34 protein-coding genes (1 of these 34 only partly in view) are annotated in these 46,186 nt (G+C 45.4%); 9 read left to right on the top strand and 25 right to left on the bottom strand.

The window, feature by feature from the left end; genetic code table 11:
- Positions 1-496 precede the first annotated feature (496 nt).
- The 12 genes from EWM62_RS07180 to EWM62_RS07125 form a co-directional block, all read right to left on the bottom strand.
- Entirely contained in the window at positions 497-1,465 is a 969-nt protein-coding gene (locus EWM62_RS07180) for a hypothetical protein (RefSeq protein WP_129875970.1), read from the bottom strand.
- A gap of 139 nt (positions 1,466-1,604) precedes the next feature.
- Positions 1,605-2,438, bottom strand: coding sequence for a hypothetical protein (locus EWM62_RS07175; protein ID WP_129875969.1), 834 nt, complete (start codon positions 2,436-2,438; stop codon positions 1,605-1,607).
- 249 nt (positions 2,439-2,687) lie between these two features.
- On the bottom strand, positions 2,688-3,155 hold the full coding sequence (locus tag EWM62_RS07170) for a pyrophosphohydrolase domain-containing protein (protein ID WP_129875968.1): 468 nt from the start codon (positions 3,153-3,155) through the stop codon (positions 2,688-2,690).
- A 59-nt stretch (positions 3,156-3,214) separates the two neighbouring features.
- Entirely contained in the window at positions 3,215-4,060 is an 846-nt protein-coding gene (locus EWM62_RS07165; protein WP_162499800.1) for an MBOAT family protein, read from the bottom strand.
- Positions 4,061-4,197: 137 nt separating this feature from the next.
- Complete coding sequence (locus EWM62_RS07160; RefSeq protein WP_129875966.1) at positions 4,198-4,623, bottom strand: hypothetical protein; 426 nt, start codon at positions 4,621-4,623, stop codon at positions 4,198-4,200.
- Between the two features lie 69 nt (positions 4,624-4,692).
- Entirely contained in the window at positions 4,693-5,982 is a 1,290-nt protein-coding gene (locus EWM62_RS07155; protein ID WP_129875965.1) for a DUF885 domain-containing protein, read from the bottom strand.
- A 316-nt stretch (positions 5,983-6,298) separates the two neighbouring features.
- Complete coding sequence (locus tag EWM62_RS07150; RefSeq protein WP_129875964.1) at positions 6,299-7,030, bottom strand: glycoside hydrolase family 16 protein; 732 nt, start codon at positions 7,028-7,030, stop codon at positions 6,299-6,301.
- 7 nt (positions 7,031-7,037) lie between these two features.
- The gene (locus EWM62_RS07145; protein ID WP_129875963.1) at positions 7,038-8,378 is read right to left on the bottom strand and encodes a glycoside hydrolase family 18 protein; all 1,341 of its coding nucleotides are present in this window, start codon (positions 8,376-8,378) and stop codon (positions 7,038-7,040) included.
- Positions 8,379-8,411: 33 nt separating this feature from the next.
- The gene (locus EWM62_RS07140) at positions 8,412-9,419 is read right to left on the bottom strand and encodes a glycosyl hydrolase family 18 protein (RefSeq protein WP_162499799.1); all 1,008 of its coding nucleotides are present in this window, start codon (positions 9,417-9,419) and stop codon (positions 8,412-8,414) included.
- Positions 9,420-9,442: 23 nt separating this feature from the next.
- Positions 9,443-11,047 (bottom strand): SusD/RagB family nutrient-binding outer membrane lipoprotein, encoded by a 1,605-nt coding sequence (locus EWM62_RS07135; protein ID WP_129875961.1) that lies wholly within the window; start codon positions 11,045-11,047, stop codon positions 9,443-9,445.
- Between the two features lie 33 nt (positions 11,048-11,080).
- Positions 11,081-14,581, bottom strand: coding sequence for a SusC/RagA family TonB-linked outer membrane protein (locus EWM62_RS07130; protein WP_129875960.1), 3,501 nt, complete (start codon positions 14,579-14,581; stop codon positions 11,081-11,083).
- Between the two features lie 46 nt (positions 14,582-14,627).
- A complete protein-coding gene (locus EWM62_RS07125; protein ID WP_129875959.1) occupies positions 14,628-15,677 on the bottom strand; it encodes a FecR family protein in 1,050 nt (349 codons plus the stop codon).
- Between the two features lie 95 nt (positions 15,678-15,772).
- Between EWM62_RS07125 and EWM62_RS07120 the strand changes: the two genes are divergently transcribed.
- The 5 genes from EWM62_RS07120 to EWM62_RS07100 all read left to right on the top strand — a co-directional run bounded on the left by EWM62_RS07120 (position 15,773) and on the right by EWM62_RS07100 (position 22,194).
- A complete protein-coding gene (locus tag EWM62_RS07120; protein ID WP_129875958.1) occupies positions 15,773-16,396 on the top strand; it encodes an RNA polymerase sigma factor in 624 nt (207 codons plus the stop codon).
- 549 nt (positions 16,397-16,945) lie between these two features.
- Positions 16,946-18,529 (top strand): flavin monoamine oxidase family protein, encoded by a 1,584-nt coding sequence (locus EWM62_RS07115; RefSeq protein WP_203234995.1) that lies wholly within the window; start codon positions 16,946-16,948, stop codon positions 18,527-18,529.
- 40 nt (positions 18,530-18,569) lie between these two features.
- Positions 18,570-19,736, top strand: coding sequence for a pyridoxal phosphate-dependent aminotransferase (locus tag EWM62_RS07110; RefSeq protein ID WP_129875957.1), 1,167 nt, complete (start codon positions 18,570-18,572; stop codon positions 19,734-19,736).
- 92 nt (positions 19,737-19,828) lie between these two features.
- Positions 19,829-20,809: a Hint domain-containing protein gene (locus EWM62_RS07105; RefSeq protein WP_129875956.1), complete on the top strand. Its 981-nt coding sequence runs from the start codon at positions 19,829-19,831 to the stop codon at positions 20,807-20,809.
- Between the two features lie 182 nt (positions 20,810-20,991).
- Complete coding sequence (locus EWM62_RS07100; RefSeq protein ID WP_129875955.1) at positions 20,992-22,194, top strand: MFS transporter; 1,203 nt, start codon at positions 20,992-20,994, stop codon at positions 22,192-22,194.
- On the opposite strand, the gene EWM62_RS07095 is transcribed toward EWM62_RS07100, so the two are convergent.
- The 9 genes from EWM62_RS07095 to EWM62_RS07055 form a co-directional block, all read right to left on the bottom strand.
- Positions 22,191-23,039: an HvfC/BufC N-terminal domain-containing protein gene (locus EWM62_RS07095; protein WP_162499798.1), complete on the bottom strand. Its 849-nt coding sequence runs from the start codon at positions 23,037-23,039 to the stop codon at positions 22,191-22,193. The two genes, EWM62_RS07100 and EWM62_RS07095, sit on opposite strands and share 4 nt — an antisense overlap.
- On the bottom strand, positions 23,032-23,952 hold the full coding sequence (gene bufB, locus EWM62_RS07090; protein WP_129875953.1) for an MNIO family bufferin maturase: 921 nt from the start codon (positions 23,950-23,952) through the stop codon (positions 23,032-23,034). The genes EWM62_RS07095 and bufB overlap by 8 nt, the downstream gene beginning before the upstream one ends.
- 15 nt (positions 23,953-23,967) lie before the next feature.
- Complete coding sequence (locus EWM62_RS07085) at positions 23,968-26,067, bottom strand: ferritin-like domain-containing protein (RefSeq protein ID WP_129875952.1); 2,100 nt, start codon at positions 26,065-26,067, stop codon at positions 23,968-23,970.
- An 11-nt stretch (positions 26,068-26,078) separates the two neighbouring features.
- Positions 26,079-27,662 carry a Dyp-type peroxidase gene (locus tag EWM62_RS07080; protein ID WP_129875951.1) on the bottom strand — a complete coding sequence of 528 codons (1,584 nt, stop codon included), beginning with the start codon at positions 27,660-27,662 and terminating at the stop codon, positions 26,079-26,081.
- A 50-nt stretch (positions 27,663-27,712) separates the two neighbouring features.
- Positions 27,713-28,363, bottom strand: a complete 651-nt coding sequence (locus tag EWM62_RS07075) for a hypothetical protein (RefSeq protein WP_129875950.1) — start codon at positions 28,361-28,363, stop codon at positions 27,713-27,715.
- Between the two features lie 161 nt (positions 28,364-28,524).
- The gene (locus EWM62_RS07070) at positions 28,525-29,451 is read right to left on the bottom strand and encodes a PorP/SprF family type IX secretion system membrane protein (protein ID WP_129875949.1); all 927 of its coding nucleotides are present in this window, start codon (positions 29,449-29,451) and stop codon (positions 28,525-28,527) included.
- Between the two features lie 324 nt (positions 29,452-29,775).
- On the bottom strand, positions 29,776-37,626 hold the full coding sequence (locus EWM62_RS07065; protein WP_129875948.1) for a cadherin-like beta sandwich domain-containing protein: 7,851 nt from the start codon (positions 37,624-37,626) through the stop codon (positions 29,776-29,778).
- Positions 37,627-37,671: 45 nt separating this feature from the next.
- The gene (locus EWM62_RS07060; protein ID WP_129875947.1) at positions 37,672-38,514 is read right to left on the bottom strand and encodes a formyltransferase family protein; all 843 of its coding nucleotides are present in this window, start codon (positions 38,512-38,514) and stop codon (positions 37,672-37,674) included.
- Between the two features lie 119 nt (positions 38,515-38,633).
- A complete protein-coding gene (locus tag EWM62_RS07055) occupies positions 38,634-39,173 on the bottom strand; it encodes a phage tail protein (protein WP_129875946.1) in 540 nt (179 codons plus the stop codon).
- Between the two features lie 303 nt (positions 39,174-39,476).
- On the opposite strand from EWM62_RS07055, the gene EWM62_RS07050 reads away from it, so the two are divergent.
- The 4 genes from EWM62_RS07050 to EWM62_RS07035 are packed head-to-tail and all read left to right on the top strand — an operon-like array spanning position 39,477 to position 42,136.
- Complete coding sequence (locus tag EWM62_RS07050; RefSeq protein WP_129875945.1) at positions 39,477-40,067, top strand: hypothetical protein; 591 nt, start codon at positions 39,477-39,479, stop codon at positions 40,065-40,067.
- A gap of 9 nt (positions 40,068-40,076) precedes the next feature.
- Positions 40,077-40,733 (top strand): hypothetical protein, encoded by a 657-nt coding sequence (locus EWM62_RS07045; RefSeq protein ID WP_129875944.1) that lies wholly within the window; start codon positions 40,077-40,079, stop codon positions 40,731-40,733.
- On the top strand, positions 40,691-41,479 hold the full coding sequence (locus EWM62_RS07040) for a sensor histidine kinase (protein WP_129875943.1): 789 nt from the start codon (positions 40,691-40,693) through the stop codon (positions 41,477-41,479). Before EWM62_RS07045 ends, EWM62_RS07040 begins: the two co-directional genes overlap by 43 nt.
- A gap of 3 nt (positions 41,480-41,482) precedes the next feature.
- Entirely contained in the window at positions 41,483-42,136 is a 654-nt protein-coding gene (locus EWM62_RS07035; RefSeq protein ID WP_129875942.1) for a response regulator transcription factor, read from the top strand.
- 9 nt (positions 42,137-42,145) lie between these two features.
- On the opposite strand, the gene EWM62_RS07030 is transcribed toward EWM62_RS07035, so the two are convergent.
- The 4 genes from EWM62_RS07030 to EWM62_RS07015 all read right to left on the bottom strand — a co-directional run.
- A complete protein-coding gene (locus EWM62_RS07030) occupies positions 42,146-42,469 on the bottom strand; it encodes a hypothetical protein (RefSeq protein WP_129875941.1) in 324 nt (107 codons plus the stop codon).
- 95 nt (positions 42,470-42,564) lie between these two features.
- Entirely contained in the window at positions 42,565-43,443 is an 879-nt protein-coding gene (locus EWM62_RS07025; protein ID WP_238989295.1) for a coiled-coil domain-containing protein, read from the bottom strand.
- Between the two features lie 217 nt (positions 43,444-43,660).
- Entirely contained in the window at positions 43,661-44,623 is a 963-nt protein-coding gene (locus EWM62_RS07020; protein WP_129875940.1) for a TolB family protein, read from the bottom strand.
- A 26-nt stretch (positions 44,624-44,649) separates the two neighbouring features.
- On the bottom strand, positions 44,650-46,186 hold the 3' portion of the coding sequence (locus tag EWM62_RS07015; protein ID WP_129875939.1) for an alpha-amylase family protein. The gene runs 503 nt beyond the window's last position; 1,537 of the gene's 2,040 nt are visible here — the last part of the coding sequence; the start codon falls outside the window, past its right edge — the gene reads right to left on this strand; its stop codon occupies positions 44,650-44,652.

Raw genomic sequence — 46,186 nt, 5'->3', positions numbered from 1 at the left:
AGTTGAGAGCCTTAAGTCGAAAGTCTTGAGGCTTTTTAAGTTTTAACGCTTTTGGTAGAGCATCCCGATCCAAATCGGGAGGGTCGGGAGTTCGAGCCTCTCCCAGGTCACATTCAAGTTGAGAGCCTTAAGTCGAAAGTCTTGAGGCTTTTTAAGTTTTAACGCTTTTGGTAGAGCATCCCGATCCAAATCGGGAGGGTCGGGAGTTCGGGCCTCTCCCAGGTCACATTCAAGTTGAGAGCCTTAAGTCGAAAGCCTTAAGGCTTTTTAAGTTTTAATGCTTTTGGTAGAGCATCCCGATCCAAATCGGGAGGGTCGGGAGTTCGAACCTTTCCCAGGTCACATTTTAGTAAGAAGCCTTAAGTCGAAAGTCTTGAGGCTTTTTAAGTTTTAACGCTTTGGTAGAGCATTGATCCAAATCGGGAGGGTCGGGAGTTCGAGCCTCTCCAAGGTCACATTTTAGTAAGAAGCCTTAAGTCGAAAGTCAAGAAACGCGTTAACCATTATGTTCCTCGCCGGCTTCAACGTCATATTGTTTAACAACATATTCAAGTAGTTTTACAGCGTCTTCTTTAACTTTCCGGTTTTTTATCACTAATTGGTTGCTAACTACTCTTATCAGCGCAATATCCGCGGCCAGCTGGGTAACATCTGCCTGGTTCAGGTCGCGCATTTGCCCATCCGGTATAGGTTTTTGGTTAAAGGCTGCACGCAAGTTAACCGGTGTAAAATGCCGGGTTAAAAATGGATCGAGGTAGCTGTGCTGGTATTGCAGATTAATATCCTGTTCTGTTTGTAACAGCTTGATATGAAATTCGTAACCCGCTATATGGTTTATGATCTCCGAATTGCTGAACTGCTTAAGCTGCAACTCTTTTTTAATGGCCTCCATAGCCCCTCCTGACGGGCGAAACGGGTACATGGTGTGCGAGCCGGCGATCAACTGCTGGATCTTTTTTGTATCTGCTTTTTCAAGCGGTATCTGTAAAAGATCAAATAACGAATCATTTTCCTTAACTATCAGCGTTTCCTGCTTATATATCTCATCCAATTGGGCTATATCGGTTTTTAGGTCTTGTACCAGCTGCGATGTCAGATGCCTTACATGCTCGCGGTTGGTGATGTTCTCTCTAATACTTTCGGCTATGAACCCCATGGTAACGGCAATAAATATCATAAAGCCCTCCAGCAGGTAGCCCTTCCACGACTTGGGTGTATGTTCTGATTGAGAATGATGATGTACTTCCATTGTAGTTTTGGGGGATGTGTTTTGAGCACCGGCAAGGCCGGTAACGGGTACCCGCTGTGTAGTTTCGGCAATGGCCTGTTGTGCAGGGTCGGGTGTTTCTGCATCAGCAGCAACACCGGCTTTTGCGCGTGTACCCCTGGCCTTATTATTGGGCTTAGGCCTGGCGGCCTGCCTGCCGCCGGTTCTTTTGGGGGTTTCGGGGTTACCTTTACTCATAAAACCCAAATCTAAATATTTTAACTATTGGCTACAAAAAAGCGTTTATAAAATTGGCAACATGCCGAATACAGGGTAAGCTTTGCCATAAAAAAAGCCTGCAACAAAAGTTGCAAGCCCTTTATGCGCCTAATTTAAGTTATCGCTTAGTTGTTTTTTGTGTGGTGAAAACCGATATGGCACCTAACTTTTTATTTGCTTCTATCGCCCATCCGTATTTTTTGCCGGGAATAAGTACCGGCCCGTTCAATGGGTATTGAAAAGCGCTGCTTGCAAGCGAATCTTTTTCAAAGATGGGCTTATTGGTATGTATGGCCTGCTCTGGCGATTGATCGCCCACGATCTCTACTATCTTAATTTTATAAGCTACCGGTTCTGTTGGCCTGGGTATTACCGGTGTCCATGTAAACCGGGGCTGCATTTCTGCAGAGATAGTGGCCCCATTTGCCGGTGAAACAACCCCGAGTGACAATACTGCCGATTCTTTCATCTGTACGTTTGTTTTGTCCCGGAATGTTTGCTGTTCATTCCCTTTTATGGAAAAAGCCTTTGTTGTTTCCTGGCTTAACGGAACGCCCACCCCGCCCCTCACACTAAAAAACTGTACCGACAGCTCATAGTCGCCGGGAGGCAAAGTACAGCCTTCCCCTAATAAGGCAACCGCGTCAGCGCCGTCCCAAACCTGGGTTGCAACTTTAAAACCTGCCGAAGGCGCCGAATTTGAAGCATAAGAGCCGCATACTTTATTGCCCCCTTTTTTTATCGTGACCAATATTTTACTTTCCTGCACCAGAGCGTCTAATCGCCCGTTAACAGATGCTTTGATATTTAAAAGTGAAGTACCCGTACCCCAGTTGGCTGTATTGGCATCGGGGTTGGCCGGTAACGAAATATTGATTGCTGTAATAGGATTGTTTTGAGCCATTGCCTGCGCCGAAAGCACGAGCAATAGCAGGGTAATGATCTTTTTCATTTTTACTGCGTTTTTTAAGTGTTGCTTTACGGGGGAATTGGAAATAATATTATTTAAATATACTATAATATTTATTTAATAATTGCAATCACATAACGCAATACTTTTTTAAAAACCCAGCATATGCTTTTCTGAAGGTATAATAAACAGTAAAGCCTTCCAGATGCATCTGAAAGGCTTTATATAAGTGTATTAATTTATCGTGTTGTTATAAATATTATGAAATTATTGAGCAATAAATATATAAAGTTATAACAACAACCCCTTTAGGTCTGCCGGCGAATAGTTGATGGATTTGAGTGTCTTGTTATCCGCCGTGCGGAAAACTAAAAACTTCGATTCCTCTTCCTTATAATGCGCTTCACTGCCGTCCTTTTGCAGGTAGTGGGCTATGGTTTGGTTTGCCTCTTCTACCGAGTTACAAGCCTTGCTCATGTTAGAGCGGTGCACCTCGTCAAATAAAGCCTTAAATTTTTCGCCCAGGCCAAACTCAAGAATGGCACCGGCAAGTACGTACTGGATATCGCAAAGTGCATCGGCAATTTCAACCAGGTTATTATCGGCAATAGCTTCCTGAAGCTCTTTTACTTCTTCGGCCAAAAGGGCAACCCGCAGGTCGCAGCGTGCTTGTGAAGGGATGGTGGGTGTATCTAAAACGGGGTGTTTAAAGGTTTTATGAAATTCGGCAACCTGGTTTAACGGAGAAGCTTCCTGCATGTTATAATAGCTTAATAAGTGTTAATGATTAACCCAAAGCTAATAATTTTTGAAGGTTTTTATAATGGAGATATTAATCCGGCCAGCGGCCACACCACCAGCTTTAAAAACTGCCTGTGGAACAGTAAGGGCATGGGCACAACCAGCCAAAAGAATACCCAGATACGCGCAATTATTTTGTTTTGGAAAAGGGTGATCCTTTTTAGTACCAGCATCTTTTCGACCAATACCAACAAGCCCTGGATAGTAAAATAAAGGGTTGGTAAGCCATAGCCGCTACTTACGGGTACACTCAAAGCAAGTTCGTGCAGTAAGCCCGAGAATATAAAGGCCGCCATAAGCGCCGCTCCGCTCCCTACCCTGCTTTTTAACGGGCGGAAGATAGCAACCGAGGTCATTTCGCTAAAGGCGATGTTCCAGCGTTTGCTCCAAAGTTCGGTAAGGCTAAGGGCCTTTGCCGGCTGCCGAAACAGGTAATAAGTATTAACGCCCGAAAAACGCCACATCCCCGCGCTGATGCCCAACAAGCCAAAATGCAGCACCAGGCTCAATCCTACAAGTAATATGGCGCTTACGGTTATGTAGGTAAGCCTGCTATCAAAATGCTGGTTGACTAATATATGCGCCAATAAAATAAGCAAGCCACCAAGCACTACCCGGCTTATGCCAAACCTTACCATTGGCCAGGCATTTGGCAGGGGCCTGCCGCCAAGCGTTTCAAATGGTTCGGCGCGCATGCCTACCCAGCCAATGGCGTAAACAACCCACTGTTTAAAAGTAAGTGTAAGCGGCTTATTACGGTAGCCCTGTGTTACCGATATCACTTTCATGCCAGTGAAGGTAGTTGCTATGATGGTCAGCATACGCATAATTGAATGCTCGTTCTGGAACAGAAGGTATATCAACAGGATACTTATCACAAGCATCAGCCAGCCTGACAAAACCTGTTTATGTTTTAGAAACAGGTACCCTGCCAAAATCATCACAAGATTTACTAAGGCAAAACAGATAAGGTGATAAATAAGCTGCGCACTCATAATTGTTAAAGGTTATGATAAAAAGCATAACTATAAACCATGCTTAGGGAAATAAATAATGATACCAGCAACACTTCTGCAAATGTGTGCCACTTACCTGTCGGGAAACCTTTCCTGTCGAAATAAAAGAATTGAATAAGCACCCGCGAGATCCAATAAACGGCTATGAATGCGGTGACCAGAGTTGCAAGTAACGAACCATTAAGCAGATCCTTATACGCCAGCAGGGATACCAGGCCAAAGCAAAGATTTATTACCAAAATATATGCCGCGTAGGTCCAAAACATTTGTTTGATCAGGGGCTGCAATTTGGCGAGTTCGGCGCTCCAGTTTAGTATTCGAGGTACGGCCAGGCTGCCAAACACCAATACTATTTGCGCCAAACCTGCTATTTGAATTAAGTACGTTATATTTAATTGAAAGTTATCCATCTGCACTGCTGTTAATACAGTACAAATATAAAACAAATTCTAAACTTTCAATAATTACTGAAAATAAAATTATTTATCATCAAACACATTTTCCCGTATCATAAAAAAAGGCAGCGAGCCATGGGATAGTACCCTATTATGAAAATCTTTGATATCAAACCGGCTGCCTTGTTTTTTCATCAATTCGGTTTTCCACTCCATTATTTTGGCGGCGCCGTGCTTGTAGGTAATTACCTGTGCCGGCCAGCGGCGCACACGCCGGATCTCGCGCAGGGCGATATCATCCTGCCCTTTGATGTATTTTTTCCAGAAGGTTAACGCCTGCTCATCCGTCCAGCCGTAGTAGTTTATACCCACGTCAATAGGGAGCCTTATGGATCGGACTATCCCCCACTCCCATTTGCCAAGCCTGTCGTACGGGGTTTTGTAAAGCCCCAATTCTCTGCCGTATTCTTCCGCGTAAGCGCCCCAGCCTTCGGCAAAGCCCATGTAGTAAAATAGGTTTTGCACATCAGAAACCTTCGCCTGCCCTAATACAGACGACTGGTAATGGTGACCCGGAACTGCCTCGTGCAGAAAAAGCCAATCTACCTGCCGTTTGTTTACATGGTTATTAAAGCTGTTATAATAAAAAACATCCGAATCGTAATAACCCGGCGTTTGCGCCAGTCGTTCGCTATTTCCTTTTCTGATTTGCACCTGCGGGATATTGGTATTGCTGAACAGTTTAGGCAGGTTTTGCATCACCACCTTCCTGGTTTGCTCAAAGGTCTGCTGAATTTGCGCGGGATCTGTAATATAAAACGATGAATCGTTTAGGTGTTTATAAAATGCTGCATCGCTAAGGCCGGTTTCCTTGCGGATAGCCTCTATTTGTTTATTGGCGATTTCAACTTCGCTCAACCCGAATTTGTAAACGGCGTCGGGAGTAATATCATCGTTAACCCATCTTTTAATGAGATATTTATACCATTCTTTGCCATTGGGAATATTGTAGATACCGTTGGTAGTAACTTTCGCGTTTACGGCTATCCATTTAAGTTCAAGATCGATGCGGGTAAGGTTCAGGTCTGTTTCGTATTGGATAAGCTGGTAATCGGTGGTTTGGTTTGCGGTTAGCTTTTGCAGGTCGAATTGCTTGAGGCCTTGTTTTATCCTGCTGAAAAAAACCTGCTGCTTTTTTACCGCGGCTAACGATGGGATATGCTGCAACTGGCTTTCATAACTTAGCTCAAGCTGTGGGATATGCAGGCTGTTGTAGCCGCTCACAAAGCGGGCCGAAAAAGTTTTAAAATCACCCTGCGCCATGGCAAGGCTAAAAGCAAAGAGCATCCCGATAAAAGCGCTGTAAAACTTCATTGCGAGGGTTTTGTATTGAGACACCCGGCTAAATCAATTGTTACTGCTGACCCTAACAAAAAACCCGGCTGCAATTTGCAACCGGGTAATATAAATAATCAACAATCTGCTATTTGTATAAAGGGTTTTTTATTTGATCGAATCCGCTTATATCATGCCCCAAATGTTCACGTTCACGATTGCACATATGCCACACTTTTTTACAACAACCTCATATTAAGCAATTTGATATTTAAACTACTGACAATATAGCGACACCATTAAATCAAAAATAAAGTTTAAAAAGATCCCGGCTGTTCACCGGGACCTTCATTGTTTATTGCGGGGTAAACTTAAAGCTGTGGATCACCACCTCGAACGGTTTATCGTCTGTTGGGGCCTGGCCTTTAAACAACCAAAGGTTTAACAGCACCGGCATGTTCACACTGCTGATAGATACCGACGGGCTCTTGAACTCTTTGCTCAGAAAAAGGTTGTCCCTCGGTTCGTCGTTCATGTGGCCGTACAGGGTTTTAAAAGTAACGCTATTGGCCGTTCTGATAAACCTGTGGGTGGTATAAGTACCGTTCGGCGATGTAAACTCGGTTGAGTAGCTGGTATGCCTTGGCGGGTCGCCCGCTTTGGGATAAACCGTGTAGTTTAAATTAGGGTATGCGCTGTTGCCCCATCTTGCAAACTCAATATCTATCTCGTCGCGTGCATCGGTACCAGAGTAATCAAACAAGCCCAGCACCAGGTTCTTGTCAAACTTATCAACATCGGCATCTATCTGCCATTGATAAGTACCCATTCCAAAGCTTTCGGTACTGGCCACTTCGGCGCATTCCCAGCGGCCGTTGGCAGCGTTCTTGCTTACCTTTAAGTGCAGCCAGCCGCTGCCATCAACCCATACGTTACTGCTGCTCCAAAAGTTTGGCCCCGGGCCGGTAGCTTCGGCAGGTTCTTTCACATTCCAGGTGTAGCCACTCCATTTAATGGTTTTAACCTGCGCGTTGGCATAGCTGTAAGTCAGCAAAAGGGCAAACGCAAAAGCATATATTTTTTTCATCAGGGGGTTATTTTAGTCCGTTAAATAAAGCTAACATCAACGAGTTTGCATCCTGGGTGTCATAATCTCCGCCGTATAAATAACCGCCTTTAAAGCCATTATCCCGCAGGTACTGGGCTTTTTGAGTGATCAGCGGAACGCCGTTATAATACACGCCCTTGCCCGATTTATCTGTATACTCCTTACCAAAAGCGGTTGGGTCGGCGGCTAAAATATCTTTGTAGGTCATGTAATCGTACGATCCCCAGCTTTCGTTATTACCTGCCGGATTTAAAGCGTTGTAACGTAAGCCAAATGCAGGCATACCCACAACCAGTTTACTGGCAGGTAAATGGAAGTTTGGCCATATAGCGGCGCCATCCTTCATAAATTGCAGGCTTGATGATTGTCCTACAGGCGCATCCGGGCCGATGTGGCCGTTATCTTCGTAAGCGTGCAGGTTAACCCAGCTTGCTGCAGAAAGATCAGGGTACTCCCAATGCTGGTAGTTCACTGTAGCGGTAACGGTAACCAATGCATCAGCAGGCAATGCTGCTTTCAACTCTGTCAGGAAAGGGCCTATGGCGTGGATATTATCAGGCGCATTGCCCGAGTTGATGTCTGTCATCATGATATCCACACCATCCATGCGTTTGGCAGCAACATATGCTTTTACCAGGGCTATCAGTTTTGTACGTTTTGCCGGGTCGCGTATGGCGGTACCAAAATCGTTGGTTTCGTAAATGGCCCAGCCATCGATGCCCGATAACCTGCCGCTGATACCCATAATTACCGGTACACCGGCAATGTGCGCCCTTGCTACAAGTTCGTTTGCCTTTTGGCCGGCTTCGCCCGGTGATGTATCCAGGTCACCTTCGGGTGATACCAAACCAATTTTATAGGTAATATGGGTTACATTGTTAAAGTTTACGTTAGCCGCGGTAGCATCCTGGGTAAGGTACGACATCGCAATTTTGGTGTAAGGTTTAAAAGTGTAGGTAGTTGGGTTAACCAATACCTTGGTGCTCCTAACGGTTGAATCGCCGTTGTAGGTAACCTTCAGTTTAATAGTAAACTCGCCGCCGGTGGTTGGCGCGAAGTTGAATTTTTTCTCTTTCGATACTTCAACATTGTTCACCTGCCAGCTGATATCGGCTTTACCGGCGGGCGTAATTTCGATACCCGTAAATTTGGCGGTATCGCCCGAACTGATAACCTGCGCGCCCGAAAACTGCCTTAGGATATCAAATATGCGGGGCTGAAGCGGGTTGGCATCTTCCTGCTCCTTTGCAATATCTTTTTTGCAACCGGCAGTAAGTACCACCAGCAAAACAAGCAGGAACGATAATTTTTGATAGATCTTTTTCATTTTTTTATGTTTAAAATTCTGTAATCCAATACCTTATTTTTTTGCTGCCTTTACAAGGGCATCAATAGTGTTTAATAACGAGTTTGATCCGGCATCGTCCTGTAAAAGCTGCCATACCATAATACCGCCCGCTTTTTGCAGTGCCAGCGTGGTTTTGCTTTTAATGGTTGGTACGCCGTTGTAATACATGGTGCCGCCCGCGGCAACAGTTACCTCGTCCTTATCTGCCGAGCCGGGATACTGTTTAAGGATATCGGCAAAGCTCATATCTTCGGGTACGCCGCTGCCAAAACCATAGCCATAAAAAGGCAGGCCAAGACTAAGTTTTTCTTTGGCTATACCGCGTGTACCGCCCCAGTAGTCCAGATCATCAACTGCCATAGAATATGGCGAATGCTGACCGGGCCTTTCGGGTTTCCAGGGGCCAGTTTTATCGTACGACATGATGTTGATAAAATCGAACTGTGCCAGCGCTTTATCAGTGTATTGCGTTGCATAAACCGTTGCAATGGCTGTGGTAAGCAATTTACCTTTAGGCTTAAGCGCGGCTTTAACGGCAATAACAAATGCTTCGTAATTACCATCAACAAAGTGGCCTTCCAAGTCGATATCGATACCATCCAGGTTATACTGGTCTGCTACAGCTGCAAGGCTGTTTGCCAGTTTATTCCGTTTGTCGCCTGTCGACATCAGGTCGGTATAATACTCGGGTGCAAGGCCGCCGCCTATTGATGCCAAAACCTTTACGTTTTTGGCATGCGCAGCAGCAACAAGCTCTGTTAAACCGTTAAGCGTAGTAAAATTACCTGCTGCATCAGGGTTTATAAATGCAATATTAAGGTGGGTTATTTTGCTAAAGTCGAATTGTATGGCCCTGCCATCAACAACATTATACTCGCGCAGGTAACCCATCACCCTAAAGGATGCGGCAGCAACAGGCTTTTTATCATCATTGATCTTAACTTCAGACCGCGCGCTCTTTTTACAGCTGCACATCAACACCACCATTAAGATAGCCAACCAGGTATTCCTTCTCATCATCGTCTTCATCATCATTATTATTACTATTGCTTATCCCACCAAACCCTTGCTGTCCAATCGTCAACACCACCGGGGATGGCGGCAATCGCTTTATTAATATTGGTAGCATTCTGCTCAGTTTCGGTAAGCGGGTATTCAAACCTGCGTGGCGTGGTTGTAGCGGTAGATTCGCCTGTAATAGCAGGCGCTAAAACCGGGAAACCGGTACGGCGCCAGTTGGCGTAAGCTTCGGGGCCGTTTAAAAGCAGGGCTATCCAAAGCTGCGTGTCAATCGCTTTTAATTCGGCACCGGGCGCAAGCGGGTTATCAGTTTTAAAGTTCGCTATCTGCGTATCGGTAATAACCGGCCCGCCTTTAAATAAGGCAAGCTGTTTCATGGCAGCGCTAACACCGTTACCAAAATGCGTTTTGGCATCAGCACCCAGGCTTAAACTCCATCTCTGGCTGGCTTCGGCCAACAAAAGCTCTGTTTCGGCATAAGTAATGTGAAAGTATGGCGCATCATTGGTGATCATCCAGTTGGCAAGCTGTACTTTTTGGCCATTGTTTGGCACCTGTACAATACGGCCGCCGCCAAGGTCAACGTTTATGGCACCCAGGAAATCGTCGTAGTTATACTTACCGGGGCCAACGCCAATAATACCAACCTGTGCTTTAACCTGCTCGGTAACGTCAACCCTTTCAGATGGTTTATCGGGGTTAACCCAATAATCGCGGGCAATATATTGTAAACGCGGGTCGTTGGCATCGCTCATCGCTTTCAGGAAAGTGTTGCAAATACGCGGCCTGCCTTCATCAGGGTATTGGTTAATAGCAACCGATACACCATTGCCACGGATATCGGCATAGCTGTTTTGTACATCGGCGTGGCGGGTAATACAGTTATCATCGGCGCTGGTAAATACACCTGCGGCGTATGCTGCCTGCACTTCGGCTTTTGCCTTATCCGGGTCGATCTTGCTTAGCCTCATGGCTAAACGCAGGTGTAACGAGTTGGCAAATTTTTTCCACGCGGCAATATTACCCTGGTAAAATATATCTGCCGATACATTATCCTTTGATGCATCTAACTGTGCCGAAGCCTCGGTAAGTTCTTTAAAGAAATCATCATAAATATCTTTCTGGCTGTCAAACTCGGGGCGTACAACTCCCGATAAATATCCCTTACCCGCTTGTTTGTACGGGATATCGCCGTAAAGGTCTGTCATCCTTGCAAAAATGTACACTTTCATGATGCGGCACATAGCGTTAAGGTTGTTTTTAAGCGGGTCTTTTGCAGACCGCTCAACAGCGTCAACAATATTCAGCACATCGTTAGGATAGCCAAGCTCCCACAATTCAGACATGTACTGCCTGTTCTTTACATATTCAAAACCATAGCGGGTATAATAGGCACCGCCAATTTGCTGTACCAGCGGCATGGTCATGATAATGCTTGTACGCTCGTTAATGGTCAACTCGCCCGAGAAACGCAACTGGGTTAATACCAATTGGTTCACCGGATCGAGGTTGCTTGATTTGGTTGGATCGGTATTAAGGTCACCAAAATCTTCAAACTTTTTACAGGAAACCAGCACCGTGGTAACCGTTAAAAGCAGGATAATTATCTTGTTTATATATTTTTTCATATCTATATGATTATCAATGGTCTTTATATCTTATTAGAATTTCACGTTTAAGTTAAATCCCCAGCTTTTTCTTGATGGTAATGATCCATATTCAAGGCCTTGCCCGTTACCATTGTTGTAGTTCGAGTCCGGGTCAACATTGGGTATGTTTTTATGGATGATGAACGGGTTACGGCTAACCAGTGCAACTGTCATATTTTTGATACCCCATTTTGACGAAATATAAGTAGGTATAGTATAACTTAAGGTTATCTCGCGCATTTTAACATAACTGGCATCGTATATAAACGGCGTAGCTACACCATTGCCATCGCTGTAATAATTTGCCCAGTAGATGGAAGGGTCGACAGCTTTTGTATTTGGCGCGTAAATAGCTTTACCAGAACCATCTGTGCCGGTTTGTACCATACCCTGCGGAACGTATCCCCTAACTTTGCCTGCAGCGGTCCATTGTTCGATAGACTGCCCTGCGGTTTGGCGGTCCTCTTCAGATTTTATCCACTCGGCCCTTCCCGGTAAAGTTACTAAACTGGCGCCTCTTATTACGTTGAATAAGTTGGTCATCGAGAACAGGCTTGCACCTTGTTTAATATCGACAACAAAGCTTAAACCAAAGTTTTTGTAATAGAACGAGCTGCTTAAACCACCTGTCCAGCTCCAGGTACCTTTACCCAGCACCTCGCGGTCAACCGTTTGCAGTGGCGCAAGGGTAACCGGGTCAAGTATAGCGTTACCCTGATCATCTTTTTGGCCTCCGTAGCCTAATATAGCGCCATAAGCGGTATTTGGCCTTGCAACTACTGATGTGCCCAACCAGCGGGCATCAGATAAGGTTAAATAAGGAATACCATCGGCAAGCGATTCTACATCATTGATGTTGCGGGCAAAGTTTACGTTTAAATCCCAGCTAAAGTCTTTAGTTACAATTGGCTTGGTGTTTATTGCTACCTCGATACCTTTGTTACCAACTACACCCGCGTTAATTATTTGCTGGGCAAAACCAGATGATAATGGTATGTTAACAACATTTATCTGATCCCTTGATTTTGAAGTATAATATGTAAGGTCTAAACCGATCCTGTCGTTCAGGAACTTCAAATCGGCACCTACCTCGAAAGATCGTGTGCGGGTTGGTTTTAAAGTTGAAGGCAATGCCTGGCCTGGTGCTAACCCTCCTAACGGAATACCATTAAACGATTGCGGATTCAACTGGTACGTTGGGTTTAGCATATAAGGGTCGGTATCGCTACCCACCTCTGCTGCCGAAACTCTTATTTTACCAAAAGAGAGAATCGATCTGTTCATTTTAAAAGCATCGGTAAATACAAAACTTGCAGATAACGATGGATAAGTGTACACGTTATTATTTGTTGGCAATGTTGATACGGCATCGCGGCGTACCGTTGCATCTAAATACAAAAAGCTTTTGTACCCGGCGCTTAACAACGCGTAAACAGACCTGGTTTCTCTTTCTCTTGGTGAAACCTCAATAGTAGTTTTATCAGAAAAGGCGTTAGAGCTGATAATATCTGTGGCAACCTGGTCTATGTAATTACCGGTATAACCGGGTGCCTGGCTGTGCGATATGCTTGCACCTAAGCGGGCTGATAAATTCAGGGATGGTGTTACCTGTTTTTGGGCGGTTAATAGCATATCCGCTTCGGTAGTTTGTACTTTTTGATTTGTAGTTTCAAGCCTGCCGGTTAATGAACCCGGTGTAGACCTTGGACTGAATTTTTGATAATCAAAATAAGTAAAATCCGTTGAGGCACGACCTTGTAAGCTTAGCCAGCTTGTAAATGTATAATTGGCCTGTAAACCGCCTATCATACGGTTCTTTTTGGTTTGATTGCTCATCTCGTTAATTACCCAGTATGGGTCGAGCCTGTACTGGCCGCCGCCCCACTCTACGTAATTGCCTTCAGCATCTTTATAGCCGGTTTTAAAGTACGATTGATCAACGTTGTTGGCCAGGCCGATAAAGTTATTACCGATATTTCCCGGATCATCTGCTAACGAAGGGCGGTTGGTTACATTCTCGTTCATGTACATCACCCTTGCTTCAACCGTTAAATTTTTGCCGAATTTTGAGCTGCCGTTAAAATTGAATGTATTACGGCGCATGTTGCTGCCCGGTACAATATCGTTGTTACGCAGATCAGAAATAGATAAACGGAAGTTACCTTTCTCGTTCGCGCTTGATAATGCAACGGTATTGGTAAATGTTGAGCCCGTACGGAAGAAATCCTGGATATTATTTTTAACCAGGGCATAAGGGCGGTACACTCCATCGAAACCTATTACCTGTAAGTTTGGATCAAGGCGGGGGCCAAAGTTGTTGAACAAGGTGTTTTTTGCCTGTGCGGCGTCAATTACCAATTGTTCTGCACTACCCTGTCCGTATATGTACTGGTTACCATCTAATGTGGTAAGCTGTTTTTCGAACGATGAGGTGCTGTTAAACTCTATGCCCAGTTCTTTACGGGTGCCGCCCTTTTTTGTAGTAATTAATATTACACCATTACCGGCGCGGCTACCATAAAGCGCCGAAGCCGATGGGCCTTTAAGCACACTGATCTTATCTACATCGTCGGGGTTAATGGCCGATATGGCGTCGCCAAAATCCTGGCCGCCCGAATATTTGCCCCCGCCAACCTGGCCGTAGTTAGAGTTATCTATCGGCACACCATCTACTACGTAAAGTGGCTGGTTGTTACCGGTGATAGTAGTATTACCCCTGATGATAACCCTTGACGACCCGGCAGGGCCACCTGCACCGCCGGTGATTACCAAACCGGCAACTTTACCCGCAAGCGAGTTCATGATGTTTGTTTCGCGGGCTTTTTTAAGGTCGTTACCGTCAACTTCGGCAAAAGCATAACCCAGCGCGCGCTGCTCGCGTTTGATACCTAAAGCCGTTACCACAACCGTTTTCAGTTCGGTATTGCTAAGCTTCAGGTTAATGGTTACAAACTTTACATCCTCGCTGGCCGTTACCGATGATTGCTCAAAACCAAGCATCCTGAAAGTGATAACATCACCCGCGTTAGCTTCGATGGCAAACTCACCCGCGTTGTTTGTAACCGCGGTTTTTTCGGTTTTGGTGTTAACCACCGTTACGCCGGGCAACGTTAGGTTATCAGGATCTAAAACGCGGCCTTTTAATGTAAATGCAGCAGCGCCCGCATTGCTTTTAAGCGCCTGTATCAATACAGTTTCGCCGGCAATTTTGTACCTTACATTAATTTGATTTGCAAGCGCCTCCATAACATCAGTAAGGCGTTTATTGGTTACTTTAAGGTTTACCCTGCGCTTAAAATCAACATCTGCAGGGTTGTAAGAGAAATGCACTTTGGTAGCATCCTCAATTTGTTTAAACACTTTTTCTACAGGCTGGTCCTGCCAGTTAAAAGAATAAAGCGCGTTTGGTGCCGACTGGGCATATCCACTGGTGTAAACGATCAGGAATACTGCTCCAAGCATCCTCAATAACATTTTCGAAAAAAAACGTGAAGCGGGTAGTTTTTTAAGCATAGTTTAAAAATTTAGGTGCGTTGATATATATGAGTATAATTAGGTTTTAGAATACGATCTTAACGGTATCTCCCATTTGTTTATATGTGAAATTATTTACGAAGCCAATAGCATCCAGCACATCGGTAAGGCTTTTGTTATTGAATTGCCCCGTAAACCTTATTTTATCCGCGGCTTTATCGCCGGCTGTTACCTGTATGCCATATGTGTTGGTTATTTTGGCGGCTATCTCGGCGAAATCGGCATTGCTAAACGTTAATTTACTATTAAGCCAATTATGCAGTTCAGTCTGGTTAAAATCAGATTTGGTGAAGCTGTTATCGCCATTAGCAAGTATAACCTGCTGCCCCGGTACCAGTATCTGGTCGGCAATACCCGATCCAGGCTGCGTAGCTTCTACCCTAACCTTACCGGTAGCAAGCATAACGCTCGCTGTTTTTGATATCCCGTAGCTGCTTACTTTAAACGATGTACCTAAAGCGGTAGTAGCGGTTTTCGCGGTAAGCACAACAAACGGCCTGGTTTTATCTTTTGTTACTTCAAAAAAAGCCTCACCGGTTAGCAGCACGTGGCGGTTGTTTTGGTTGTAATCGTTTGCTAACTTAAGCGTGCTCGACCCATTAAGCGTTACGGTAGTACCATCGGGCAGTACCACGCTTTTGCGGTTGCTAAAATTTGTTTGCGCTACCAAATGATAATTGTTTTTAGTAACCTGGCTATACAATACCGCGCCCGAAACACGTGCGTTATATTTATAAAAACCATAGGCAATTACCAATACCAATAAAGTAGCAGCAACAGCCATACGTGGCAGCCACATATGGCGCACATTATCAACAGCAGGCTTTGCTTTTAGCTGTTCGCTTTCAATTGCGGCTTTTAACCTGGCAAGCGATTCCTGTTTATCTGCCTTGTTTATTTTAATACTAAGTAACAAGCATAACTCGCGGGCATCGGCAATTTTCTTTTTTAGAAGCGGCTGGGTTAAACTTACGTTCTCCCAGTGCGCTTTATCAACGTCGTTAAGTTCGTAGCAATAGTTAATAAAACTTTCGTCCGTTAAAAAATCCTCGATATTAAAATTTGTATAGTCCATTAAATTGGTATTTTCACACAAGTGCAATAGATTATTCTTTTTTACCAACACTTTTTAAAAAAATTTATAAAGATTATTATTAACTTCATCGGTAATTGGAAAAAGCACAAAAATCGGCCGGACAAGAGCGGATGAGCATCAGGACAGAACGGGTAAAAAAGAATTGGGCGTTACTTGCAGAAGGCGACCAGCAAGGCCTTTACGCGTGCTTTGATATTTTTTACGACGACCTGTACCGCTTTGGCGTTTGCATGTATAAAAACCCCGAACTGGTTAAGGAAAGCATCAATAACCTTTTCATCGAACTTTGGCGCATCCAGGATAAATTATCATCGGTACAAAACATACAGCAATATGTGCTTACCATATACAAGCGTATATTATACAAAACCTACCAGCAATACAGCCGCGAAACTTTTACCACCACCCTTGAGGAAGCTGAAATAGCATCGGGCGCGGCCGAGCAGCCTTACGAGAACATCCTGATAGCCAGCCAGCAGGACGAGATAACCAAAAAACGTTTACAAAAAGCGCTGAACCAATTAACACCCCGGCAAATAGAAATTGTACAGCTGCGCTATTTTGACCAGGTAAGCTTTTGTGAGATTGCCGAAAAAACCGGCCTTACCGAGCGTACCATTTACAATACCCTGCACAACGCCATTAAAGTATTGCGCGATGTATTTTTGCTGGCGCTTATAGTTAAGCTGTTTAGCTAACAAGCATTCCCGGTTAAGGGGGCTCCGCCGGAGCCTAAATCCACATTTCTAAATCTATAAACACGCGACTCCGCTGGAGTCGAGGCCGCAATTGTTACAGCTCCAGATGTATTTTTGCTGGCGCTGATCATTAAGCTGTTCAGCTAACATCCCTCCCCTGTTGGTGATAAGGTAGATCAGCTAAATGGATATGATCATATTAAAGAAACTGGTGCCCAAATCTCTTTAACATAGGAGGCTCCGATGGAGCCGATGAAATTAAAACACTTTTCTATAAACACGCGACTCCGCTGGAGTTGAGGCCACAATTGTTACAGCTCCAGAGGAGCTACGTGTTTATAGCAAAAACAATAATGTATCTGGCTCCATGGGAGCCTCCTGTAAAGCGATTTGCATGCCTGGCTTTTTAAATATGATTATTGCCACGTAGCTGGCCTGAATTGTTGACACTCGTCTTTTAAAAACTATTTCCCTCAAATATCCGGGCGCTTCTTTTATTAAAACAGATATTAAATTATCTTTATCACTTAAAGCTTTACCACACCTCTTTTGAAAACTATTAGCCGACGGGATTTTTTGGGCAAGGGCGCGATGCTGGCAGGCGGCACCTACCCTGCCATGATGGCTTTAGGTTTATTACGCCCCGCCCCTGCGCACGCCTTTAATTTAAATGGCAGCGGCGCCGGCAAACACATAATTATATTGGGGGCAGGCCTAGCAGGCATGACCTGCGCTTACGAACTGAACAAGCTGGGCTACCGCTGTACCATTATAGAGGCCCGGCAAAGGGCAGGCGGCCGCTGCTGGAGCATCCGTAACGGCAGCACCCAAACCGAAATTGATAAACCCACCGTTACCGCCCGCTTTGACGAAGACCAGTACTTTAACGCCGGTCCATCGCGCATTCCGCATAACCATGAGTTAACCCTGCATTATTGCAAAGAGCTGGGTGTACCTATCCAGGTTTACAACAATGTTAACGAGGGTGCCTATTACTTTGCCGAAGGTAAAGGCCCCCTGTCAAACAAAAAGATAAAGGTACGCGAGGTGCATAACGATATCCGCGGGTACATGAGCGAAATGCTTGCCAAAAGCATTGACCACGGCGGCCTTGATAGCGCGCTTACCAAAGAAGACGCTGAAAAGGTTATTGAATATTTGAAAGCCGAAGGCGGATTGGACGTGGACAAGCTTTACAAAGCATCGGCACGGCGCGGTTATAGCGAAATGTATGGCGCCGGTGATAAGCCCGGTAAAATTGGCGAGCCGCATAAACTGGCCGATATGATCCACTCGGGACTGATGGACCCCGATTTTTATAACGTGGCCGAGTACACTTACGAATTGCAGATGACCATGTTCCAGGCGGTTGGCGGGATGGACAAAATTTCATCGGCGCTGCAAAAAAAGGTCGCGCCGTTTTTAAAGATGGGTGCCGAGGTTACCGATATTACCAACCTGCCCGAGGGTGTAAAGGTTTTATACAAAGACGCTACAGGAAAGCATGAACTAACAGCCGACTTGTGCATTTGTACACTGCCACTGCCCGTGTTAAGTAATATCAACCACAATTTTTCGGGCGATGTAAGCCGCGCGATAGATTATATAGGCTACATCCCCACGGGAAAAATTGGCCTGCAGTTTAAGCGTAGGTTTTGGGAAGAGGATGAGCACCTGTATGGCGGCATCACCCACACCAATAACGACTTGACGCAGATCTTTTACCCATCGTACGATTACCTGGGCAAAAAAGGCATCCTGATAGGGTACTATAATTTTAACGAGAAAGCACAAAAGATAGGCGCATTAGGTTACGCCGACCGCGAAAAGTTCGCGCTGGAAAAAGGCAGGCTGATCCACCCGCAGTACGATAAGGAGTTTGAAAGCTCGTTCTCGGTTAGCTGGCATAAAACCAAATACAGCCTGGGCGGCTGGGCGGTTTACAATACCGATACCCGCAAAAACCAATACCCGGCGCTGCTTAAGCCCGATAAGCAGGTTTATTTTGCCGGCGAGCACCTTACCTATTTAAACGCCTGGATGGCCGGCGCATTTGAATCGGCACGGAGCGCGGTGGCCGCCCTGCATGCAAGGGTAAGCGGGCAGCGGCTGCAATACCCGGCGCAACATTAACTGAAACCAAAAATTAAAAAAAACTAAAAATACCTTCACAATGGCAAACTCAATTAACCGCAGAAACTGGATCAGGTCCAGCGCTTTTATAGCCGGGGGACTGGCTTTTTGTTCGGGCACCATCAGTAAGCTGGCGGCAATGCCTAAACGGGTGTTACGCTCGTCGCGCAGTTTAACCGACCAGGAAGCGATGCTAAGCGGTCCTTTCGACCTTAAAGCAAGGTTGCTGGCGAATGAAAACCCTTACGGTCCGTCCGCAGCCGCTAAAAAGGCTATTGCTGGCGCTATTGATACCAGTTACCAATATCCTTTTATGCAACTATCAATGCTATCGGGTAAAATTGCAGCATATGAGGGTGTAATGATCAAAAACATACTGATGGACGCGGGATCTACCCCATTACTTTTAGCTGCCGCTATGCACTGCACCAAAGGCGGTAAAAACGTAATAACCGGCGACCCATCGTACGATGACCTGCCATCGCGCGCCGAAGAGTTGGATGGCAAATGGGTAAAAGTGCCATTGACGGCAGATTATAAATTAGACCTGGATGCCATGGAAGCCAAAGTGGATGCCAACACCGGCCTGGTTTATGTATGCAACCCCAATAACCCTACCGCTACTGTTGTTGATACCGAAAAATTAAAGGGTTTTTGCGAGCGCGTATCCAAAAAAACAATGGTATTTGTGGATGAGGCCTATATAGATTACCTGCCCGACCCGCAAGCCGCTTCAATGGTAAGCATGATAAAGGCCGGGCACAACATTATTGTGGGGCGCACCTTCTCAAAACTTTATGGCTTTGCGGGCCTGCGCCTGGGCTACATGATAGCTCAGCCCGAAACTATTAAAACCTTTGAAAAATATACCACACAGGCATGGAGCGTTACCGGCACCACTTTAGCCGCAGCGCTTGCAGCATACCGCGAAACAGATTTTTTGAACGATACCCTTAAAAAGACCAACGCGGCAAAAGAGTACTTATACTCGGTATTGAAAAAAGAGGGCTACGATTACATCCCGTCGTCGGCTAACTTTGTGATGTTCCAGTTAAAGATGGATGGTAAAAAATTCAGCAACGAAATGTTTAAGCGCGGCGTGGGCATCCGCGACTGGAAGTTTAACGGAAAAGACTGGTGCCGCGTAAGCATTGGCCGCATGGACGAAATGGAAGCCTTTGCAGCAGCTTTTAAAGAACTATCTTAATTAAAAAGAATCAAGAGTTAAGAATCAAGAGCCAGGACAGAAATGTAAAGGCATCTTGATTCTTGACTCTAATATCTTGACTCTAATTCAATATGCGTAAATTAACATTAACACTACTATTGGCAGCCTCGGTTTTTATTGGCCGTGCGCAAACCGTAACACCAAGGCCGCTTACTATGGCCGAATACAGCAAGGCACAAACATTTGCCATTGCCGACCTGGATAAGGACACCTACGTAAAGTTTGAAAACACCTATATACTGGACAGGTATGAAGGCCGCAAACCCTATTTTATTACCGGCAGCGACGGCCTTAAAAAACGTATCGACCTGTATAAACTGATAGCCAAAGACGGCATGCAGGAAATTGGCACCATGGTTTTTTACACCAACGAAAAGGGCAAGCTTTACAAAGCCCTTGTACCAAATTTTACCGCCGATGGTAAGGTTTGGGAACAATACTTCCAGGATATTGATAACATCAATAAGGTGGAAACAAACTTTATCCTTAAGCTATCTTACGTACTATCTAAAGAGTTTAGCTTTCAGCAATACAAGCTATTAAACGGCGGTAAGGATATGAAAGAGGAATCGGCTACTTATGGTAACGATATCTGTTTCCCGGGCGATGAACTGGTAACCATGGCCAGCGGCGCTAAAAAGCTGTTGAAAGATGTAAAAAGCGGCGACGAAGTAATCACCGTTGACCCTGCTACTAAAATCGCATCGGCAGTAAAGGTAAAGGAACTGACCACCCACGATGCTAACAACTATGCTTTAACCAAGCTGGTACTAATATCGGCACAGGTTAACGGCCGGGATATAAAACTAAGCAGCAAAGTATTGCAGGCTACCCCCAACCACCCCATGCTTACTAAACAAGGCAATCAAAAAATTGGCGACATAGCTTTGGGCCAGGATGTGTTATGCCTTAACGAGCAAACCGGCAAATACGAAGCCTATACAGTTCTGCTAAAAACGGAGCGGGCAGGCGGCACCCAAAAAGTTTATAACATTGTTGCCGATGGCGGCAGTACCATCATCATGAACGGTGTTATGGTAATGCAGAAATAAACTTATAAGCTATTAAACAGAAAAGGGCTTATTTGACAGGCCTTTTTTTGTTGGCAGATGTAACAGTTTTGATGGTTTTTCCGTCTGGTTTATATTGTCCATGCTGCCGGTGTTTAAAAATCGGCAGGTGATTTTTTACTGCAATTTGGTACACTTGCCAAATATTTCTACTTCTGCCATTTATGACCAAACCGGTACACCCTATTTATAATTTACATTTTGCACTGGTTTGCTTAAGCTCGCTACTATTTTCGGCAAGCTTTAACATGCTGATCCCAGAGTTACCCTCCTACCTCACCAGCATTGGCGGCGGCGAACATAAAGGTTTAATAATAGCCCTGTTCACCCTTACAGCAGGCATATCCCGCCCCTTCAGCGGCAGGCTTACCGATACGCTTGGCCGTGTGCCGGTTATGGCAGTAGGCTCAATAGTCTGTTTTGTGTGCGGGTTTTTATATCCGGTGCTTAGCAGCGTTTCCGGGTTTTTATTTCTAAGGCTGCTGCATGGCTTCTCTACAGGATTTAAACCTACGGCTACCGCCGCGTATGTTGCCGATATTGTACCCCGCGGGCGTTGGGGCGAGGCATTGGGTTTTCATGGCATTTGCTTTAGTACGGGTTTGGCTATCGGGCCGGCCATAGGCAGTACCATCAGGATGTATTTTTCGCTTAATACGCTGTTTTACAGCTCTTCATTTCTGGCGCTGATGTCCATCATTATTTTGATGAATATGAAGGAAACACTTAAAGTAAAGCAGAAGTTCAGTTTTTCCATCCTTAAAATTTCCCGTAATGATATCATCGCGGTTGAGGTTTTGCCCGCGGCGATAGTAACGCTGTTATCCTATGTATCCTACGGCGCTATCCTTACTGTTATCCCCGACTGGGGCCAGCATCTCGGTATCGCCAACAAAGGGTTATTTTTTATGGTGTTCACTATCGCATCGTTGCTGATACGCTTTGTGGCGGGCAAGGTATCTGATAAGTATGGCCGTGTTTATGTACTCAATACCGGGCTGGTGCTGCTGGTTATCGCGCTGGTGGTTATCGGCTACGAAAAAACCGCGATAGGCTTGTTGGGCGGCGGTGTTATTTATGGTGTTGCTACAGGCATCCTCTCGCCTGCCCTTAACGCCTGGACGGTAGATATGAGCCATCCCGAACACCGGGGCAAGGCCATGGCTACCATGTATATTTCGTTAGAGGCCGGGATAGGATTGGGCGCGCTTATATCGGGTTGGTTTTACCAGGATGTTATTGATATGGTGCCGGCCATTTTATACAGCACGGCAGTGATTACCATTATGGCCGTAATTTACATGATCTTCCGTACTAAAACGCCGGTTAAATATACCGGAGATGTATTGATAGAGGGCGAAATTTAGCCGGTTACCTGCACAAATCCGCAATTGCGAAAATAGGGCATCCACAAAAACGCGTCTGTTAAAAGTTCGGCAGATGGTATATTTTGGTTTGCGCTTAGTGCAGATACCGCGCTGTAAAGATCCGTATGTGTGCTGCATTCCTGCAACAAGCGATATTGCACTTCGGTTATTTCTTCCATTACCACCCGGTAGTTTTTCCTGCTGATGGCCATAAAGGTTTTCTGCGGCGATGGCAGTTCGTATTCTTCTTCCCGGTAAACTGCCCCAAAAAACTGCTTCATCGGGAAATCCAGTTCAAGCAGTTGCAGGCATTCGGGTATTTTGATGTTTACCGTTTTAAAAAGCACATCATGTATATCTATCACTTCAACATCAGGAACATCGTTTTCGGTGCCGGGGGCACGCATGGCAACCTGCCGGGCGCGTTCTACCCTTGCCAGTGCAGCGGGGATCTCAAAATAAGAATTGTCCTCCCCTTCTTCGGGCTTTGGTTTGGTTTTGTCCAAAAAATCAGGGAACGCTTTACCCAGGTCGTATAAAGTAAACGAGGTTGACGGGTGGTACATCAGGTATGCCTTAGCAAAGCCATCAAATACATCATCGCCCATAAACTTTTTGCTGATGGCATAATCTGCATACATGCAATCCAGCAACCTTAAAAGGTAGCCCGAGCTGTAAACATTTAAACGCGCGTAAATCGATGCGGTTCCCTCGTCAGATACCACATCATGCTCGTTTACCCGGTACCTGTGGTTAGCCAGCCCAACCTTTTGCTTTAAAAAGCCGGGAGCCATTACCACAGTACGCAGCCAGTTTTGTAATAATACGGTGTCCTGCTTAACCATTTGATGCCTGTAATTGAAAATCAACCGGATTTGAAACCGGCGCATTTGGCGATTGATAGATCCCCGTATCTGGGATATTGCCTTTAAGCACTTCTCTCGCTTTAAATAATTCTTCCAATAGCTCGGGATATTCAGGGATCTTCGCGTCCCACTCCAGCAGGGTACTTACACCGCCTGTTAGCTGCTGGGCCTGTTGGTACAGCTTCCAAACCTGGGATGGTACGGGCTGGTCGTGCGTGTCAACCAGCAGGTCGCCGCAATCTGTAGGGCCGGCAATGTGCATTTGTACTATATGTTCGTGCGGCAGGCTGTCGATGTATTTTACCGCATCGTAGCCGTGGTTATGTGCCGATACAAAAACGTTGTTCACATCAAGCAACAAGCCGCAACCGGTTTCCTTAGCCAGCGCCGATAAAAACTCCCACTCGGGCATGGTCGAGGCTTTAAACTGCAGGTAAGTTGATGGGTTTTCCAATATCAGCGGGCGCTTTAGATAGTCTTGTATTTTCAGCACACGTTCGGCCACATGGTTAAGGCTTTCTTCGGTCATGGGCATGGGCAGCAGGTCGTGCGTGTTGGTATAGGCAACACCCGTCCAGCACAGGTGGTCAGAGATCCATTCGGGCTCTACTTTTTCTGCCAGTTCTTTCAGCTTTTGCAGGTAAGTGTAATTTATCGGGTCGGTACTGCCAACAGACAGCGAAACGCCATGCATTACCACCGGCACCTGCTTACGCACATGCATCAGCACATGGCTGGCGAAGCCGAAATCATCCATAAAATTCTCGCTGATGATCTCGAACCAATCCACTCCCGCCGGGTTGTTCAGCAGGTAATTAAAATGCTTGTTTCGTAAACCCACGCCAAGGCCCAGGTTTGGCAGGCCCAGGCGTGGTTTAGTATTTATGCTCATGGCAATAATTATTATTTAGGTTGATGGCGGGAACGCAAGGCGCAGGTCGCTTGGTTTTGGTTTCGGGCCGGGATCTTTACCTTGTTTCTTTCTTACTTCAGAATAAGCTTTCCAGGCTACATCATAAACATAATCGCCTTCTGCATAGTCCATTATCGCGAAAGGAGTGGGTTTATAGCTTTCCCCTTCAAAATCAAACAACTGCATTTTGTATTTCTCGTCTTTATCGAGTGCAGGATAGATCTGCGATGCCGATATGGGCACAGCGCAGCCACCGAAACCACCGCAAGCGTTGTCTGATGGCGGGCTGAATGGCAGGCCTTTACCCGGCTCGGGTGCCGAGCCACCGCAGCCACTGCCGCCGCCGGTAGATTGTACGAAACCGCAACCACCTTCGGCCTTGCAATCGTTTGAGCCTTTACAGGCATGGAACAATTGGCTTGGCGCACAGCTTTCCAGGTCGCATCCTGCATCCGGGTTGTTATCAAGGTTCATCCCCTGGCAGGCGTGGTAGATATGCACATTGCGGTCGTAGGGCTTTTCGTCGTTTGATCTGATACCTAAAGTGATATCCGGCACCTTGCCAAATACCGCCCAGCAGATGGCCATCCTATCACCCGAGCCACCCATTGAAGGGTACGGGAACGCGATCTTGGGGTTTTTAAAGTAATCATTCAATACCCTGGTAACGCCGGCGATAGCGCCCGCTGCCGTACGGCTGAACAGGTCGTAGTTCTTATCGTCTTTATCTTCAAGTTTCAGGCGGTTAAGGGCATCAGAGATATCCTGGGTGCTTGGCAGCTTGCTCGAAGGGTCGGGCGTGTAACCTGCTGTTTGCAGCATTTCTGCCGTCCACTTGTTGCCATCGGCATGCCATTGGTCCCAGGTGGTGATGCCACCACTTTCGATAAGTGTTTTTACAAACTCAAAGGTTTCAAAGTGGTCCATTTTGCCAAATACGCCGCGGGCGTTAGCTTTTGCCGATGGCACTTCATTCCCATCCGCATCGTACGATGGGTATTTTTTACGCAACACCGGGCAGCTTGGTTGAAACTGGTTTTGAACCGCCATCAGGTTACCTGTCGCCATCAGGCTTTTAAGCGTTAACGGGGTATCAAGCTTGCGGTCGACAGCTACTTTGTCTAAGATCTCTTTTACCACACCGGCGCCTTCGCCCTGGTCTGTAATGCCGTTTATCATGTTCAGTACTTCTAATAGCGCTTTTTCGCTATCAAGGGTGTTGATACTTGTTGGCATACCGGGATATTCATTTTTTTCGTTCTTCGCCGGGTTTAGCCTGCCGGGATTAAACACTTCCTGCTGCAGGAAAGGGCAAAGCGCACGGTTGTCGCCTTGTTCTAAAGGAATTTCGACACCCGGGTTTGCAGCCTGCAACGCTTTGTTAAACAGAACATACCACAGGGTTTTTCCATCGGTATATTCTATTGACAGGTATTTCCACAATTGCATGTACATATTACCTATCGAGCCAAACCATGGTAAGGGTTGCCCCGGCTGCCAGTCTTTGTAAGGCGCCTGCTGGTTGTATTTGCTTTGGAACATTTCTTCGGTCATCATGTGCCTTGCATCCTCTTCGGTTTGCTCGATGGCCAGGAAAAGGTCCATCTGCTCTAAATTCATGGGGCCTATGTTTACACGGATGTGCGGCTTGTTGGTATCCGCAAAATCAAGGATCCCGGGCAGCACCGATGAATCGGGCGAGTAGCATTTCCAGGCCAGGGTCTTTTCGTCCTGCAAGGGTTCGCAGGTAAATTTAGGGTCGTAGTTAACGGCCTTTGCAAGGTTTGATACAATTTGCAGGTGAAGCATTTCGGCCACAAAAACGCTGAACACGGCGTTGTACGCCAGCTGGTTTGAGTTAACCGTTTTTGAAGATGCCGACATGCCCGGCCAGATGCGGCCTTTGTACACGCTGCTATTCTGGCTGTTTATCTCGTGCATACCCTGCAGCGAGTAAAGCGCCGTCATGTACAAGGGTATGGTGAACAATTCTACATTCACGGCTGCCTGCACCAGGGTATGCAGGGCCTTTTCATCGGTTTCGCGGAGTGCAACATCCCGCTGTTGTTTGCATTTGAATAATAATGTGCTCATTGGTTAAGGTTTTAAGATTTTGGTATAGTTCCGTTTGCTAAATGCCTCAGGCCTTCAATGCCCGGCAGGAATAAGTACAGGCCCCCATCGGTGCGTATAAATTGCGGGAGGCCATCAATTACTGTATAATCTGTTTTTTTTGGTGGGCGCTGGGTCCCCGGCGGTAAAAAATCAAAGGTTTCGTGATCGGTCATGCCATCTTCAGAACCAAATAAGGGGTCGAAACCACTTTTATTAGGGCTCATATCGGCATCTTTACCTATCCGGAAACTTCCGTTGGTTACCCACGATTCCATGATAAAGCTAAACTGCGCGCTCAGGTCGGCACAAATAAACAAACCGACAAGTCCACGCGGGATACCATCATCGGGCCTGGTTTCGTCATAGTCGGGCCCATAAGGCCCCGCCCTGCGCATTATCCGTTTTTCTTCGGCATTGTTTTTATTACCCTTCACCTTATAATCATCGCGCGGGTTGGTACGCCTGATATGTGATGCATATGGGCACAGTAAACCAAACTCGTCGTTTACCGGTTTGCCTTGTTGGTGCGCTGTAGGCTCGATGTAGTTAAAATTGGTGTAATCGAAACCGTTAAGTGTTTTATCAGGCCCGTCGGGCGATACTACTAAAGGCGTGCCGTCAAACCACCTGCCGCACATTTTCGCCGCTACGAGTTCTGGCGAGATCCCTTTTTCCTTTCCCTTATTAATAAAAGCCTTAAATGCCGTTACATCCTGGTGAAGCACCCTGAATGCTGCGAAGCTGCCATTGTGCAATAAAGGATGCGCACGGTATTTTGGCAGTTCGGCGCTTTGCGGGTTAGTTGGGTCTACCTTAAATTTAGGGGTTATTACAAACTGGTATGGCGGAACGCACGGCCTGTCGTCTATCAACCCCTTACCGGCCAGTAAGCGGCCTACGTTTGTATTCCAGGGTACATCGCTTAACCGGGGCTGCGAAAAGCTATCCTTATAACCAAAATGGATATAATCTTCCCCCTCATCAAGCGGGTCGGAATCCTGAATATATGCTTGCATCAAAGCAGGCAATCCGGTTTCACCCGGTATCAATTTCAATAATTTCTGATGATAGTTTTCCCGCGTTCCGGTGCTATCGGCATAAATAGTGACCACTAAATGGAGTTCATCATAAGGCGACTCCCTTTTGGTAGGGAGCAGCCACTCTCCAGACCGGTCCCACCAATGCTTCGGGTCGCTGGAGTTGATATCGCCCACAGCCTGGGCATCGCCAACCGCCCCACCTTTAAACAGGTCGAACACATTTGAGCTCTCTCTTTCTACAACTTTTCTGTCTCCCTCATTCATTAAAAACTCCATACCCGAATAGGTGAAGCCAACATTAAGGGTATATATCGGCCTGTCGTCCCTGTCCCATGGCTTGGCGGTTGTAATTTCCACATCGCTTGTCCCCGGCAGCAGCTTTGATAAAAAAGATCTCGCCCCGGCAAGGTCAACCATATAGAATACAATATACCTGATGTATGGTAAGGTGTAGCCCCGCAATACAAGGCCTTGTATATCATCTAATACCGGGGGCGGTTGCCTGCTGCCGCAACTATCGTTAAGATATGTCATCGCTTAAGTTTAAAATAACGGCCGCCAATACAGGGCGACCGTTATGTGGGTTAGCAAACAGGTTTTTTTGAAACGGCGAAATCTATTTCCACCGGGGTTGTTGGCCAAAGTGTTTCGGCATCAGGATAATTATCCAATATGTTACTTACGGTAAGCCCCGGGAAGGTGTAGGTGAGCAAATATTTTCCAATTTTGGTTGTTTTGGCCGCGGCCGGTAAGGTTGGGTCGCCAAAGTTATAACGCATAAGCAGGCAGTAAAACTCTTTCGGGTTGCCTTGTACTTTACCGTTTTTCAATATATAATTTGCTGAGGTAGGGTCAGAGTCGTCAACAATACCGCTTTCGTCCATATATTCAAGCACCAGGTTCAGGAACCCGGCAATAAAATCATTATCTAAAAATGAGTCGATATAAGGTTTAAAGTCGGCATCATATAGCGCCTGTACTACAAAAAGGCCTTTGCCTTCCTCTGTCTGGAAGCTTTTAACCTTTAAACCGGGTGGCGTTTGGCCAGCCGGCAGGTAGTAAAACATAGAGAAGTGTACACCGGTATCCCTACGGTTATCAGGGGTTTCGGCAAGTTTAAGGCGGGTTTCGTTAAGCGATTGCACTACCTTGTGTGCTCCGCTTTTCATCGGTAAAAAAAGAAACAGCATGTGCTGTTGCTCCGGCGCCGAAAGGCTGGTAATTGCTGTGGGCATTGTGATATTGGATTAAGGGTAAATTATACCTACTCTGTTAAAGGCTTTTCGGTATCCGCCATGTTTAATCAATCATCAGAAATCAAAACTGCGCTTACACTTATCCTATCCCAATACCATGGCAACGCCATAGCAACAGATGCATTTTGTTAAAGGCTACCTTATAACAACTTACGTTCGCCGGTTTTACCAAACCTGTAGCTTAAGCTAACCTCGTGTATGGCCGCATTAAACCCGCCGAGGTTATTTGATGCTATGCCAAATTGGTAGCTGTATCCTACTTTAAAGGTTTCGGTATTAACCGATATTATGCCCGAAGCCTTTTTATTGGTGCGATAACTTGCACCCAGGCCTAACTGTTCTTTTAAATAAATAGTGCCGGTAATATCTGCCAGTAAAGGCGAACCGTTTACGTACGATACCAGCGTTGAAGGTTTAAACTTAATATCATCGGTCAGATCGGCAAGGTATGCCCCCGAAAAATAGTAATGGTTTTTAAGATAGTTGGCATCCTGTACCGATGCCGTGCCTAAGCTGCGGATGGTTAGTTCGGGCAGCGAAAAACCCAGGTAGTACTTACTGCTGTAAAACATCACCCCGAAGCCTATATTGGGCCTTGTTTCGCGTACATCGTCCCTAAACTGGCCGTCGCCACCGGTTGGATCGACCGATGAATAATTAGCTACGTAATTACGTACGCCTGCATTAAGCGATACAGCTAAAAAACCAGTGCTGGTAAGCTGGATACTTTTCGCAAAAAAGGCATTCACTTCCAATTGGCGTTCAACCGCTACCTGGTCGTTCAATACATACACACCGGCCGCGCCACCTATCGACTCTATAGGCAGGCTGCCGCTAAACAGCAAGCTGCTTGGTGCGCCTTCAATACCTATAAACTGTTTACGCCCCATCAGGTTAAGCGAGCCGGCCTTGTCCAGCATGGAATACGCAGGATTTATGGGGATCAGATTATCGGCATACTGGCTGTACGAATAGATCTGCTGCTGTGCCATAAGCGTGCTGCTGCTTATCATCAGCAATACACTTAATATTAATACAAATTGTTTTTTTGTTAGGTTCAATCTCATGCCTTTTGTCTCTCTCGTCAGTAATTTTAATCAGGTTTTATCCATAGTAACAATTTACCCTGTCGGGTACATACCGTCTGGGGTAATTGTGTTAATCAGGGTAATTACAAGCAAGCAATTTACAATTTTAATGGCATTTTATATATTATTATATTTTCGAAAATTGTTGCTGCTTTATTACAAATCTCCATTAAAAACAAAAAGTGTGATAGGGTAAAATCAGCTTTTTTATACTTTAATTAAGGGTAAATAAAACACAAAAAAAGGTTTTAAAACAACAAAGCCCCCGATATTTTCGGGGGCCTTGCTGTTGCATGTATTATATTAATACTTAATGATAATATATCCTGTTTTACGTTTGTTTTGTTTGTCAACCTTGTATTCTAAAGCGTAATAATAAGTACCCGGTTTTAACAACGTGCCGGTTTTGTTAGAGTGGCCGTCGAACAGGTTGGAACCGTCCTTACCATAATCTTTGGTCTCGAATACCAGCGCCCCGTTTCCGTTCATGATAGAAAGCTTGTTACCGCTGTATGCCGAGATCCCTTCAATTGTAAGGAAATCATTTGAGCCATCGCCATTTGGCGATACACCCTGGTGTACCACTACCCCATCATCGTCTGTTGGTGACAAGTTATTAGCCGCTTTGTTTGCAAACAGGAAGCCGGCGTTATTTCTGTCGACCATAAACGTTGTGATCTGCCTGGTAACATACAGGTTATAAGTTTTAATTGTTGTACCATCCTGCGCGGTAACTATCACGTTAATGGTATTTACACCTGTTGTAAGCGCTATTGGCAGCGAAGCGGTATTGCTTGCTACGGTTGCCCCGTTTACGCTGATCGTTGCACCCGCGTCAATTGCCTTAGGCGTTACCGTTATATTGCTTACACTTTCGCTTACCGTAGCGGCAAGGTTTTTATCTGCCGTACCTGTAGTTGAGGTGAGCGCGGCAACCGGGTTAAGCTTAAAGCTGGCCGATGCATTGTTTGAACCGGTACGGCTAACCGCAATGCTGTAGGTTTTGCTGGTAACACCATCCTGGGCCAGTACCGAAACATCGATAATGGTTGTACCAAAACCTAATGTTATTGGGCCCGATGCGGTGTTGTTGGCTACTACATTACCGGCAATGGTTACTGTTGCGCCATTATTTTGCGGTACAGGCATTACCGTAACAGTGCTTGTAGCAGGGTCTACCGAAGTAGCATAATTAACCGACGCGGTGCCTGTTGTTGGCAACAGCGTTACATTAGGGTTAAGTTTGAAACTTACCAATGCGTTGGTTGAGCCTGTACGTGTAACCGTAATATTATAGGTTTTAACCGTGGTGCCATCCTGCGCGGTTACCACAGCGTTTATAACTGTTTCTGTACCGGTAAGGGTTATTGGCGCCGAAGCTGTACCACTTGCTACTGTTGCACCATTTACGGTTATGGTAGCGCCGGCATCCTGTGCTTCTGGCGTTAGTGTTACACTGGTAAGGCCAAAATCAACCGATGCCGTGTAGTTTTTATCGGCTGTGCCGGTTACAGAGGTAAGCGCTGTATTTGGGTTTAGCTTAAAGCTTGCCGATGCATTGCTTGAACCAATACGGCTTACAACGATTGAATAGGTACGGATTGTTGTACCATCCTGCGCCGTTACTACGGTATTAATAGTTGTAGTACCAACATTTAAGTTAATTGGATCTGATGCCACACCGCTGGCAACTGTTGCACCATTTATTTTTATAGTGGCATTTGCATCCTGCGCTGTTGGCGTTATTGTTATACTGCTTGTGGCAGGGTCAACCGATGTGGTATAATTTACGGTTGATGAACCGGTAACTGGTGTAAGTATTGATGTTGGCGTAACCTTTAAACTTATAATAGCATTGTTAGAGCCTGTACGGTTAACAGTAATGCTGTAGGTTTTAATAGTTGTACCATCCTGCGCGGTCACCACCATGTTTATCAGGGTTGAACCAACGTTAAGCGATATAGGTGCCGATGCAGCGCCGCTGGCAACTGTATTGCCATTTACTTTTACGGTAGCACCTGCATCCTGTGCTTCGGGAGTTATTACGATGCTGGCTGTAGCCGGATCTACCGATGTTGTATAGTTTACGGTAGCAGGGCCTGTTGTTGCAGTAAGTGTAGCCGAAGGGCTTACTTTAAAGCTGGCCGATGCATTGTTTGAACCGGTGCGGTTAACGGTAATACTGTATGTTCTGTTTGTTGTACCATCAGCCGAGGTAACAACCGCGTTGATAAGCGTTGAACCAAAGCTTAACAAGATAGGGTTAGATGCGGCACCATAAGCTACTGTTGTACCGTTTACGGTAACAATAGCGGTTGGGTCCTGCGCGGTTGGGGTTACGGTTACGCTGCTGGTATTAGGATCGACAGCGGCTGAGTAATTGATCTTGGCAGAGCCGGTTGTTGTTACCAATGCAGCGGCAGGCGTTAGCTTAAAGCTGGCCGATACATTGTTGGCACGGCTAACCGTTAAGGTATAATCTTTAGTGGTGGCGCCATCCTGTGCGGTTACCACTACATGTATCGTATTTGCGCCAACCAATAACGGGATATCAGCAGAAGTTGCGCCCGAAGCGATGGTAGTACCATTAACCTTTAGGGTTCCGTTAACGTCGGTAATAGTAGGTACTACTGTAACAGATGTTACCGAATTGATTACCGAAGCGGCGTATTCCAGCCTGCTGCTTTCAAACGTGTGGTTTAGCGTACCCGCGCTTACGGTTAGGTTAGCAAGGGTTGCCACAGTGGATGGTAAACGCGTTACTACAACAGTGTAACTTTTCACCGAGCCATTTGGCGCGGTTGATACAACCGCGATCGTGTTTTCGCCCAAGGTAAGCGCTATCGGGTCAGACGGGGTTGCACTTGCAACGGTGTTACCGTTAACCAGCATGGTTGCGCCTTCTTCCTGTAAGGTTGGTTTTACAGTGATGGAGGTTATTTCGTTTGGAACCGCGGCTGTGTAAGTTTCGGTTTCGGGATTAAACACCGGGCTTAAAGTACCGGCATTCAATGCTATCGACGCCAGGTTAGGGCTTGCATCCAAACGGGTTACGCTTATGGTATAAGTTTGTTTATTAACGCCATCTGCTGCTGTTACTACGGTCCTGATATTGGTTGGCGGGCCTGTAAATAAATTAACTGTTGCAGATGGGTTTGAACTGTTGATAACAACAGAGTTTACAGTTACAACCGCGGTGCCATCATTTGCTACCGGTGTAACGGTTAATGTACTAACATTATTTGGTACCGTTACGGTATATGACCTGGTACCCGCAACAAATGCCGGTGCTAATGTACCCTTGTTAATAGCTAAAGAGGCCAGTGTTATATCAGCAAATGGCATTCTGTTTACATGCAGTTCGTAAGTTTTGGTGTGCGCACCGTCTTCTGAGGTTACCACTACCGTAAACACATTATCACCCAAAGATACCGGTATCAGGTCTGTAGTGGCATCGTAAGGTAAAACAACTCCGTTTACAGTTACGGTTGATACCTGGTTTTCTGAAACCGCGAACACGCGTACCGCGGTAACGGCATTTGGTATGTTAACTGTTGTCAGTTCATCACCGGTGGTGAAGTTGAAGTTTTTAGAGAAGCCGCTTGCGCCCGGTGCGTTAACATTTAGCGCGTACAGGTTAGCCACAGGCGATTGCGCAGGTGGCGGTGTGCCTGCGCGGGTTAGCACCAATGTATAGGTTTTGGTAGCGCTGGTATCCTGCGAAGTCACTAATATGTGATAAGTGTTTGGCCCGCCATGTACAGGCAAGGTGTAATTCTGGAAACGTGGTACCACTGTGCCGTCAATTTTAACGATAGCGTTCTCGTTTGCAGATATGGCTCTTAGCGGTATGCCGGTGTAGGTTGAATCAGCAACATCGGCAGTGTATTCATAAACGTTAGGGTTAAACTCTTCGTTTATTGATGTTATAAAAGGGAACGACAGGCTTGCCAGATCCGCATTTGACGACCTTAACCTGTAGATATTTACTATGTAGTTACCATGGCTGGTACCATCTTCTGATGTTACATCAATGGTAACGGTATTTGCGCCAAAATCTAAATTAACATTATTGCCCGGGCCTGGGTTAAGCGCTTGGGTGTTTACTTGTATAGACGCCCTGTCGTTTGTACCTACAGGCTTAAATGTCAGCACACCAGTTTCGCTTGGTACTGTTGCACTGTAAGTATGCGTACCGGCGGTAAAAGGTGTATTTAAAGTGATGCTGCTGTTACCGATAGCTGACAAGGTAGCATCAGACGATGGCGCACGGGTTATGGTAACCCTGTAAACCCTTTCGTCGCCGTTTTGGGCTTTAGCTACTATAACCGCGTCGGTTTCGCCAACATTAAGCGATACGTTAACCGGGTTTGTTGTTGCCAGGTCATATCCGCCTACAGATATTTGTGTGGTAGGCGCAACAGCAGTAGCGGTAACAGCTGTAGAGGTAACCAGGTTACCAACCGACGCCGTGTAATTTAATGTGTTGGCATCAAATGTTGGGCTATAGGTTAGGCCGCTTAGGTTTAGGCTGGCTAACATGTTGTTAGTATCGTAAGCCCTGAAAACATTTAAGGTATAATATTTTGTTGTTGTGCCATCCTGTGCAGTTACAATAACGTTAAAGTTATTTGGGCCTGCGTTTAGGGGCACAACTTTGGCGATGCCCGAAAGAAGCGTACTTCCGTTAAAGTTCATGGTAGCATCTGCCTGGTTAACGGTGGCTGTCAAATCAAACGATGTTATATTGTTAGCAACACTGAAACCATAGCTTGTCCCCTCGCTGCTAAACGCCGGGTTTAAAGTACCCTCGGTAACCGTTAGGTTGGCAAGCGTAGCATCGGTTGACGCGGTGATGGTAAGCGCCGTAGCGTTTGAAGCATCCTGTACAAAATCGTAATTATTCGCGCTTAAGCCACTTCCATTGATCGGATAGTTTCCTAAAGCGCTGTTTAAACCTGCCGTTGTTGTAAAGCTTAAAGTACCTGTTGTGGCAGCTATATTATCGCCATTAACAAAGCCTGTTACCGAACCTGTGTAAGTTGGGTCGGTAGTTTTGTAAGGGCGGCTTGCAGGGTTGGCTACATAGCTTAACGTAGCCTTGCCTATTGCAAGGTTTGCGCCGGTATAATTTAAAGTATAGTTGCTGCTTAACGCTAAGCTGCCCTGGGTAATGGCATGGTTACCTACATCCTCGCCTGCATCCCTGCTAAGGCTACCTGTAAACACATCGCCGAAGGAAAGCGCGTCGTTAGTATAAGTAAATGCAGGGTCGGCACCGCCGTAGGTTTTTGTTTGGGCGTTAGCCGTAACATTAATGGTTTTTGCACCAATAGACAAGTTGGCACCAACGTATGTAATAGCATAATTACCGCTTAATGCGAGCGTGCCCTGGTTGATAGCATAAGTACCAACACTTTCGCCTGCATCGCGTGTTAACGCGCCGGTAAATGTATCAGAAAATGCTAAAGGAGCACTGGTATAAGTAAGTGCAGGGTCAGCATCGCCGTATGCTTTTGTTTGCGAGTAACCATTAACGGCGATTGGTTTAGTAGTAATAATAAAATAAGCCGGCTGAACGGTTATAACGTAATTAGCGGTAACATCGTCATTACCATTCACAAATTTCTTGTCACCAAAGGTCATCAGGTAACTGCCTATATCTTCGCCGGCAGCACGCCCAAAAGCGGAAGTGGAACCATCTCCCGGCGCTAACGACGATCCTACTGCAAAAGAATACTGGTTAAGAAAAGGATCGGGGTCGCCATAAACTTTAGTTTTGGCTACCGGTAAAACGGTAACAGGCCTTTTGTTGATGGTTAGGTTTGCACCTACGTAAGTAATATTGTAATTAGTACCATAGCTAAGCGTACCCTGGTCAATTGCATAAGTACCAACAAGCCTGTTAGTATTAGGGTTTACCCTGCTTAATGCACCTGTTGGTGCATCGCTGTTAAATACACCTGTTGCGGTGTAGGTAAATGCAGGGTCGTCGTCGCCGTAAATTTTAGTTTTGGCGGCGGCGGTAACCGTAACGGTTGCTTTATCTACTGTAAAATATTGTGCAACATTCGTTGCCGCCGATCTGTTGGCATCTCCCGCCTGTGAAGCAGTAATATTGGCCGATCCTTGCCCAACAATATGTATTTGGTTGTTTACTATAGTTGCTACTGCTGTGTTATCGCTGCTGTAGCTAACAGTTAAGCCTGTATTTACGGTAGCGCCCGGTGCAAAATCGGCATTGCCGTAAACTTTTGCGGGCAGGGCGTTAAAGGTTATGGTTTGCGAGGCTTTGTTTACGGTAAGGCTTTGTACCACACTGGTTGCTGCCAAAGTATTGCCATCGCCGGCTTGCGAAGCAGTAATATTTGCCGTGCCCGCGCCAACAATATGGATAGCGCCGCTTACTATGGTTGCCACATTGGTATTATCGCTGCTATAGCTCACTGTTAAACCGCTGCTTGCAAATGCGCCGGGGTTAAAATCAGCATTACCAAATGTTTTTGCCGGCAGCGCGTTAAAGGTGATGGTTTGTGCCGCTTTAGGGCGGGTAAACGTAATGGTGTATGTTTTGGTTGTTGCGCCATCAGCCGCGGTTACTTTTACCGGGATGGCGTTGTCACCGATGCTCAGATTAACACTTGAACCTGAACCCGAAGTTGCCGCAACATTATTTACCTGGATACTTGCACCGCCATTGTTTTTAGTTGGTGTTATGGTAACGGTTGAATTGGCATTTGCTACCGTTGCCGTATAGCTTATTGTACCTGAATTAAAAGCAGGATTTAATGTACCGGCATTAATTGTAAGGGCTGAAAGATTTGCATCATTTGATAGGGTTGTAAATGATGTAACCGCGCCATATGTGGTACCTGCACCACTGGTAGCATAACTTCTTACATAATATAATGTTGAGCCACTAAGGCTGCCTATACTTGCAGAGAAGCTACCTGTACCTGTACCGTTTGATGCCTGGGTAACGCCGCTGCCACCAATAGTTGGTGTGGTGTTACTGCTGCTATACACTACACCACGTGCTGTTACGCTTGCATCGCTTCGCGTTATGTTGCCACCTAAAGTTGCTGTAGTTGATGAATAAGTTGAAACTGCTGTGGTGCTGATAATTGGACGAGCCGGTGCAAATAAAGCATACACACGAAGATAGTTAGGTGTATTTTGCAATCCGGAATGATCAAGGATGCGGGTAGTTGCGCCTGTTGTAAGATCAACCGCATAAATACCGGTATCATCTAACCTTATAGTAGTAGAACTTCCGTAATATCCGTTATAAACAAAAGCACGGTTATTACCCGCATCTAATGCCATATACTGAGGAGATTTAACCAAAGACGTTTTAATTGTAATTTCGCCACCCGAACCTCCCGGGCGTATCTTCCTTAATGCATCGTTAGTTGTTCCTGCATTAATTTGGTCATTATCCGATGTGATGTAATAAAGATAATCCGTAATAGGGTCGTAAGCAATAGCATTTGCTATATTGGATACTGGCGCGTTACCTGTAACCGTATTACTACCCAAATCAAAAGTTAATATTTTACGGCCGCTAAAAACACCCTCATATATAAATACCCTGTTATTGGGTATATCAAGCGCAAGCCATTGTGGTAACGTAGCAATACCGGTTGCTAATGCAGCGTTTTGGGAACCGTCCGGCTTAGACCTGTAAACAGCGTTCAGTGTAGCCGAGCCACCGTTGCTGTTAGTTACATAATATACCCAATCGTTAATAGGGTCGTATTTAATAGCGGTTACCGATGGGCCGGATACCTGGATACCGGCCGGCAAAGTAATGGTATTGATTACCCCGCCTGTACCCATATTCACCACATTGATAACCCTGTTGCCTAAAAAGCCATTGTAAGTAAACACACGGTTATTTGGTGCATCAACCTCGGCTAAGATTGGGTTGGGTATACTGGTAGTTACATTACCATCGTTACCACCATTATAATCAACTTTTTTTAGCGCGTTTGCAGCGTTAGTTGTATTACCGGTGGTGCTATTTATCAGGTAATAAACCTGCGCTTGCGTGCTTTTGGTTATCCCCAATAATATCAGTAATAGCACGGCTGCCGAAAATGATCGGCTGCCTTTTGTTATTACGTTCTTAATGATTGGTAAAAGTTTTTTCATGGTTACGTATTAGTTGTTCTGATTTATATTTTATCGGCAATGCCGTTATATTTTACTAATAAATGTTTGCCCTGTTTTTAAACCGTAAAAACCTGCATGCCGGGCCGGTATGCAAGTGTTATTTATATAAAAAAAGTTAATGCTTAATGCCTGGTTATTGATGCAGGCCACATTAAACTTGTTATTTGCAATGTTGATTGTTCCGGGTATGTTATTGGCTCCTGTTAAAGCGGCTTCGGCATCTAATATTTTCAATTCGTGCCCGTTTATCAAAGCACCTGCCCCGTTGTTCCAGGCTGTGCAGGCTTTAATCAGGCCAAGTATCTCTTTCGCATCCATTGTATCCCAGTTTACCATCACATCGGCCAGTTGGGGCTTTTTGTAATACCGGGCTTCGGTTTCGGCTTGTATCTTGTAAGTCAGCGTTTGCTTGCTGTTTAGTTTGATAAGTATTTTTGATACCCCCTGCACCTGCAACTGGCTAAATGCCTGGTTTGTATAATTGTAGGTATGGTATACTTCGTTATTAATATTTTGTTCCCAAACAACCGCGCCGCTATCCAGCTTACCGGTTAATTGATGGATGGCTAAGCCTAACTGCGCCTCGCCGTTTTTTAATTGCCAGAAAACCGGCGAAGGCCCCCTGTACTGCGGTAAGCTGCCAAAGTGTATGTTAAATATTCCCTTTGGCACACCGCTTAATTCTTCAACTGCTATTTTATGAGCGTACCCGGAAATGAAGATCACATCCGGTTGGTTCATTTGCTGCCAGGTGTACAGCTCTTTTTTATCGTCTTCGGCGTAGAACTGTATATTGTTCATCCTGCAGAAACCGGCAAGGTCGTTCACACCGATATCAGCGTGTGCCGATTTGCCGAAGTATAACATAACCCCTGCTTTTATACTGCTTAGGTACGAAAGCAGGGGTATGCATATTTTTGAATTTGATACAATACCAATTTTCACCGGCACGCGTTAAAATCCTTAAAAATCGTATTCATGGGCACTTATGGCCTTGAAGGATATACACCCTGCCAGGCGATAATATATTGCATGGCAAGAAACGGCGGGGTTATATTAACGGGTTGGCTTCCACCTGTCGGCGCAACTGTCGCTGGGCTTAATGACGAATCAGTCGCCGCGTTCGACCAATTGTTTGTGCCTTCGCCTGTTGTAAGATCAACCGGAAGACCTGCAAGGGCATTACCATTTGGTTGCGGCAGGTTTCCAAGGGTTACGGTATTAATAATGTGTGAGTGCGCAGGCATTTGTTGTGGGGTTATTGTAACCTGTTGGTTACCGCCAATTTGGCCTAATGAATACGGGGTACGCCTGTTGCCGCCAATATTACTGCACTGCGTAGGGAAGGCGCTGCGCAGATCGGGCAATTGAAAGGTAGTAACACCATCGCCGCCATAGCTGGTACCCAATATGCTAAATAAAGCTGTATACTGGTTGATAGACAAAGTTTGTCCTTCGCAGGTAAACCAGCCGTTTGGTGCAAAATTACCTGCAAACATTTTAATTTCTCCTAATAAAGGTTCCATAGTTTAAAGTGATAAGGTTTAGAGTTAATATTTTTGTTAATTATTTAATTAGTCAGTAAAGATAAAATATTTAATTAATTGGCAATAATATTTTGTTTAAAACGTTTGGGCTTTTTCTTAACACCTCATCACCCTCTCTCCTGCTTTGCGTTACACAACAAATCTCTGTTATAAATTACGATCTGCATAGGGTGAAATCAGCTTTTTTTAAAACTCCTTAAGGTGGAAAAAAGGCAGTCTATTAATTTGTATATCTGTTTATAAATAGTCACTTTCGGTAAACCTTAAAATCCGAAAACTATTATGACACTCAAAAACCCCTTATTGTATGTAGCTGTGGCCGCGCTTGCGTTTAGCGCCTGCCAAAACCAGCACGCCGACCTTACCGGCGCCAAAGGCCAGACTTTTAACTACGACAGCCTTAGTTACGAAATGGCCAAAAATTATGTAAAAAATTACGAGAAGCACGCCGGCTCGGTAGATTCTAACTACGTGGAAAACGGTGTTAGAATGGTAAAAAACAAACCTAATACCCGCGCCATATGGTTTAGCGCCGACCGCCTGCAGGCCCTGCTTGATAAAATAAAAAGCGAAGGCGGCGATGGAATCCGTTTTTACATGGCCACTTACGATACTACTTACAACACCAAGGTAATTGGCGGTATTATACCACCAAAAGATTACTGGGGTTACAATACGCTGGTAATGGTATCTACCAAAGACAGCACCAACAAGGTTAACCAGGTATTTCACCGCGATTATTACACCAGCAAACCGGCCAAATCTACTAAACCAACACTGGGCTTTATGGTAGGCGGCACACCTGAAAACCGCGGGGAGCTTTGCCCGCCACCAAAAGATTGCGCCCCAACCGGTGCTACCCTTATACCATGATAAACAGTTATGACATTTGTTACCGTTAATACAGTATCAGAGTTTTTATGCTTCCTTGCCGCTATTTTTTTCCTTTACGGGGAAAAAGTTACGGCATGGAAGCTATTTATCCCTTTTTTACTGTTAACCTGCGCTGTTGAAATTGGCGGCATCTACATCCGCGAGTATATGCGCATTTATAATTACCCTATTTATAATGTGTACCTGCTGTTCGAGTGCGGTTTCACCAGTTATTTTTTTTATTACCTGTACAAGCCTTACCATTATAAGGCGCTATGGCTGCTTAGCTGGCTGGGCGTGTTTGCCGCCATGTATGTGGGCGAATTGTTTTACAATAATTTTGGCCGCTTTACTTCGCATACGGCAACGGTTATGTCGGTAGTGTTTGTGCTGGCCAGCCTTTATTTTTACTATCTAAAATTAAAGGACGAGCATTTTGAGCCGCTTTTATTCTCGGCCCCGTTCTGGTGGGTTAGCGGTACACTGTTCTTTTACTTTGGCAGCACGGTCTGCAATATTTTTTCAGATTATTTAGCAGAGCATGAAAGGATACGATCTGTAAGGTATATTATTTTCAATATCTTAGATATCATCATGTACATCTTCTGGTCATACGCTTTTTTATGCAGATATCGTCAAAGGAAATCATCTCCCTCATTGGGTTAACATCCATCATATTCCTAATTGCGCCGCTGTTTCTTATCTTGTACGTTTTATCGTATAACCGCAGGAAAAAGAAACACCACGAGGAAACCCTTATACTGCAAAAAAACTTTGAGACCGAACTGCTTAAAACACAGATGGAGGTGCAGGAACAAACCCTTAAAACCGTTGCCTACGACCTGCACGATAATATTGGCCAGCTGCTTAGCCTTACCACCATTACCCTAAGCTCTATAAACCTTAACGATAGCAGGAACACCGCCGAAAAGATAGCCTTGGTAGAGGACCTCACCCTACGGTCGATAAAGGAGGTTAAAGCCCTGTCGCGCTTGCTGCATGGCGAAGAAATTGTGAGCAAAGGCTTAAGCGCGGCTATCGAATTTGAACTGGAATGGTTAAAACGATCAGAAAAATTTGAGATAACTTTTGAGCATAACAATATGGCAATAATAAGCGATAACGCTAAGGATACGATACTTTTCAGGCTTTTTCAGGAAATAATAAATAATATTATACAGCATGCTAAAGCTACCGGTATAATTATTAATTTAGAAGCAATTGAAGATACCCTGAAATTAACTATACGCGATAACGGAGTTGGGTTTGATGTGGATGAAATATTAAAGCGGAAGGGCGGCATGGGCCTTCATAATATTAAAAGGCGAAGCGCGATGATAAATGGCACGGCTTCAATTGTTTCCACAAAGTTAAATGGAACCATCATAACCATAAACGTACCGTATAAGTAACACATGCAAACCGATAAAGTAAACATTGCCATAGTAGACGATCATACACTGTTTCGCCAGGGCCTGGCACATTTACTGACAGAATCGAACGAGATAAACGTTTTGTTTGATGCCGATAACGGTGCCGACATGATAAAAAAGCTGCCGGCCTACCCCCTGCCCGACGTGATACTGATGGATATTACCATGCCGGTGATGAACGGTTACGAAACTACCAAATGGCTAAAAGCCAACCACCCGGGGGTAAATGTACTTGCTTTAAGCATGTTTGAAGAAGATACCCCTATTATTGGGATGCTAAAGAGCGGCGCGGGTGGTTATATGCTAAAACAATCAAAAGCTGCCGACCTGGTAAATGCCATAAAAGGGATAGCTTCGCAATCGTTTTATATTAATGAACTGGTATCGGGCAAGCTGCTGCGGAATATCCAAAACAACCAGCCACTGAAAAACGCCCCTATCGGATTAAACCCCAACGAGCTTAAATTCCTGGAGCTGTGCTGCTCTGACCTTACCTACAAGCAAATTGCCGACATGATGAACCTTAGCCCGCATACCATCGATAATTACCGCGAGGCGCTGTTCCAAAAATTCGAGGTAAAGTCAAGAACAGGCCTGGTTATCTCGGCCCTAAAAAACGAGCTGATCAAGATCTGAAGGCAATAATTATAAAATATTTGTTTTTGCAACAGGCCTTTTAACTGCCGGGGCAGCCACCGTTTTTATTTTGGCGGTTTTAGCTTTAGGGGCCTCTGCTACGGTTTTGGGTTTGTCATCAACCTTAATTAGGGCGGCTTTATTTACCTTAATATCCTTAGCAAATTTTTTGGCAAGCTTTTTTGCTTCTTTCTCTATCTGCTTATCCAGCTTTTTAGAACCCTCGCCAAACCTGGCGGTAATTTCTTTTAACTGGGTAACCAGGCTTAACTGAATGGCTTTTTGAGCGGCCTTTTTTGCTTCCTTTACAAGTGGTTTAAGTTTATCTTTCATATAAGGGTTGTGATTATTTGCAAAAGTAGGCCACAACCCGGTTAATTCAATATTATCATTATGTTAAGCGTGAGGCTGTTAGTTAACATTGTTTTTTATAGCAGGTGCTTATTCTTGCCTTTTTGTTCCAGATCGGTTATAAAGGCGGTAAGTTCTTTTGTAAAATTATCCAGTGATACAGCCGATTCTTTCATATATCCTACCAGCCTTTTTAGTGTAACGGGCTTACCTATACAATCAGCAAGCAATTCCGAAATTCCCAGGATATTGGCTACCGGCTGCCTTACTTTATGATGGGTCATAAACATCATTTCTTCCAGCCCGGCTATGTATTCGCGCAAAAATTCCTCGGCCTTCTTTATTTTGTTATACGCTATACTAAGTTCGGCTGCACGCTTTTCCTTTTCTTCATTCTGAAACAAAAGCTCGTGGTTGGCTATAATTAATTCGGCGGCACGCTTCTCTTTTTCTAAATTTTGAAATGCAAGTTCGTGATTGGCAATGATGAGTTCGGCAGCGCGCTTCTCCTTTTCTCCGTTTTGAAAAAGGAGTTCCTCGTTGGAAACGATAAGTTCGGCGGCACGTTTTTCCTTTTCCTCGTTTTGGAAAGCGAGTTCGTGGTTTGCTATTACCAGTTCGGCTGCACGGTTCTCCTTCTCGGTGTTCTGGAATATCAGTTCGGCGTTAGCGATGATCAATTCGGCGGCGCGCTTTTCCTTTTCATCGTTCTGATAGGCCAATTCTTTATTGGCGATGATGAGCTCGGCGGCACGCTTCTCCTTTTCATCGTTCTGATAGGCCAATTCTTTATTGGCGATGATGAGCTCGGCGGCACGCTTCTCCTTCTCTGTATTTTGAACAGCAAGCTCATTGTTAGCGGCTGCAAGCTCGGCGGCACGCTTTGCCTTCTCCTTGTTTTGAAAGAGCAGGTATTTATTAGCGTTAAGTAGCTCAGACGTTATTATTTTTCGCATTTGGGTATCGAATAGGGATAGGTTGGAAAAGACAATTGGTGATTTGAGAAGGGTAATGGTCACCAATTAAAATCAAGTTACAATTTATAGTTATAACATAGCCTGATTATTATATAATAATAAATAATAAACTGCCGCAGTTTAACATTTACCTTTAATGGCTAAGAAATTGAATTTAAAGGAAATATCAACGTGCAAATATCGCACTACTTCCCTGTTAATAGGCCGCTAAATCGAATTTAACCCAATAGATATCATCCTGCCCGTTGCCGGGTTGGCTAAGCAGGCTATTTAATTCGGGATAGGTAACGGCTTTGTTATTATACCATTCTTTACGCAGGCGGTTACTGGTGAAAATTAAATATTTTTTATCGGGAGTAACGTATGGGCAATAATCAAGCGCGGTGCTGTTAATTGCGCCGGGTAAATGTTGTGCCGGCAGCCAGGTATTTGATTTGTCTTTTTTGCTGATGTAGAGATCACCCTTGCCTTTATCATCGGCGCGACCATCAGACGAGAACAGGATAAACTGTTCATCAGGGTCGATAAAGGCGTTAAATTCACCGTGTTCGGTATTAACACCACCGGGCAGACTTACCGGCGGTGCGTAGCCTTTTGGGGTATAGGTGCTTACTACAATATCTTCGCCGCCTTTACCATATGGCGCTTCTACAGTAAAATACAAGTTGCCACTTTTTGCGACAGAAGAGTAAAATTCATTTTTGGCTGTGTTTACCGTTGTGCCTAAATTCTCGGGCTTGCCCCACCCCCCATCGCCTGTTTTAGAAACCTTCCAGATATCAAAATCGCGTTTGGGCTGGTTTCCCGTAACCGGCCTGTCGGACGAGAAGAAAAGGGTTTTACCATCCGGCGAGAAGGCGGCCTCCAGGTCCCGGAATACGCCCGAGAATGGCGCGACTTCGGGTTTGCCCCACTTACCGTTTACTTTGGCAAGCCTGATAATTACACTGGCAATAAATTTAGGGTGCTGTATGGTGTAAAATATTTCATCGCCGGCAAGCGAAATAGTAAAATCGCGGTTTGACAAGCCTGTTGATACCACTCCTTTGGCAAACAGTGCGGGCGTATCTGTTGGCAGGTTATCATCAGGATAACTTACCTGGGCATTAGCCAGGCTACTGATAAATATCCCCAGAAAAAGAAATACGAGCTTGTTCATACCTTGTTATTTGCATGAACAAGGTATTACTTTTTTAACACAAATTTATACAGCACCGCATCTGCGCCGTTAAGTTTAAACTGCAGGTTGTTTTTTATGCCAATGGTGTTCTGTTGCAATAGTTCTTTTACGCTTATTACTTTTGAAAGATCTAATCCAAGGCGTTGCGGAGAAACAGAAAACCCTTTAGCTTCTTTGGTATAATTTATCACAGCCATATAAAAGGCATCACCAATTTTTTGGGTAAATATATCTGACGTGCCCACATTACCCTCAACCGGGCGGAATGCTTTGCCGTTTTGCACCAGTTTTATCAATTCGGCATCCTGGTAATATTTTTTTACGCGGGCCATCCATTGGCCGGTAACCGAAAAATCATCGCCACTGATCCATGTCCCAGTAACCAGGGCCGATAATAAGCGGGCACGGTTGGCACCAATTGTTTCATCCGCAAACACCACATGATCGGCATCTATGTAATTGTACAGGTTGGTTTGCCACCAGCCATAGCTTAAGCTATTGAGTGTGTACTGGGTGTGGTCTATGGTTTTAAAGGCATCGCAGGCTATACGCCTCATGTGTACATACCTGCCGGTTGCCATACTGGGCGATATGGCTGCATATACCAGCATTTGGCCCCCAAGCTTGTCTACCACGTATTCCATACCTTTACGGTAGGCCTGCATGCCCGTAGTTACCGTTGGGTCGTAAAACTTATTGGCCTCAACCGAGGCATGGCCCAGGAAATCTATCTTGATCATTTTAAAGCCGCATGCCTTTAGCTTACCCAGCACGAATGCTATGCGCTGCTGTGTACCCGGATGGGTAGGGTCTAAAGCCCTTGCGCCATCAATATCGTTATAGCCATCGCCGATCTTCGTCCACATTTCACCAAAGGTATAATTGCTGCCCTCTGCTTTCCTGTCCGGCCCGCCGGCATGTCCCCAGTCGGTAAACGGCGCCCAGTAAACGCCGGGTTGTAAGCCTTTTGCTTTGCAGTGGTCGGCGAACTGTTTTAACTCGCTGTAGTCACCGTTATGCACAAGTTTATCCCAAAACGAATCCAAATCGATATAAGCCGTATTGCCCGTGCGGAACGCGGGGATACTATCGGCAAAAAAGTCGGCCGTTTTGATGATCTTATCGAGCGTGAGTTTCTCCTGCATTACACCCCAACTGTTCCAGCCTACGGGGGTGGGCTTGTCCCAGTTAAAAATATAAGGCGGTTCGGCAATACGGTTGGCTTTGGCGTATTCTTCCATACCTGTGCGCCAGTCGCTAAAAAAACCAACAAATATTTTTGGTGATGTTATAATGTCGCCGTTGATGTTGCCGTGTTCAATTTTGTCACGGGTTACGGCTTCGGCGGTGTATCCGCCCCAAACTTTAATTTGGTTTAGCCTACTGTGAGCTTCCAGGTCTACCCCCGTTTTCCAAACCGCATGCTCTACCGAACCTGCCACAATCCCTGCCCTGCTTTGATTGGAGAACACCGTGCCTACCTCTGAGCTTACGCCAGTAACCCCGGTAAAAGGTTTTGAATTATAGCTGATGAAATTATCG

The organism is Mucilaginibacter terrigena (genome assembly GCF_004168255.1).
GTDB lineage: Bacteria > Bacteroidota > Bacteroidia > Sphingobacteriales > Sphingobacteriaceae > Mucilaginibacter > Mucilaginibacter terrigena.
Note: the sequence above shows the minus strand (reverse complement) of the source record. Positions and strands in the feature narration are given on the sequence as shown.

What these genes read in the sequence shown, in the direction of transcription:
- EWM62_RS07125 (WP_129875959.1), bottom strand. Translation starts at nt 15,677, where the DNA reads ATGGACTATACAAATTTTAATATCGAGGATTTTTTAACGGACGAAAGT.
- EWM62_RS07045 (WP_129875944.1), top strand. Translation starts at nt 40,077, where the DNA reads ATGACATTTGTTACCGTTAATACAGTATCAGAGTTTTTATGCTTCCTT.
- EWM62_RS07080 (WP_129875951.1), bottom strand. Translation starts at nt 27,662, where the DNA reads ATGACATATCTTAACGATAGTTGCGGCAGCAGGCAACCGCCCCCGGTA.
- EWM62_RS07050 (WP_129875945.1), top strand. Translation starts at nt 39,477, where the DNA reads ATGACACTCAAAAACCCCTTATTGTATGTAGCTGTGGCCGCGCTTGCG.
- EWM62_RS07070 (WP_129875949.1), bottom strand. Translation starts at nt 29,451, where the DNA reads ATGAGATTGAACCTAACAAAAAAACAATTTGTATTAATATTAAGTGTA.
- EWM62_RS07040 (WP_129875943.1), top strand. Translation starts at nt 40,691, where the DNA reads ATGCAGATATCGTCAAAGGAAATCATCTCCCTCATTGGGTTAACATCC.
- EWM62_RS07020 (WP_129875940.1), bottom strand. Translation starts at nt 44,623, where the DNA reads ATGAACAAGCTCGTATTTCTTTTTCTGGGGATATTTATCAGTAGCCTG.
- EWM62_RS07145 (WP_129875963.1), bottom strand. Translation starts at nt 8,378, where the DNA reads ATGAAAAAGATCTATCAAAAATTATCGTTCCTGCTTGTTTTGCTGGTG.
- EWM62_RS07035 (WP_129875942.1), top strand. Translation starts at nt 41,483, where the DNA reads ATGCAAACCGATAAAGTAAACATTGCCATAGTAGACGATCATACACTG.
- EWM62_RS07155 (WP_129875965.1), bottom strand. Translation starts at nt 5,982, where the DNA reads ATGAAGTTTTACAGCGCTTTTATCGGGATGCTCTTTGCTTTTAGCCTT.
- EWM62_RS07075 (WP_129875950.1), bottom strand. Translation starts at nt 28,363, where the DNA reads ATGCCCACAGCAATTACCAGCCTTTCGGCGCCGGAGCAACAGCACATG.
- EWM62_RS07100 (WP_129875955.1), top strand. Translation starts at nt 20,992, where the DNA reads ATGACCAAACCGGTACACCCTATTTATAATTTACATTTTGCACTGGTT.
- EWM62_RS07140 (WP_162499799.1), bottom strand. Translation starts at nt 9,419, where the DNA reads ATGATGAGAAGGAATACCTGGTTGGCTATCTTAATGGTGGTGTTGATG.
- EWM62_RS07130 (WP_129875960.1), bottom strand. Translation starts at nt 14,581, where the DNA reads ATGCTTAAAAAACTACCCGCTTCACGTTTTTTTTCGAAAATGTTATTG.
- EWM62_RS07180 (WP_129875970.1), bottom strand. Translation starts at nt 1,465, where the DNA reads ATGAGTAAAGGTAACCCCGAAACCCCCAAAAGAACCGGCGGCAGGCAG.
- EWM62_RS07065 (WP_129875948.1), bottom strand. Translation starts at nt 37,626, where the DNA reads ATGAAAAAACTTTTACCAATCATTAAGAACGTAATAACAAAAGGCAGC.
- EWM62_RS07150 (WP_129875964.1), bottom strand. Translation starts at nt 7,030, where the DNA reads ATGAAAAAAATATATGCTTTTGCGTTTGCCCTTTTGCTGACTTACAGC.
- EWM62_RS07135 (WP_129875961.1), bottom strand. Translation starts at nt 11,047, where the DNA reads ATGAAAAAATATATAAACAAGATAATTATCCTGCTTTTAACGGTTACC.
- EWM62_RS07170 (WP_129875968.1), bottom strand. Translation starts at nt 3,155, where the DNA reads ATGCAGGAAGCTTCTCCGTTAAACCAGGTTGCCGAATTTCATAAAACC.
- EWM62_RS07060 (WP_129875947.1), bottom strand. Translation starts at nt 38,514, where the DNA reads ATGTTATACTTCGGCAAATCGGCACACGCTGATATCGGTGTGAACGAC.
- EWM62_RS07095 (WP_162499798.1), bottom strand. Translation starts at nt 23,039, where the DNA reads ATGGTTAAGCAGGACACCGTATTATTACAAAACTGGCTGCGTACTGTG.
- EWM62_RS07175 (WP_129875969.1), bottom strand. Translation starts at nt 2,438, where the DNA reads ATGAAAAAGATCATTACCCTGCTATTGCTCGTGCTTTCGGCGCAGGCA.
- EWM62_RS07055 (WP_129875946.1), bottom strand. Translation starts at nt 39,173, where the DNA reads ATGGAACCTTTATTAGGAGAAATTAAAATGTTTGCAGGTAATTTTGCA.
- bufB (WP_129875953.1), bottom strand. Translation starts at nt 23,952, where the DNA reads ATGAGCATAAATACTAAACCACGCCTGGGCCTGCCAAACCTGGGCCTT.
- EWM62_RS07160 (WP_129875966.1), bottom strand. Translation starts at nt 4,623, where the DNA reads ATGGATAACTTTCAATTAAATATAACGTACTTAATTCAAATAGCAGGT.
- EWM62_RS07105 (WP_129875956.1), top strand. Translation starts at nt 19,829, where the DNA reads ATGCGTAAATTAACATTAACACTACTATTGGCAGCCTCGGTTTTTATT.
- EWM62_RS07085 (WP_129875952.1), bottom strand. Translation starts at nt 26,067, where the DNA reads ATGAGCACATTATTATTCAAATGCAAACAACAGCGGGATGTTGCACTC.
- EWM62_RS07110 (WP_129875957.1), top strand. Translation starts at nt 18,570, where the DNA reads ATGGCAAACTCAATTAACCGCAGAAACTGGATCAGGTCCAGCGCTTTT.
- EWM62_RS07030 (WP_129875941.1), bottom strand. Translation starts at nt 42,469, where the DNA reads ATGAAAGATAAACTTAAACCACTTGTAAAGGAAGCAAAAAAGGCCGCT.
- EWM62_RS07025 (WP_238989295.1), bottom strand. Translation starts at nt 43,443, where the DNA reads ATGCGAAAAATAATAACGTCTGAGCTACTTAACGCTAATAAATACCTG.